The 57,671-nt window shown below is 46.3% G+C and carries 48 protein-coding genes, 1 tRNA gene, 2 rRNA genes and 1 riboswitch (1 of these 52 running past the window's edge); of the genes, 22 read left to right on the top strand and 29 right to left on the bottom strand.

Annotated features, from left to right (window positions below; genetic code table 11):
• Window positions 1–306: the final stretch of a hypothetical protein gene (locus tag APB76_RS00950; RefSeq protein ID WP_054962678.1), read on the top strand. It extends 582 nt beyond the left edge of the window; the window shows 306 of its 888 coding nt (coding positions 583–888); the start codon falls outside the window, past its left edge; the stop codon is at window positions 304–306.
• 462 nt (window positions 307–768) lie between these two features.
• Here APB76_RS00950 and APB76_RS00945 read toward each other — a convergent pair whose 3' ends face one another.
• The 3 genes from APB76_RS00945 to APB76_RS00935 all read right to left on the bottom strand — a co-directional run bounded on the left by APB76_RS00945 (window position 769) and on the right by APB76_RS00935 (window position 4,325).
• On the bottom strand, window positions 769–1,722 hold the full coding sequence (locus tag APB76_RS00945; RefSeq protein ID WP_054962679.1) for a DMT family transporter: 954 nt from the start codon (window positions 1,720–1,722) through the stop codon (window positions 769–771).
• A gap of 693 nt (window positions 1,723–2,415) precedes the next feature.
• Complete coding sequence (locus tag APB76_RS00940) at window positions 2,416–2,841, bottom strand: phosphate-starvation-inducible protein PsiE (RefSeq protein ID WP_054962680.1); 426 nt, start codon at window positions 2,839–2,841, stop codon at window positions 2,416–2,418.
• 113 nt (window positions 2,842–2,954) lie between these two features.
• Window positions 2,955–4,325: an NCS2 family permease gene (locus tag APB76_RS00935; RefSeq protein WP_054962708.1), complete on the bottom strand. Its 1,371-nt coding sequence runs from the start codon at window positions 4,323–4,325 to the stop codon at window positions 2,955–2,957.
• A 55-nt stretch (window positions 4,326–4,380) separates the two neighbouring features.
• Window positions 4,381–4,480: riboswitch (purine riboswitch) on the bottom strand.
• Between the two features lie 296 nt (window positions 4,481–4,776).
• On the opposite strand from APB76_RS00935, the gene gmk reads away from it, so the two are divergent.
• The 5 genes from gmk (at window position 4,777) to recG (ending at window position 11,065) form a co-directional block, all read left to right on the top strand.
• Entirely contained in the window at window positions 4,777–5,400 is a 624-nt protein-coding gene (gene gmk / locus APB76_RS00930) for a guanylate kinase (protein ID WP_049844157.1), read from the top strand.
• Window positions 5,401–5,496: 96 nt separating this feature from the next.
• The gene (rpoZ, locus tag APB76_RS00925; RefSeq protein ID WP_004410883.1) at window positions 5,497–5,769 is read left to right on the top strand and encodes a DNA-directed RNA polymerase subunit omega; all 273 of its coding nucleotides are present in this window, start codon (window positions 5,497–5,499) and stop codon (window positions 5,767–5,769) included.
• A 41-nt stretch (window positions 5,770–5,810) separates the two neighbouring features.
• Window positions 5,811–7,928, top strand: coding sequence for a bifunctional GTP diphosphokinase/guanosine-3',5'-bis pyrophosphate 3'-pyrophosphohydrolase (spoT, locus tag APB76_RS00920; RefSeq protein ID WP_049844156.1), 2,118 nt, complete (start codon window positions 5,811–5,813; stop codon window positions 7,926–7,928).
• A 68-nt stretch (window positions 7,929–7,996) separates the two neighbouring features.
• Entirely contained in the window at window positions 7,997–8,680 is a 684-nt protein-coding gene (gene trmH / locus APB76_RS00915) for a tRNA (guanosine(18)-2'-O)-methyltransferase TrmH (protein ID WP_049844155.1), read from the top strand.
• Between the two features lie 306 nt (window positions 8,681–8,986).
• Window positions 8,987–11,065 carry an ATP-dependent DNA helicase RecG gene (gene recG, locus APB76_RS00910; RefSeq protein WP_054962681.1) on the top strand — a complete coding sequence of 693 codons (2,079 nt, stop codon included), beginning with the start codon at window positions 8,987–8,989 and terminating at the stop codon, window positions 11,063–11,065.
• A gap of 214 nt (window positions 11,066–11,279) precedes the next feature.
• On the opposite strand, the gene cysQ is transcribed toward recG, so the two are convergent.
• The 4 genes from cysQ to APB76_RS00890 form a co-directional block, all read right to left on the bottom strand.
• Entirely contained in the window at window positions 11,280–12,107 is an 828-nt protein-coding gene (cysQ, locus tag APB76_RS00905; RefSeq protein ID WP_054962682.1) for a 3'(2'),5'-bisphosphate nucleotidase CysQ, read from the bottom strand.
• Window positions 12,108–12,168: 61 nt separating this feature from the next.
• The gene (gene nudE, locus APB76_RS00900; protein ID WP_049844152.1) at window positions 12,169–12,717 is read right to left on the bottom strand and encodes an ADP compounds hydrolase NudE; all 549 of its coding nucleotides are present in this window, start codon (window positions 12,715–12,717) and stop codon (window positions 12,169–12,171) included.
• Window positions 12,718–12,886: 169 nt separating this feature from the next.
• Window positions 12,887–13,474, bottom strand: coding sequence for a Fe-S biogenesis protein NfuA (nfuA, locus tag APB76_RS00895; protein ID WP_054962683.1), 588 nt, complete (start codon window positions 13,472–13,474; stop codon window positions 12,887–12,889).
• Window positions 13,475–13,560: 86 nt separating this feature from the next.
• Entirely contained in the window at window positions 13,561–14,262 is a 702-nt protein-coding gene (locus tag APB76_RS00890; RefSeq protein ID WP_054962684.1) for an amidophosphoribosyltransferase, read from the bottom strand.
• 59 nt (window positions 14,263–14,321) lie between these two features.
• Here APB76_RS00890 and bioH point away from each other — a divergent pair, with 59 nt between their 5' ends.
• Complete coding sequence (gene bioH / locus APB76_RS00885; protein WP_049844149.1) at window positions 14,322–15,116, top strand: pimeloyl-ACP methyl ester esterase BioH; 795 nt, start codon at window positions 14,322–14,324, stop codon at window positions 15,114–15,116.
• A gap of 134 nt (window positions 15,117–15,250) precedes the next feature.
• The gene (locus tag APB76_RS00880; RefSeq protein ID WP_049844148.1) at window positions 15,251–15,721 is read left to right on the top strand and encodes a hypothetical protein; all 471 of its coding nucleotides are present in this window, start codon (window positions 15,251–15,253) and stop codon (window positions 15,719–15,721) included.
• Between the two features lie 145 nt (window positions 15,722–15,866).
• On the opposite strand, the gene APB76_RS00875 is transcribed toward APB76_RS00880, so the two are convergent.
• Window positions 15,867–18,191 (bottom strand): Tex family protein, encoded by a 2,325-nt coding sequence (locus APB76_RS00875; RefSeq protein WP_054962685.1) that lies wholly within the window; start codon window positions 18,189–18,191, stop codon window positions 15,867–15,869.
• 222 nt (window positions 18,192–18,413) lie between these two features.
• Between APB76_RS00875 and APB76_RS00870 the strand changes: the two genes are divergently transcribed.
• Window positions 18,414–20,297 carry a putative ATP-dependent zinc protease gene (locus tag APB76_RS00870; protein ID WP_054962686.1) on the top strand — a complete coding sequence of 628 codons (1,884 nt, stop codon included), beginning with the start codon at window positions 18,414–18,416 and terminating at the stop codon, window positions 20,295–20,297.
• Between the two features lie 35 nt (window positions 20,298–20,332).
• Here the strand turns inward: APB76_RS00870 and greB are convergent, their stop codons facing one another.
• The gene (greB, locus tag APB76_RS00865) at window positions 20,333–20,812 is read right to left on the bottom strand and encodes a transcription elongation factor GreB (RefSeq protein ID WP_049844145.1); all 480 of its coding nucleotides are present in this window, start codon (window positions 20,810–20,812) and stop codon (window positions 20,333–20,335) included.
• A 175-nt stretch (window positions 20,813–20,987) separates the two neighbouring features.
• Between greB and ompR the strand changes: the two genes are divergently transcribed.
• Window positions 20,988–21,707 carry an osmolarity response regulator transcription factor OmpR gene (gene ompR, locus APB76_RS00860; RefSeq protein ID WP_004746095.1) on the top strand — a complete coding sequence of 240 codons (720 nt, stop codon included), beginning with the start codon at window positions 20,988–20,990 and terminating at the stop codon, window positions 21,705–21,707.
• Between the two features lie 79 nt (window positions 21,708–21,786).
• Entirely contained in the window at window positions 21,787–23,094 is a 1,308-nt protein-coding gene (gene envZ / locus APB76_RS00855) for a two-component system sensor histidine kinase EnvZ (protein ID WP_049844144.1), read from the top strand.
• 63 nt (window positions 23,095–23,157) lie between these two features.
• Here the strand turns inward: envZ and APB76_RS00850 are convergent, their stop codons facing one another.
• Genes APB76_RS00850 through gspC form a run of 12 tightly spaced genes read right to left on the bottom strand, consistent with a single transcriptional unit; the run spans window position 23,158 to window position 34,349 of the window.
• Complete coding sequence (locus APB76_RS00850) at window positions 23,158–23,922, bottom strand: type II secretion system protein N (protein ID WP_054962687.1); 765 nt, start codon at window positions 23,920–23,922, stop codon at window positions 23,158–23,160.
• Window positions 23,923–23,926: 4 nt separating this feature from the next.
• Entirely contained in the window at window positions 23,927–24,418 is a 492-nt protein-coding gene (locus APB76_RS00845) for a type II secretion system protein M (RefSeq protein ID WP_054962688.1), read from the bottom strand.
• A 10-nt stretch (window positions 24,419–24,428) separates the two neighbouring features.
• Entirely contained in the window at window positions 24,429–25,643 is a 1,215-nt protein-coding gene (gspL, locus tag APB76_RS00840; RefSeq protein ID WP_054962689.1) for a type II secretion system protein GspL, read from the bottom strand.
• Window positions 25,609–26,622, bottom strand: a complete 1,014-nt coding sequence (gene gspK, locus APB76_RS00835) for a type II secretion system minor pseudopilin GspK (RefSeq protein ID WP_049844140.1) — start codon at window positions 26,620–26,622, stop codon at window positions 25,609–25,611. Before gspK ends, gspL begins: the two co-directional genes overlap by 35 nt.
• Window positions 26,615–27,265 carry a type II secretion system minor pseudopilin GspJ gene (gspJ, locus tag APB76_RS00830; protein WP_049844139.1) on the bottom strand — a complete coding sequence of 217 codons (651 nt, stop codon included), beginning with the start codon at window positions 27,263–27,265 and terminating at the stop codon, window positions 26,615–26,617. Before gspJ ends, gspK begins: the two co-directional genes overlap by 8 nt.
• Window positions 27,252–27,608, bottom strand: a complete 357-nt coding sequence (gene gspI, locus APB76_RS00825; RefSeq protein WP_049844138.1) for a type II secretion system minor pseudopilin GspI — start codon at window positions 27,606–27,608, stop codon at window positions 27,252–27,254. Before gspI ends, gspJ begins: the two co-directional genes overlap by 14 nt.
• A complete protein-coding gene (gene gspH / locus APB76_RS00820) occupies window positions 27,595–28,182 on the bottom strand; it encodes a type II secretion system minor pseudopilin GspH (RefSeq protein WP_049844137.1) in 588 nt (195 codons plus the stop codon). The genes gspI and gspH overlap by 14 nt, the downstream gene beginning before the upstream one ends.
• A 23-nt stretch (window positions 28,183–28,205) precedes the next feature.
• A complete protein-coding gene (gspG, locus tag APB76_RS00815) occupies window positions 28,206–28,649 on the bottom strand; it encodes a type II secretion system major pseudopilin GspG (protein ID WP_049844136.1) in 444 nt (147 codons plus the stop codon).
• Between the two features lie 41 nt (window positions 28,650–28,690).
• Entirely contained in the window at window positions 28,691–29,914 is a 1,224-nt protein-coding gene (gene gspF / locus APB76_RS00810) for a type II secretion system inner membrane protein GspF (protein ID WP_054962690.1), read from the bottom strand.
• The gene (gene gspE / locus APB76_RS00805; protein ID WP_054962691.1) at window positions 29,914–31,404 is read right to left on the bottom strand and encodes a type II secretion system ATPase GspE; all 1,491 of its coding nucleotides are present in this window, start codon (window positions 31,402–31,404) and stop codon (window positions 29,914–29,916) included. Before gspE ends, gspF begins: the two co-directional genes overlap by 1 nt.
• Window positions 31,404–33,434 carry a type II secretion system secretin GspD gene (gspD, locus tag APB76_RS00800; RefSeq protein WP_054962692.1) on the bottom strand — a complete coding sequence of 677 codons (2,031 nt, stop codon included), beginning with the start codon at window positions 33,432–33,434 and terminating at the stop codon, window positions 31,404–31,406. Before gspD ends, gspE begins: the two co-directional genes overlap by 1 nt.
• 39 nt (window positions 33,435–33,473) lie before the next feature.
• Window positions 33,474–34,349 (bottom strand): type II secretion system protein GspC, encoded by an 876-nt coding sequence (gene gspC / locus APB76_RS00795; RefSeq protein WP_054962709.1) that lies wholly within the window; start codon window positions 34,347–34,349, stop codon window positions 33,474–33,476.
• A 288-nt stretch (window positions 34,350–34,637) separates the two neighbouring features.
• On the opposite strand from gspC, the gene hslR reads away from it, so the two are divergent.
• The 4 genes from hslR (at window position 34,638) to APB76_RS00775 (ending at window position 40,097) form a co-directional block, all read left to right on the top strand.
• Complete coding sequence (gene hslR / locus APB76_RS00790; protein WP_054962693.1) at window positions 34,638–35,024, top strand: ribosome-associated heat shock protein Hsp15; 387 nt, start codon at window positions 34,638–34,640, stop codon at window positions 35,022–35,024.
• A 29-nt stretch (window positions 35,025–35,053) separates the two neighbouring features.
• The gene (hslO, locus tag APB76_RS00785; RefSeq protein ID WP_054962694.1) at window positions 35,054–35,929 is read left to right on the top strand and encodes an Hsp33 family molecular chaperone HslO; all 876 of its coding nucleotides are present in this window, start codon (window positions 35,054–35,056) and stop codon (window positions 35,927–35,929) included.
• 337 nt (window positions 35,930–36,266) lie between these two features.
• Complete coding sequence (pckA, locus tag APB76_RS00780) at window positions 36,267–37,898, top strand: phosphoenolpyruvate carboxykinase (ATP) (RefSeq protein WP_054962695.1); 1,632 nt, start codon at window positions 36,267–36,269, stop codon at window positions 37,896–37,898.
• A gap of 240 nt (window positions 37,899–38,138) precedes the next feature.
• Window positions 38,139–40,097 (top strand): AsmA family protein, encoded by a 1,959-nt coding sequence (locus APB76_RS00775; RefSeq protein ID WP_054962696.1) that lies wholly within the window; start codon window positions 38,139–38,141, stop codon window positions 40,095–40,097.
• Here the strand turns inward: APB76_RS00775 and APB76_RS00770 are convergent.
• From APB76_RS00770 to APB76_RS00760, 3 genes are read right to left on the bottom strand one after another with little or no spacing between them, the layout of a single operon-like run.
• On the bottom strand, window positions 40,055–40,990 hold the full coding sequence (locus APB76_RS00770; protein ID WP_049844128.1) for a bifunctional GNAT family N-acetyltransferase/hotdog fold thioesterase: 936 nt from the start codon (window positions 40,988–40,990) through the stop codon (window positions 40,055–40,057). The two genes, APB76_RS00775 and APB76_RS00770, sit on opposite strands and share 43 nt — an antisense overlap.
• Window positions 40,991–41,038: 48 nt before the next feature.
• Window positions 41,039–41,473, bottom strand: coding sequence for a D-aminoacyl-tRNA deacylase (gene dtd, locus APB76_RS00765; RefSeq protein WP_049844127.1), 435 nt, complete (start codon window positions 41,471–41,473; stop codon window positions 41,039–41,041).
• On the bottom strand, window positions 41,445–42,386 hold the full coding sequence (locus APB76_RS00760; RefSeq protein WP_371719070.1) for a virulence factor BrkB family protein: 942 nt from the start codon (window positions 42,384–42,386) through the stop codon (window positions 41,445–41,447). Before APB76_RS00760 ends, dtd begins: the two co-directional genes overlap by 29 nt.
• Window positions 42,387–42,421: 35 nt before the next feature.
• On the opposite strand from APB76_RS00760, the gene APB76_RS00755 reads away from it, so the two are divergent.
• Window positions 42,422–43,063: a DUF2959 domain-containing protein gene (locus APB76_RS00755; protein WP_049844125.1), complete on the top strand. Its 642-nt coding sequence runs from the start codon at window positions 42,422–42,424 to the stop codon at window positions 43,061–43,063.
• Between the two features lie 31 nt (window positions 43,064–43,094).
• On the opposite strand, the gene APB76_RS00750 is transcribed toward APB76_RS00755, so the two are convergent.
• Window positions 43,095–43,637, bottom strand: coding sequence for an AAA family ATPase (locus tag APB76_RS00750; protein WP_054962697.1), 543 nt, complete (start codon window positions 43,635–43,637; stop codon window positions 43,095–43,097).
• A gap of 75 nt (window positions 43,638–43,712) precedes the next feature.
• Window positions 43,713–45,542, bottom strand: a complete 1,830-nt coding sequence (typA, locus tag APB76_RS00745; RefSeq protein ID WP_049844123.1) for a translational GTPase TypA — start codon at window positions 45,540–45,542, stop codon at window positions 43,713–43,715.
• Window positions 45,543–46,033: 491 nt separating this feature from the next.
• Here typA and glnA point away from each other — a divergent pair, with 491 nt between their 5' ends.
• From glnA to APB76_RS00715, 6 genes are all read left to right on the top strand, one after another.
• Complete coding sequence (glnA, locus tag APB76_RS00740) at window positions 46,034–47,443, top strand: glutamate--ammonia ligase (RefSeq protein WP_049844122.1); 1,410 nt, start codon at window positions 46,034–46,036, stop codon at window positions 47,441–47,443.
• A gap of 129 nt (window positions 47,444–47,572) precedes the next feature.
• A complete protein-coding gene (locus APB76_RS00735) occupies window positions 47,573–48,127 on the top strand; it encodes a DUF4124 domain-containing protein (protein WP_049844121.1) in 555 nt (184 codons plus the stop codon).
• Between the two features lie 111 nt (window positions 48,128–48,238).
• Window positions 48,239–49,285 carry a nitrogen regulation protein NR(II) gene (gene glnL / locus APB76_RS00730; protein WP_049844120.1) on the top strand — a complete coding sequence of 349 codons (1,047 nt, stop codon included), beginning with the start codon at window positions 48,239–48,241 and terminating at the stop codon, window positions 49,283–49,285.
• A gap of 34 nt (window positions 49,286–49,319) precedes the next feature.
• A complete protein-coding gene (glnG, locus tag APB76_RS00725; RefSeq protein ID WP_049844119.1) occupies window positions 49,320–50,723 on the top strand; it encodes a nitrogen regulation protein NR(I) in 1,404 nt (467 codons plus the stop codon).
• 167 nt (window positions 50,724–50,890) lie between these two features.
• Window positions 50,891–53,431: a phosphodiesterase GepA gene (gene gepA, locus APB76_RS00720; protein ID WP_049844118.1), complete on the top strand. Its 2,541-nt coding sequence runs from the start codon at window positions 50,891–50,893 to the stop codon at window positions 53,429–53,431.
• A 164-nt stretch (window positions 53,432–53,595) separates the two neighbouring features.
• The gene (locus tag APB76_RS00715) at window positions 53,596–54,297 is read left to right on the top strand and encodes a substrate-binding periplasmic protein (protein ID WP_054962698.1); all 702 of its coding nucleotides are present in this window, start codon (window positions 53,596–53,598) and stop codon (window positions 54,295–54,297) included.
• Between the two features lie 60 nt (window positions 54,298–54,357).
• Here APB76_RS00715 and APB76_RS00710 read toward each other — a convergent pair.
• The 3 genes from APB76_RS00710 to APB76_RS00700 all read right to left on the bottom strand — a co-directional run bounded on the left by APB76_RS00710 (window position 54,358) and on the right by APB76_RS00700 (window position 57,649).
• Window positions 54,358–54,448: transfer RNA gene (locus APB76_RS00710), tRNA-Ser, on the bottom strand.
• Between the two features lie 101 nt (window positions 54,449–54,549).
• A 5S ribosomal RNA gene (gene rrf / locus APB76_RS00705) occupies window positions 54,550–54,665 on the bottom strand.
• 94 nt (window positions 54,666–54,759) lie between these two features.
• Window positions 54,760–57,649: ribosomal RNA gene (locus APB76_RS00700) — 23S ribosomal RNA — on the bottom strand.
• Window positions 57,650–57,671 lie beyond the last annotated feature (22 nt).

Genomic DNA, 57,671 nt, shown 5'->3' with positions numbered 1-57,671 from the left:
TCTCTATTTAGAAAAGGGAAAACCATACCAAAAGAAGAGCCAGGAGCAGGTACACCTAAGATTCAGACTACCCCTGAACAAGATTATGACAACTTCATAAAAAGCATTGCCGATCAAGAAAGCATCTATGATGACATAGAGGAAAACTTAACTGCCAAAAAGCCAGATTATTATCTACATGGTAAGGAAGGCTTCTTCTGGTATCAAAATCAAATATACACTCTTAAAGTGAGACTCTTGAACTTAGTAAGCAAGCCAAAGGTGGAGGAGGTGGTTAAAGTTCACGCCTATCGAACGCTGCTCTAAAACACCCTGATGGGACAACACCTAAAACAAAGGTACAGTTGTTTACGGCAGAATTACATGACACTATGCGTATCTCAGTATACAAATATAACTCTCACAGCTTAGTGTTTCGGTTAGTCAAAAAATAGATGCACAAATGAATATCATTATCATTTGTGATCTGGCGACATAATAATCGAGGTTTGAACTACAGGATATTGTCACAACTTAAAGTGACTGAGTGAAGATTTTTTCATCAAAAACAGAACTATTGTCAACGTAAGAAACATAGCGACCTAAACCAACCGGGTAGTATATTGGGTAGTAAAAACCTAAATCAGACGAAACAAAACCACTAAGCTCATGATTTATAAATAATAAAAATCATTACTCGACGAACAGATCCAAAACATTGAATAATCAATGTAGTTGAAATAAAAGCCCTGCTATTGAAAGCGGGGCTTTTTTATATCTACGTCCTAACTAGACACTAAGTCTTTTCGCGCATTGAGCGCAGAGCACTGGCTGTTGTTTGGTGCGCCAAAAACCAAGCTTGTGCCAAAAAGACGGTTCCGCTTTAGTCACCAAAATACCGAGCAGTAGTGGCACCATCAACAACAGAGATGTCATCGAAAAACTATTTCCCGCTACCCAACTAGACAGACTTAAAGCGATAAGTGGGAAAAAGAGAAAACAGATAGAGGCAGTAAACGGCGTCGACACCTGACCGAGCTTAAAATACGCCACAATGCCACCGACACTTGCGAAAACACCCAAATAGGCAACTGCCGCCATTGAGTCTACTGAAAATGCCGCGATCTGTGGTTGCTCTAGCCAGAATGAAACCAACAACAAACACACCGAGGCAATCAAACTTGGTATAGCGTTATAGGTCAAAACTGGCGTGCTACGGCAGTACTTTTCCACCAACACATACATCACAGAATGAATGGCGACGGCGCCACCAAGAGCCAGCGAACCAAGCAAATAGTCTTTGCCACCCAATGGCATTTCTGTCGCTAAGATCAGTGCCAAACTTAATACCGCAACAAGTAGACCTGCCATTTGTAACTTACTCAAACGTAAGCCTAAAAACAGACTTGATGTCACCATCACAGCAATCGGCATATTGGCAAAAATAATCGAAGCCAAACCTGATGAGATGTACTGCTCACCAAAAATCATCAAGGTAAATGGAATCGCAAAATAGAAGATAGCGACGACAAACATCCAAAATTGCTTTCCTTTCGGGAACAACAACGGTTGTTTCAGCTTTATCGCCAGTAACACTAACAACGGCGAAGCAATCAAGAACCTCAGACCCGTAGCAAAGATCGGCGGAACAGTTGCTACCGCAACCTCCATAGCTAACCAAGTCGTACCCCAAATAAGGCATACTGAGACAAACAAAAACGTCGTTAGATATTTATGCGGCATAACGACCTCCTTGCATCAAGGAGAGTGCGGTTAATGTCGGCAAGCAAACAGCAGAAGCAGCACGGATACTCGTGCGATAAATAGTTTTAAGTTTCATATTCTTATTCCCATCACAGGGGGTGTAAATAAGCCGAGCGACTTACACCGATATCAAAGGCACACAAACAGGTTGTGTGAATAGTAGAGAAATAAGAATTAGGCTATTGGAGGTCGATATAGAGATTGGATCTCTACACTGGTGTAACTAATAGGTGCACTTACTGCAAGCGCATAACGGAAAGGAGAACTATAGGAGCGAACATTCGTCTCAACGAGTGCAATGTTTGAGACGTTTATATGAGAACAGCACTGTTTCTCGAAACAGGTACCGCCGGAGTCGCAGCAACCAACCTCAGTCGTTGGAGTCGCTGATTTTAACCCACATCCACCAAACTCTATCTTCTGCACGACCGAGTTAGAAGTGTGATGAGGAGAAACATGATGAGAAGAGACTTCGGCTTGTGCTGCACTACTAAGCAGCACAGTGGATAGCAATGCACTTAGCACAAAACAAATTGTGGATGTATAGCGAAGCAGCATCACACTCTCTCATCACAAAGGGGTTGATGAAAAGATAATCGGCCATTCAGAAAATAACAATATGATTTGAGAAGACTTTACACTTCTTTACCTCATACTGCCCCACAGATAGCCTTACTCATCTTTCTCGGCGGTATTGTTATCAACATACGGCCAATAATGGTGCCCCACTCGAATCACCATTGTCGCTACCGCCAAAATTAACGCCGCCACTGAAAGCCAAACTACCAATACCGCATCCAACTCTTTCATACCTAAGGTGATGTATCGAGCGATCGCCATCATGGCAATGTAGATTGGGTAGCGCACTGGGATCTTACCGTTCATCACGAACTGCTTAACCATCGCCAGCACTTCGAGATAGATAAACATCAACAGGATATCGGTCAACAGGACGCGTTTTTCAGTAAACACATGAACAAACTCTTCGACCATCGCAAACAGCGTCGCAAGCGTGATCGCCACTAGCAGCACAGCCTCTAATGAGTGGAAGATTTTAAGAAATGGCTTGCTGAATGATTTAGGAAGATTGGAAGGCATAATCCCTATCCGTGATAAAAACTAATAGGCATCCAGTTTACCACGAGATGTATGACAAAGAAGTGAGCGGTCGTCATTCTTTAGCCGATAACCGCTCTCTAAGTTGTGATTTACTATAGCAGCAGCAAGTAAGCTAAGAATACCGCAGACAGAGCATAGATAATTGGGTGAACCTGCTTACCTTTACCCGCAACCACCATAGTAAATGCATAGCTGATAAAGCCCATCGCCATACCGTTGGCAGGAGAGAAGCTCAGAACCGTAAACATGATGGTAAAGAACGCAGCAATACGAGACTCTTTCTTCTCCCAATCAATCTGGCCTAAACGACCAATCATGTAGATGCCCACCACAACCATAGCCGGAGCAACCATGGCTGCCGAGAAGATAGAAAATAGTGGATATAGAAATAGCGACACAAGGAACAGACCTGATACCACAACCGCCGCAAGACCGGTTTTCGCCCCTTGAGAAGAAGCAATACCCGACTCAGAGAACGCAGTAATTGACGTTGTACCGAGCACCGAGCCAATCACAGTTCCCCCGGCATCCGCAACTAGGGCTGAACGAGCGTTAGGTACTTTGCCATCTTTGTCGATAATGCCTGCATCACGGCCGACACCAACTATCGTGCTCATGCCATCAAAGAAGTCGACAATCAGGAAAATCACCACAACAAACAGCAGATCGAACATCTTGTCTGCGGTTAGGCCAGAGAAATCAAACACGGCACCAAACGTGCTCGCCATGCTTGGCGGCGCCGTCACTATCTGCTCAGGAATTGGCGCATTAGATGTGCCCATCACCATATCAGCAATCAACGTTAGGCCTATCGCACTAACAAATGAGATAAACGTCGCCAGCTTGATATCTCGCACCATACAACCAAGGGCAATAAAGATACTGATATAAGCGATGATCACTTGTGGTTCAGTAATGTTACCCATACCGACAAGGACAAACTTGTTATCGACGATGATGCCCGCATTCTTCAAACCTAAAAAGGCGATAAACAGACCAAGCGATACCGTAATCGCGTTCTTCAGATCGTTAGGAATCGACTCTATCAGAGATCTACGAATATTGGTCAGGGAAAGAAGGAGATAGAACACACCCGATAAAAAGATGCCAAATAGGGCTTCATTCCACACTAGCGCAACCGAGCCGCTGAGTAGCATCCCTTTGAAGAAACCATTCATACTCATGCCAGGCGCGAGCATAACTGGATAATTACCCCAAACACCCATAATAAAAGTCGCGATTGCCGCTGCCAGTGCTGTTGCTGTAAACACCGCACCTTTATCCATCCCAGGAATGCCGCCCAAAATGGCTGGGTTAACCGCCAAAATATAGCTCATCGCCAAGAAGGTAATAAAGCCTGCGTACAGCTCGGTACCTAAGGTTGTTTTTCGCTCAGCAATTTTAAATACTGATTCCAGTACACCAGACTGACTCTGGGCTTTTAGAGTTGATTCGAGACTCACAATGAAACCTTTATAAGTGGGGTAAACAGTAAACGGGTTCAATGCTGCGAAAAGAGATAGGCGCATAAGCTACTGTAGTCACTAAGGTAGGCTCAGTGGTAGAAACGTCCAATCCATTTTATTAGACATATACAGCATTTAATCGTTTGCGCGGATTGTAAGGATCTCGAATAAAAACTCAACGCTTTTCTCTGCTAAACACACAACAATAGCAAACGATTGCTTCAGGCGGTGAATCTGTTGAATATTGTCTTAGTACTCTGCTGGCTGAAAACTGTGATAACTAATCAGTTATTGCAAGTTGTCCTAAATAGGCGATTTATGCTACTCTTCGCCTCCATTTTTCTGGCCTAAATTTCACCACTTCGGTGTTTCTATGTGGTCAGTGCTATCTTTAAACATGTCAGTATTATCTACTGACAGTTATCAAACCAAATGTGGGATCGTACCTATGGGTAAAGGCACTCTATATATCGTATCTGCACCAAGTGGTGCTGGAAAGTCTAGTCTGATTTCAGCCATGCTAGAAACTAACCCAACCTACGCGATGAAAGTGTCGGTCTCTCATACTACTCGCGGTATGCGCCCTGGTGAGCAAGATGGTGCTCACTACCACTTCGTACAGAAAGAACACTTTGAAGAGCTGATTGATAAAGGTGAGTTCCTTGAGTATGCCGAAGTGTTTGGCAACTACTACGGCACGTCGCGGGTTTGGATTGAAGAAAACCTCGACAAAGGCATTGATGTATTCCTAGATATCGACTGGCAAGGTGCTCGCCAAATCCGTGAACAAATGCCTTTAGCGAAAAGTCTGTTTATCCTGCCGCCATCAAATGGTGAGCTAGAGCGTCGCCTTAACGCTCGCGGACAAGACAGCGATGCCGTGATTGCTAAGCGCATGGCGGAAGCAAAATCGGAAATCTCACACTACGCTGAGTACGACTACGTGATCATCAACGATGATTTCGACACTGCCTTGATGGACTTTAAAGCCATCATACGCGCAGAAAGATTGAAGCAAGACAAGCAAGCTGCTAAATATAAAGGCATGCTTGATGCGCTTTTAGCTGAGTAAATAGCAGGAAACACAAACAGATCCTAGACACTAGGAACTGTCAGCCTGTATAATTTCTCGTCATTCAAAAATTTAGTTAACTAATTTGGAGTTCTCATGGCACGCGTAACTGTACAAGACGCTGTTGAAAAAGTTGGCAACCGTTTCGACCTAGTTCTAATTGCGGCACGCCGCGCTCGTCAAATGCAAACTGGTGGCAAAGATTCACTAGTGCCAGAAGAGAATGATAAGCAAACGGTTATCGCTCTACGCGAAATCGAAGAAGGCCTTATCACTAAAGAGATTCTTGATGCACGTGAGCGTCAAGAGCAGCAAGAGCAAGAAGCCGCTGAACTAGCAGCTGTAAGCAGCATCGCTCACAGCCGCTAATTAGCCTTCTCGTCACAACAACTATCTTCCGGGCCTAAAGTTTGTATCTATTTGATAGCCTCAAAGACGTTGCCCAAGAATACCTAACAGAGCCTCAAATTGAGGCTCTGCGTCAATCTTATGTGGTAGCGAAAGATGCCCATGAAGGGCAAACCCGCTCTAGTGGGGAACCTTATATCATCCACCCTGTTGCTGTAGCTCGTATCTTGGCTGAAATGCGCCTTGATATTGAAACCCTACAAGCAGCCCTTCTTCACGACGTTATTGAAGATACCGAAGTCACCAAAGAAGAGCTTGAAGCTCAATTTGGCAATACCGTTGCAGAGCTGGTGGATGGCGTTTCTAAGCTTGATAAGCTTAAGTTTCGCGATCGCAAGGAAGCTCAGGCAGAAAACTTCCGTAAGATGGTTCTTGCCATGGTGCAAGACATCCGCGTTATTCTGATCAAACTTGCTGACCGTACGCACAATATGCGCACGCTCGGTGCTCTTCGTCCAGACAAAAAACGTCGTATCGCCCGCGAAACACTAGAAATCTATTCTCCACTAGCGCATCGCCTTGGTATCCACAACATCAAAACTGAGCTCGAAGAGCTAGGTTTTGAAGCGCTCTACCCGAACCGCTATCGCGTTCTCAAAGAGGTAGTTAAAGCAGCGCGTGGTAATCGAAAGGAGATGATTCAACGTATTCATGACGAGATTGAAGGTCGCCTTGAAGAAGTCGGCTTGAAAGCGCGTGTTTTTGGTCGAGAGAAAAACCTTTTCTCCATCTACAACAAGATGAAGACCAAAGAACAACGCTTCCATACCATTATGGATATCTACGCTTTCCGCGTGGTAGTCGATAATGCCGATACCTGTTACCGAGTGCTTGGTCAGGTTCATAGCCTCTACAAGCCGCGTCCGGGTCGCATGAAAGACTACATCGCGGTACCAAAAGCGAACGGCTATCAATCTATCCACACTTCAATGGTTGGCCCTCATGGTGTACCGGTTGAAGTTCAGATCCGTACCGAAGATATGGATCAAATGGCAGACAAAGGTGTCGCGGCTCACTGGTCATATAAAGGTACCGGAGAGCGCACAGGCACAACAGCGCAAGTCAAAGCTCAGCGTTGGATGCAAAGCCTGCTTGAGCTACAGCAAAGTGCCGGTAATTCATTTGAATTCATCGAGAACGTTAAATCGGATCTGTTCCCAGACGAGATTTACGTCTTTACACCAAAAGGTCGCATTGTCGAGCTGCCTGTTGGCGCAACTGCGGTAGATTTCGCTTACGCCGTACATACTGATGTTGGTAATACCTGTGTCGGTGCTCGTGTTGATCGTAACCCTTACCCACTGAGTAAATCGCTGAAAAACGGTCAGACGATTGAGATAATCAGTGCTCCGGGGGCACGCCCCAATGCTGCATGGCTCAACTACGTGGTGACTTCTCGTGCTCGTACTAAGATCCGTCAGGTTCTGAAAACTATGCGTCGTGAAGAGTCGATTACACTGGGTCGCCGCCTGCTTAACCATGCCTTGGGCGAACTTTCGCTATCAGATATTGATGAAGAGAACATCAACCATGTTCTGACTGATCTAAAAGTAGACTCGATCGACGATCTGCTGGCAGATATCGGTCTTGGCGAATTGATGAGCATTGTCATTGCGCGTCGCTTATTGGGCGATGCTGATGAGCTGACAGAAGTTGAAAGTAATAACGACGGTAAGAAGAAACTGCCGATCCGCGGTGCGGAAGGTATTTTGCTGACGTTCGCCAACTGTTGTCACCCGATCCCAGATGACCACATTATCGCTCACGTTTCACCGGGCCGAGGTCTGGTGGTCCACCGCGAGATGTGTCCGAATGTACGCGGTTATCAGAAAGAGCCAGATAAGTACATGGCGGTGGAATGGTCTGATGATTACGACAAAGAGTTCATCACTGAAGTCACTGTCGACGTTCAAAATCGTCAAGGTGCACTCGCAGAGCTGACCAATGTTATTTCAAAAACGGGCTCAAACATTCACGGACTTTCAACCGAAGAGCGTGATGGTCGCTTATACACAGTGACAGTACTGCTAACGACCAAAGATCGTGTTCACCTTGCTGGCATTATGCGTAAGATTAAAGCCATGCCACAGACGCTAAAAGTTCGTCGCCGCAAGAACTAACCGTTTGATTTAAATACTTAATCGCCCTTGAAATCACCATTTCAAGGGCTTTTCTTTTGTGTAAGATTATGAATTTAGAACGCTACAATCGTATCCAACAAGTCCTCAAGGCCCGCCAAGCTGATTTAACCCTTTGTCTGGAAGAAGTTCACAAGCCAAACAACGTTTCTGCCGTTATCCGTACTGCCGATGCAACGGGTATTCACAAGATTCACGCGGTATGGCCAAATGAGATGCGTACACTGAGCCATACTTCTGCTGGTGCCCGTAACTGGGTAGACGTTGAAACGCATGACTCTATCGACGAGGCTATTACTGAACTTAAAGCCCAAGGTATGCAGGTTCTCGTCACTAATCTATCCGAAACTGCGGTCGATTTTCGAGAAATTGACTACACCAAACCAACTGCGATTATTCTCGGCAGTGAAAAGGTCGGGGCTTCTGAAAAAGCGAAGCAACTTGCCGATCAGGACATCATCGTGCCTATGGTAGGCATGGTGCAGTCTCTCAACGTATCGGTAGCCAGTGCAGTCATTCTTTATGAAGCACAGCGTCAACGCGAAGCCGCTGGCATGTACGACAATAATGTCAGCTCTGTACCAGAGGAAACCATTCATCGCCTACTGTTCGAACGTGGCCATCCAGTGCTAGCTAAAGTCGCCAAGCGCAAAAAGCTCCCTTACCCGCCACTAGACGAACAAGGCCAGATCATTGCCGATGACGAATGGTGGGCAGAGATGCAGAAGAAGTAGAATCGAGAATCGAGAATCGAGAATCGAGAATCGAGAATCGAGAATCGAGAAAATTTGATGGGTTGGCGTTTTACGTCAACCCTTCTTTTCAGAACCAATTAAGCGTAACAACATACGACTACTTCTCCACGCGTACCTCTCGAAGGACGAAGTCCGTTCTAGAATCCCGGAGCAAAGCGTTCTCGCGGGCGTAGCCCGATCTCTCATTCGATTTTTTCCTGTACAAAAACACAGCCCAATGGTTAACTAACAGGGTCTTATCTAACTCACTGAGTCACTTACTCAAAATAACGAGCGAGCTGTGTCATGTCCCAACTGCTATCTGCGATTCCTCTCACTTCTTTGACTGGCGTTGGTGCCAAAGTCGCCGAGAAGTTAGCCAAAGTTGGGCTCGACAGCGTTCAAGATCTTCTGTTTCATCTTCCACTGCGCTATGAAGATCGCACTCGTATCTACCCGATTGTAAAACTGCATGCTGGTCTATGGGCGGCGGTGCAAGGCAAGGTGATGAGTGTTGATACCCTGTTTGGTAAACGTAAAATGCTGTCAGTGAAAATCAGTGATGGTAACGGCACCATCACACTGCGTTTTTTCAATTTTACTGCTGGAATGAAGAACAACTTCGCCGAAGGTAAAACCGTTCACGCTTATGGTGAAATCAAGCGTGGTGGCTACGGACTAGAGATTGTCCATCCAGATTATAAATTCTACGCACCGAACCAAAGCACCCAAGTAGAGCAAACGCTTACTCCAGTCTACCCGACGACGGATGGCTTAAGGCAGGTGACGCTGCGCAATTTAACCGAGCAAGCACTAGAGTTACTCGACAAAGCGGCAGTGCAAGAACTGCTACCCAATGGCCTGTATGATCACCAGATCACCCTAGCACAAGCACTGCACACAATTCATCGTCCACCGCCAAACATCAACTTAGAGCAGTTTGACGAAGGTAAACATCCTGCGCAGATCCGTTTGATTATGGAAGAGCTGCTGGCACAAAACCTATCGATGTTGGCGGTGCGCAGCAAAGGTCAGCAAGACATAGCATTACCGCTACCAGCCTGCAACAAGCTCAAACAGCAACTGCTCGACCAACTTCCCTTCTCGCCGACCAATGCTCAGGCACGCGTGGTGGGTGAAATCGAACAAGACCTCGAAAAATCGCACCCTATGATGCGTCTAGTTCAAGGAGATGTTGGCTCAGGTAAAACCCTAGTCGCAGCGCTTGCAGCTCTGCGTGCCCTTGAGCATGGCTACCAAGTCGCCTTGATGGCTCCTACAGAACTGCTCGCGGAGCAACACGCGATTAACTTTGCTCAGTGGCTCGAACCTATGGGCATCAAGGTTGGCTGGCTGGCTGGCAAATTGAAAGGTAAAGCCAAAGAAGCGGAGCTTGCTCAGATCGCCAATGGTGAAGCACAAATGGTAGTCGGTACCCACGCCCTATTCCAAGAGCATGTAGAGTTCCACCACTTAGCATTAGTGATTATTGATGAGCAGCACCGTTTTGGTGTCCACCAGCGCTTAGAACTGCGTGAAAAAGGTGAAAAGCAAGGTGCTTACCCTCATCAATTAATCATGACAGCGACACCGATTCCGCGCACTCTAGCGATGACCGCCTATGCCGACCTTGAAACTTCGGTTATCGATGAGCTACCACCGGGGAGAACGCCGATTCAAACCGTCGCCATTCCGGACACCAAGCGCGAGGATATTGTCGAGCGAGTACGCAACGCTTGTCTTAACGAGGGCAAACAAGCCTACTGGGTGTGTACCTTAATTGATGAATCTGAAGTGCTAGAGGCACAAGCGGCAGCCGATACGGCTGAAGAGCTACAACGTAAATTAGCAGACGTAAAGATTGGCTTGGTACACGGTCGAATGAAGCCGGCCGAGAAGCAAGCGGTGATGCAAGACTTCAAGGACAATAAGCTCCACCTTTTGGTCGCGACAACTGTGATTGAAGTAGGCGTTGATGTGCCTAACTCTAGCTTAATGATTATCGAAAACCCGGAACGTTTAGGTTTAGCTCAGCTCCACCAGCTACGTGGTCGTGTAGGTCGAGGCAGTGTCGCCAGTCATTGTGTGCTGCTCTACCATTCACCGCTGTCGAAAACCGCCCAAAAACGCTTAGGTGTTCTACGCGAAAGTAATGATGGTTTCATTATTGCGCAGCGTGACTTAGAAATCCGTGGACCGGGTGAATTGTTAGGCACCAAGCAAACAGGTATGGCAGACTTTAAAATTGCAGATTTAGTCCGTGATCAGCGCTTAATTCCCGAAGTTCAGCGTATTGCACGCCACATTCACGATAACTTCCCACAAAACGCCGTCGCCATTATCGACCGTTGGCTGGGTGATAGAGATGTGTATTCGAAGGCTTAGTGAGAGACGAGAGACGAGACACGAGAGACGAGAGACGAGAGACGAGAGACGAGAGACGAATGATTATCGCTCTTTAGAAACGAGTCCTGTCAACGCCCTCAAATCAAAGACTCGTTCAGTTCACAACTCACTCTGCGTCCCCCACTCGAAGGACGCAGTCCAGTCTCGATTCTCGAAGCGCAGCGATCCCGAGGACGCAGTCCGTTCTCGCTCTTTAATCCTTAACCTTTAAAATCTCATCCCACGGTAAGTTCTCATCACCCAACACAATAAAGTTTGGGTTCTCTAGTGTGTCGCGCTCGTTATAAGAAAGCGGCTCTAGTAAGGTACTCAGAATGCGCCCACCCGCTTCCTCGACAATACACTGGGTTGCGGCGGTATCCCACTCACCGGTTGGGCCGAGTCTTAGATAACAATCGACTGCACCTTCAGCAACTAAACAGGCTTTGAGTGCTGCAGAGCCAAGTGGCACTAAATCATAATTCCAACCACTGCTCATGCGGCTTGTGATGCGATTGATATCTTGGCGACGACTAATCGCGATCGCAATGGGGCTTTGCTTGCCATCATGCTGATGCGTTTTGATGCGCACGCTTTCACTTAAATCTGGAATTTTCCACGCCCCTTTACCTTGGTAAGCGTAGTACGTCACCCCAGAGACCGGAGCGTAGACCACCCCCATCACTGGCTTGTGATTTTCGACCAACGCAATGATAGTCGCAAAGTCACCACTGCGGGCAATAAACTCTTGGGTTCCATCTAGCGGGTCAACTAACCAATAGCGGCTCCATTGTGAACGCTTATCTAAGCTGATATCCGCCGCTTCTTCCGATAGCACTGGAATATCAGGGGTCAGCTCAGTGAGTTTTTCAACAATCAACTTATGCGCCGCAATATCGGCACTAGTTACTGGTGTTTCGTCGCTTTTAGTAAAAGCTTCGTACTCTTTTTTCTCGTAAATATCGAGAATTAACTGCCCTGCGCTGCGGGCAATTTCAATCACTGCGGGCAAATGATGAGAGAGATCTTCTGTCATTGGCATACAAAATCCTTAGCGCTCTACCTACTCTTTCCTCATGCGACATCACTGAGGAAAATGTTAATTATGTTTTTAAGATTCGTAGAGCGAGTAACAACGCAGTAATACTGCGCGCTTCACAAAAATCGAGGTGCGTTAACAGCTCTTCAGCTTGTGCCAAAGGCCAACGAACCACTTCTAACGGTTCTGGTTCATCACCTTCCAATTGCTCTGAGTATAGTTGCTCAGCGATGAATAGGGTCATTTTGCTCGAGAAATAAGACGGTGCAAGAACGACTTCTTTTAACGGCGTTAGCTTTTTAGCGCCATAGCCAATCTCTTCTTTCAATTCACGTTCAGCCGCCTGCTGAGCCGTCTCACCTGGATCGATCAACCCCTTAGGAAAGCCAAGTTCATAACGTTCTGTGCCCGCTGCATATTCTCTGACTAACAAGATGTCACCTTGCTCGGTAACAGGAACCATCATGACTGCATGACGTCCACTTGGTTTCATGCGTTCGTAGGTTCGGTGCTCACCATTGCTAAAGCGCAAATCTAACGCTTCAATTGCAAACAATCGCGATTGCGCGACAGTCTGCTTCGCCAATACTTCTGGAGGGTTCCGTTTGGCCACAAGCTGACTCCTTTGCATCAAGGGAAGGTTCTAGGGTTTCGCTATCATCACGAACTTTGCTCGAAACAACAACAGTCCCTAATATATGAGAAATCTATCAGTTTTGAAAACAAAAAAGGGTCGGCAACGCTGCCAACCCTATGTTTTTCATTCGCTTAAATCGTCTCACTTAGTAGTAAGAGTGCTCACCGCGATCATGTTCAGTGGCATCGCGTACCGCAGAGAGTTCGCCTTCAAACTGCTGAAGAAGCTCTTTCTCGATACCTTCCTTCAGTGTTACATCAACCATAGAACAGCCGTTACAGCCGCCACCAAAGGCAACAATTGCAATGCCTTCGTCTGTGATTTCAACTAGGTTTACATGGCCACCGTGACCCGCAAGTTGAGGGTTAACCTGAGTCTGAATCACGTACTCGACACGCTCTACTAGAGGCGCATCATCAGAAACCTTACGCATTTTCGCGTTTGGTGCTTTCAAAGTTAGCTGAGAGCCCATTTTGTCAGTTACAAAATCAATTTCAGCGTCTTCAAGGAACGGCAGGCTTAGCTCATCAACAAATGCTGAGAAGAACTCAAACGCCAATTCAGTATCGGTAGATTCTACCGCTTCTGGCGGGCAGTAAGACACGCCACACTCTGCGTTTTGAGTACCAGGATTAACCACGAATACACGAATATTTGTGCCTTCTGGCTGCTGTCCTAATAGGTTAGCAAAGTGTTTTTGGGCAGTTTCTGTAATAGTAATTGTATTTGACACGACGAATACCTGAGTAATTTTGTAGGCTATTAGTTGACCATTTTACTCCTGAAAACTGAGAGATCTAGCCTTTTAGTCAATTTATACTAACTTGCAGGCTCAGGAGTACGGCAGATGCAGTAAATATCAACATTTTTCACCCCTGCTTCAAGCAGTAATTCACATAAATGCTGCACCGTACTTCCGGTAGTGAGGACATCATCAACAATCGCGACATGCTCAACATAGACCTCTCTATTTAAAGTGAAAGCTAGGCGAAGATTTCTCCGCCTCTCTGCCTTAGTTAACCCTAACTGCTGCGGCGTCGCCCTAATGCGCCGAAATAGCGGCTTACATGGTAGGTCGAGTTGACGTGCAAGCGATATCGCAATTAACTCACTTTGATTGAAGCCGCGTTGCAGATACCTGCCCCAATGCAGTGGAACGTAAGTGATAAGTTGAGCGGGGGTTTCAATCCTAGGAGTAAGCAGACGAGCCAGTTTGTTGGCCTGCCAAAACTGACGCTCATACTTAAGCCGATGCACATACTGAGAAAGTGGCGGTTGATAATCTGCAACACAATAAAGCCGTTGCCATTTTGGAGGCTTCTTAAGGCATTGCCCACACTCTTCAACCTTATAAGGTGCCGGCAACCCACAGCGTTGACAACGTGCAGTAGGTGCAAAGTATCGAGCGCAATGCACACAGATACCACTTTGTGGAAAAGGCTTGTCTAACGGGAGATGACAAACCTCACAGTGCATAGGCAACAGGTCAGCGATGTATTTAGCTACCCTTTGAGTTAACATAACCTCACTCCATTGAAGCAGTATTCGATGATTGTGTAGCTAGAGTAGCAAGCGAAAGGATGGAAAAAGTGCGACAAACCGAGAGCAAAAGTGAATCTTTGTATTGGCAATCAACTGGCCAAGGTAATGACCTAGTCCTTCTCCATGGCTGGGGGATGAATGGCGCGGTGTGGCAGCAAACCGTAGAGACACTTAGCCAACACTTCTGTGTCCATGTTGTTGATCTACCAGGCTTTGGTCACAGTCATCAGTCATATTTTGACGACATGCCACATCTCGCTGAGCAGGTACTACAACATGCTCCAGAGAAAGCAATCTGGCTCGGTTGGTCTTTAGGTGGCTTAGTGGCAACACATATTGCACTGAATCATCCACAGCGTGTACAAAAGTTGATTACTGTGGCAAGTTCACCCAAGTTTGCCGCACAAAGACCTTGGCGAGGGATCCAGCCTAATGTGCTTAGCGCTTTCACCGAACAGCTAGTCGATGATTTCCAGCTAACCATCGAACGTTTTATGGCCTTACAGGCAATGGGGAGCCCCTCTGCAAGACAGGATGTCAAACGACTCAAGAAAGCCGTACTGTCTCGACCAACACCAAATCCAACGTCTCTTTTGACGGGCTTGCAACTGTTAGCCGATATCGACTACCGCAGCGAGCTGGAAAACCTAGCAATTCCACTGCTTCGTCTTTATGGGCGTTTGGATGGCCTTGTACCCGTCAAAGTTGCCAGCGACGTCGATACCCTTGCCCCAAGCAGCAATAGCTTCATTTTTACCGAGTCTTCTCACGCGCCATTTATAACTGAGCTCGAAACGTTTTGCCAACAAGTTCACCAATTTATCACCCGCTAAAGTGACACGTGAACAATGTGCAAAAAGTAAAAATCTGCACTAAACATTTATCTTAATTGGTCGATAAATAAACTAACCGAAGGAGTTGCTAGGGTTCGCCCCTACTCTCAGGTTGGGCGTGAGGAGGTTAATGAATGCTCGTATCACCTACGAACGTAAGTGTTCCACTCATCGCCCCATCGGTTAATGTGCAAACGGAACAAGCGGCGCGTGACAATAAAGTCCGCGAGCCAATTGTACCGACAATTGCATTGACCAAGAGTAACGCACAACGAAAGGTAACAGCAGACGATAAACGGCGAAAGCGATCATCATGGGACCCCTCAGAGCACCCAAGCTATGAGACGGAAGAAAGTGGTAGCGCAGTTGCTGTTTCTCAGGAAGAACCGAAAGACACCCTCGAAAGGCTATTCCAACTGTTGGCACTGGAAAGTTATAGCGAACATCAAGGTAAAGGCTACGCCATGCGCTTTCGCTTGCCGAGGCGCATAATCGATGCGGCGATAACAGAAGGGATGATGGCTAAACGCAGAACCGTGATTAAGTTTCATTACGGAGATGCCGTGGCACCTAACCCCCCATCTGATGTAATTGCGGTGTTGTAGTACCTTGTCGTTATACCCATCGGGATAAAAGAGATGATCAGATATTTATTCTGGTTGGTATCACTTGGTTCGATAAGGTAATGCCGAAAAAAATCCCCGTTAGTATCGCTACTACGGGGATTTATATTTTTAGATCACCAAGTTGCTAGCGTTTCGCTTTGGCGAAGGCAGCAGCAAAAGCACCACCCATCGCACTATTACCGCTGGACGACTCGTCACGACGGCGTTGACCACCTTGCTGTTGTCGCTGCTGACCCCGTGGAGCACTTGTACGCTGAGTTCGGTTGTCTTGCCCTGGCTCATCGGTCAAACGCATTGAAAGGCCAATACGTTTACGCTGCACATCCACTTCCATCACTTTCACCTTGACGATATCACCCGCTTTAACCACTTCACGCGGATCAGAAACGTAACGGTCCGTCAGCGCAGAGATGTGCACTAAGCCATCTTGGTGAACGCCGATATCAACAAAAGCACCAAAGTTCGCAACGTTAGACACTACCCCTTCTAACACCATCCCAGGTTCAAGATCAGAAACCTGATTAACGCCATCAGCGAATGTGGCTGTCTTAAACTCAGGGCGTGGGTCGCGACCCGGTTTATCTAGCTCTTTGATGATGTCGCTCACCGTCGGCACACCAAAACTGTCATCGGTATAATCAACAGCGTGAAGTCCGCGTAGGAACTGAGTATCACCAATCAGCGCTTTGACATTTTTACTGTTTTTCTCAGCAATCGCTTTGACCACAGGGTACGCTTCTGGGTGAACAGAAGAAGCATCCAATGGGTTCTTACCCTCCATAATGCGCAAGAAGCCTGCACACTGCTCAAATGCCTTAGGCCCCAAGCGCGCGACCTTTTTCAGCGTGGTACGCGCTTCAAAGCGGCCATTTTCATCACGATAATCAACAATGTTTTGCGCAATTGTGCTCGACAAGCCAGCCACGCGAGTCAATAGTGCTGGTGATGCAGTATTCACATCTACGCCCACCGCGTTCACACAGTCTTCGACCACAGCATCAAGACGTTTGGCCAGCATGGATTGGCTTACATCGTGCTGGTACTGACCCACACCAATCGATTTAGGATCAATCTTAACCAGCTCAGCAAGCGGGTCTTGTAGGCGGCGAGCAATCGACACTGCACCACGTAGTGACACATCTAAATTCGGGAACTCGTTCGCTGCAAGCTCAGACGCTGAATAAACCGATGCACCTGCTTCGCTAACCATGATTTTCTGCACTTTGAGGTTGCCACGTTTAATCAGATCAGCAACAAACGTATCCGTTTCACGTGAAGCCGTACCGTTACCAATCGCAATCAAGTCAACGTTGTATTTGCGCACTAAGGCGTCAACAATCTGAGCTGATTTATCATATTGTTTTTGTGGTGGATGCGGATAGATAGTCTCTGTCGCTAGCACCTTGCCTGTAGAGTCTACAACCGCAATTTTAGAGCCAGTACGTAGACCCGGATCAAGACCTAACGTCGCACGAGGGCCAGCCGGTGCTGCCATCAACAAGTCTTTAAGGTTAGTGGCAAAAACCTCAATCGCTTCAATCTCAGCGCGTTCTTTCATCGCCCCCATGAGTTCAGTTTCCATATGCATAGAAACTTTGATGCGCCATGCCCAGCTAATGACTTGCTTACGCCAAGTATCAGCCGGTGCATTGCTCAGGGAAATGCCATAATGGTCGCTGATAATCGTCTCACAGTAAGACTGGCGAACGCCTTCTTCTTGCGCAGGGTCAGCATTCATCGCTAGGGTCAAGAAACCTTCATTACGTCCGCGTAGCATCGCAAGTGCGCGGTGCGATGGCACTTTACTCAGCGCTTCATTATGTTCGAAGTAGTCCTTAAACTTCTCACCTTCGCGCTCTTTACCCTCAACGACTTTCGCCACAAGTTCAGCGTTACGATTAAGGTAAGCACGGATTTTCTCTAGTAAGTTTGCATCTTCTGCAATTCGCTCCATCACAATAGCGCGAGCGCCATCTAGAGCGGCTTTGGTATCTGCAATGCCTTTGTCTGCATCAATGTAGTTTGCAGCTTCGACTTCTGGCTCAGTCAAAGCCTCATTCCAAAGCTTATCGGCTAACGGTTCTAGACCCGCTTCGATTGCGATTTGGCCTTTGGTGCGACGCTTTGGTTTGTAAGGCAAGTAAAGGTCTTCAAGACGCGTTTTACTGTCTGCCTGCGCTATCTCAGCTTCAAGCTCAAAGGTTAACTTACCCTGCTCTTGAATCGATTTAAGAATGGTTTGGCGACGCTCATCTAGCTCGCGTAAGTAGGATAAACGGCTATCAAGATTACGCAGCTGAGTATCATCCAATCCACCCGTGACTTCTTTACGGTAACGGGCAATAAAAGGGACTGTGTTTCCATCATCAATAAGGTTAACAGCAGCAGTGACCTGCTCAGGTCGAACACTCAGTTCCTGAGCAATCAAATTACAGATAGCGTGGCTCATCCGTTGAATCTCTTGTTGTTTTAAACCTTCTTTATATTGGGATTACTCGTGCAAAACCCAACATTTTTTGTTATCGCTAGCAAGGTTACGCAATTGTTTTGCTAATAGTTTGGCAAATATGTGAAAGTTATGTCAGAAATAAAGATAGTTCAGAACTTAGAACTAAAAAATGGAACTAAATTCGTTCACGACCTGTGCGAATAACGAGTAGTTGGAACCGCGATGAAAAAAATCTTACTGGCATTATCTATCTCCCTAGTCTCATCCTATGTGTTAGCCGATCAAAGCAGCACCACTATTAATGCGTCTACTCAATCACCTGTCTATACACTCGATGACAAGCTCGTTCTGGGTCGTGTAGAGAGTGTTTATCTCAACGAGATAGAAGCGCTAACAGGAGTTTCATTTGCTGGTAAGATTGATACCGGAGCCGATACGACGTCGATGCACGCGACTAATATTCGCGTATCTAGTTCCCATTCAAAATTCAGTCACCTAAAAGATCAAGAGCTGATGAAGGCTTTAGTTGACTTTGCCCCAATTGATAACGTCGATTACGATGATTGGAATGCTGAGCTTTTTGCCCCTTACGGTGTTGAAGTGACTTTCACCATTAAACACCCACATACGGGAGAAAATATCCAGATCACCAGACCAATAGAACACGTCGGTGTGATTCGCAATCGAACCCAAAAAGAACCGATCCTAAGACCTACGATTGCGTTATCTATGACCATTGCAGGTAAAACGGTGATGACAGAGGTTAATTTGACCGATAGAACTCAGTTTTCAGCCCCGATTCTGATCGGCAAAACCTTTTTAGATAACAACGCTTGGGTTTACGCAGGGTACGATTATCTGCAAGAGCAGCAAAACGCGCAGCTTATTGGCAAAAAAGAAGCGGTTGAGATCGCGGGTGTTAAACAAAAGGTCAGCTACTCACTGCAAAACAATTACTCCGCTCTACATGCCACTAATATCAAAGTCGACAACAAGAAACAGCAAGTCTCATTTGATATTGAGGATGATAACGGCAATCGTTCGACACTCACTCGACCGCTAGTGCGCATGCTCAATGTGAGCGGCACTAAACGCCCGATGGTCTTTATTCCAGTCGAAACCAACGACGCTGAAACTCAGTACTGGTTCGTCTACTTAACCGACCGTAGCAAATTCAACTCTCAGTTGCGCCTTGGCAAAGGGACGCTTAATCGACGCTTTATGATAGATACTAGCGCGGTATCTCTACTTGCAGGTACACCTCAAACCATGAGTAGCAAATCAAAGGCAATGCAAGTCTCTGGTGAAGAGTCGCTGCTACTTGATGGTATTGAGCTGACTGCTGAGCCTTCTTTAGTGGTTAAAACATCGCTACTGAAGGTCGCGAGCTTCGAGATCTTTGACAAAAATGGCAAGGAGTGGGTGACCTATTATCTCACCGACCAAAACGGTGAAGCGCAGCAATTTTCTAAACCAATCAATAAGACACTAAAAGTTGGTGACTCTACCCGCCCGGTAGTGTTTGGTACCTTCACCTTATACGGTGAAAAAGTTGAACTGCCGTACGCGATTGATGTTCTTGACCAAGACGAAACCAAAGACTACTTCATCATCGGTCAGAAAATGTCGAAAAATGGGGTGCTGATCAATACCCGCACCGATCATCTTCTCGATTCTTACCCGTTGTTTAAAGCAGGCCATATTGAAGTAGCACAAGTAGAAGGCCTTAGCTTCCCAGTCAAGCTCGACACGGGTGCCGATGTCAGCTCGATCAATGCACAGAACATCAAACAGTTCGAAAAAGACGGCAAGCCTATGGTCAGTTTTACCTACAAAAATGATCTTGGCATGGAGAAAGACTTTACCCTAGAGGTAGTCGATAGCATGAAGATTAGGGCGAAGAAAGGTGAGCAACCAACCATTCGCCCAGTGGTCGAGATGCAGGTCAAACTCGGTGAACTAGAGAAAAAGATCCGCGTTAACCTCAAAGACCGTAGCCGTTTCCACTACAGCATGATCTTAGGTAAAAACTTCCTTAAATATGGTGCAGTTGTCGGCAGTGAGCACAACTACATTCTGACTGACAAGCCCGCTAGCGAAAAATAGTTAAAGCAAAAAGTCCCGCAAATCGGGACTTTTTGTTATTCAGCACCATAGCGGATACAGTTAACAAACCACTCTTTGTAACCTTCCGGGGTTTTGACGCTAAACTCGTCATCGACTTCTTTTTTCAACAGTGCGCGTGCCATCGGCGAATCAATCGAAATGTAGCCCTTAGCATCACCATAGATTTCGTCAGGGCCAACAATACGGAATGCTTTGACGTCACCGGCTTCATTTTCTATTTCCACCCAAGCGCCAAAAAACACTTTGCCTTCTTGTTGCGGAGAGTAATCGACCACTTTGACTTGCTCTAAGCGCTTACGCAGATAGCGTACGCGGCGATCTATCTCTCTTAAGCGCTTTTTGTTGTATTGATAATCTGCGTTTTCACTCCGATCACCGAGACTCGCTGCCCAAGTCACTTTTTTAGTCACTTCCGGACGCTCTTCTTTCCACAAAAAATCGAGCTCTTTTTTAAGTCGATCAAAGCCTTCTCTTGTTATTAGGTTCGTTTTCATATTTCTGACGTTATTAAATTGAAGTTCCGATATACATTAGCTAAAAAGGAAATAAACGTTAACAATTCTTTGCTCCAATAGCTTAAGAACAGTGTTACATTTTAAGTTGCGCATAAAGGTGACTGTTTCAACAGCCTGAAGTCGCGCAAGCTTATTAACTAGGTGGACCCATTACATGCAAGAAAATCACAAGATCTTAGTTGTTGATGATGATGCACGACTTCGTGCACTACTAGAGCGTTACTTGTCTGAACAAGGATTCCAAGTTCGTAGTGTTGCCAACAGTGAGCAGATGGACCGCCTGCTAACGCGTGAAACTTTCCATTTGATGGTGCTAGACCTGATGTTACCAGGCGAAGACGGACTATCGATCTGCCGTCGCCTGCGTAATGCCAACAGCACGTTACCGATTCTGATGCTGACCGCAAAAGGGGACGAGATTGATCGTATCGTCGGCCTAGAGGTAGGGGCAGATGACTACTTACCAAAACCGTTTAACCCACGTGAACTATTAGCTCGTATTAAAGCGGTCTTACGCCGTCAAACTACCGAGCTGCCAGGTGCGCCAAGTAGTGAAGAATCGGTGGTTGAGTTTGGTGATTTCCGCCTAAACCTAGGTACACGTGAAATGTTCCGTGGCGATGAAGCCATGCCGCTAACTTCTGGTGAGTTTGCCGTATTGAAAGCTCTCGTGACCAATGCTCGTGAGCCAATGTCGCGTGATAAGCTAATGAATATGGCTCGCGGTCGAGAATACTCAGCGATGGAGCGTTCAATTGACGTGCAGATCTCTCGCCTGCGCCGTATGCTCGAAGTCGACCCAAGTAAACCTCGCTACATTCAAACGGTATGGGGCTTAGGTTATGTGTTCGTCCCTGACGGCAAAGAAGCTTAACCAATTATATGTTTGATAGAGTGCGAGACCAAGTCTCGCACTCTTTGTTTTATACTAACCTTCTCTCAAGGTAGGTGTTATGCGCATCCGCAGCTCATTTACTCAATCCATTTTTATCTTTCTAACTCTGCTTATCGCAAGCCAGATTTACTCTTATTACGCAGTCTTTAACTACGCTCTTATGCCGAGTCTGCAGCAATTTAATAAGATCCTCGGTCACGAGATTAATCTTATGCTTGATGACTCTCAAACCATAGAAGATGGACTGGCAATGGACGCACCACTGCGTCGACGTGTGTTAGAGCAACTTGGCGTGACCGTTCATGCCAAAGACAGCCCAATGGCAGATGAATATCACCATGCAGTGCGTATTGATTTGATGAGTGAAGAGATGACGAACGAGCTAGGCTCACCAACCGATGTTCGTATGATGCTTGGAGAGGAGAGTTATGTATTGTGGATGAAAATAGACTCCCTGCCAGACTCACTGCTGCGCATTCCACTCTCTGAGCTGCAAGAAGAGGATTTTACCCCGCTGTTTCGCAATAGCCTGATCATGGCACTGTTAATTGTTGCTGGTGGCTGGCTGTTTATCCGCTTGCAAAATCGTCCTTTGATCGCGCTAGAAAAAGCAGCCAAAGGAGTCGGTCGTGGTGAAATCCCACCACCACTGCCAGAAAAAGGCGCATCAGAAATTCGCTCGGTGACACAAGCATTCAACCAAATGTCAAAGGGTATCCAAGCACTCGAAGAAGACCGGGCCTTGTTGATGGCAGGTATTAGTCATGACCTGCGTACGCCATTAACCCGAATTCGTTTGGCGACTGAGATGATGTCACCTGAAGATAGCTACCTGGCAGAAGGCATCATCAGTGATACCGAAGAGTGTAACGAAATCATCAGCCAGTTTATGGATTACCTCAAACCGGTAAACAAGCAATCTTTCATTGAAGTTGACCTCAATGAGATCGCCAACGATGTCGCTTCATCTGAAGGTGGTTATGAGGTGCAAATTGATACCGACCTACACCAACCACTAAAAGAAACACTAGGTAGCCCAATTGCGATCAAACGTGCAGTGAGCAATTTAGTGGTCAATGCGATTCGCTATGGCGACGGCTGGACTAAAGTGAGCACAGGCATTACCGCTGACAACAAGTTAGTTTGGGTGTGTGTCGAAGACAATGGTCCAGGGATAGAGCAAAGCCAAATCGCCAAACTATTTGAACCCTTTACGCGCGGCGATACAGCACGTGGAAGCGAAGGAACAGGGTTAGGGTTGGCTATCGTTAAACGAATCGTCAGCCAACACAATGGCTCAGTGATTGTTAACAATCGCAGTGGCGGAGGGTTGAAAGTGCAAATCAGCTTCCCAGCCACCAAATAGCAACAAACACAAACAAATAAGGACAGTCACTAGACTGCCCTGTTTGATCTTTCTACTTAGCGGCTAAAGCCGGCCTTGATAACTAAACTGAAACTTACCTTCGCTGTCAGCTTGAGTTGGCAGCCACTTTAGCTGTTGTTGAAATGCGCTCGGAAACTCAGCTTGCGGCTTAAACCAAGCACTAGAAGTGTAGCTCTGATCAGAATTCAACTTAGCAACAAAGCCACTTTCAACTTGGTCACTCTTTTGCTGCCCAATGACATCAAAACGACTTTGCTGACAGGTAAAGTTTGCAATTACGGGGCCTACTTGCAAATCAGACATAGGTGTACCAACGATATCGGTATTCCATACTACGCTGCCTTGCGCGCTTTCACAGTACGGAGCGGCGTAAGCATAAGAGCGCAGGCTTAACTCTACTTGACCACTCAGTTCTAAAGGAACAGGTAGCGACGGCGCAAACTCCAGCACTTGTTCGACTGGCAACGAAGCGATTAAGTTCTCGGCGTATAAACCACTGGGTGAGTAGCCAACAATCCCGCGACCTTGGAGTGACAAATCACTACCACGGCCAAAACGCACCTGAGCTTCTATACCTCCAGTAAACAGCTTGGCAATATTAAGCTGCCAATTAAGCGCTCCATAGCTTTGGTTTTGCCACTTAACTTGGTGCACTGAGCCTTGCCATACTGTCCCTTCAACGCCTATTAGCTTGAGCTGATTAGGTAGTGGAGCATACTGCACGACGAACTGAGCGGGTAAGTGCACCATGGCACTGGTAACAAAAACGGTACTAAGGAATAAGCCCGATAAAACTGTCTTTTTCACCCAATTACCCTCTGCCAAGCTGAAGTCGATTTACTTCGATCATACCGTCTGTATCGCCCTTATCAATATCCAGGAATACAACCTTAATGCCATGCTTTTCTTGCAAGAAAGTTATCCAATCCATAAATTGATTGAACGGCATAGGTGCGACCCACACTTGGAACTGCTCACCACGTGGCTGGACTCGGATCAGCTCTACTTTAAATCGACTGACACTCGCAGAGACCGCTTGATTGATAGGCAGGCTAGAAACCGCTCCGCGACCTTGCCCTCGAGACTGGCTGATCTTGTCCGCCTTGTTTTTTACCCAAGAGAGCAATTGCTTTTCGCTTTGAATTCGCATTTGGGCATTGTCGGCTCGCTCAGCCACAGGTTGCACAACACCCCAGTACAACCCTCCTAAAATCACCAGTAATGAGCAAGCCACCACTAAGCGCTGTTCACGCTGAGAAATACTCAGCCACCATGTTTGTAAGGTATTAACCAATTTATTCATGCTTAGCACCTCACAAAGGTTTTAGGACGAGAGAGCCGTTGACCAAGCTCCCTGAACGATTAAGTTGACCTTGTTCAACGGCAAAATTAGAGCCGAGCAACTCAGCGGCCTTTTCAAAGGTTTGAAAATCTTTACTTTGCGCCTGTAGGCGAACTTCATTGCGCCCACTGTCATACTTAAAGCTAGTGAGATCCAACCCAGGCACTTTATTAAGCAGCGGTGGCAACTTAACCATTAGATTAAGTAACGCACTATCTTCAGAGCCTCCAGACAAGCGATTCACTTCACGCTCCATTTCGCGCTTTAAATAACTGACGGTTGGAATCTTATTTTTACCCGGTAATGACTGACGGAAAATCCGCTCACTCTCTACACGATAGGCACTCGCCTGGGCTTCATACTTTTGAATTTTAAGCACATTATCGACCACGACCACGGCCACTAATAAAACAGCCGCCACCGCAACCTTCTGCCACACTTTCCAGTAACGACTGAAAGAAGATTTCGGCTTGAATTGCCCGGTAAGTAAGTTGATCTTGCTAGTAATGGCTTGTTCAGCAAGTAGTTGCATGACTAACTTAGGTTCGCCGTTAATCCACGACTGCTGCTCAGCAAGTTCAAGTGAAGCTGGTAAAGCCGAGTATGCTGTTAGCGGTAGATATTCATCACCTTCCTGTGCCCATTCAGATTGAGCAACTAAAGACAACCAGTCACTCTCGACTGACATCCCCTGATAAGACGACTTTTTCACTAACCATTGCTGACCAAGCTCAACGGCAGACATACCATCGTTATCAGGCAAAGCTAATACGTCTGGCATTACTTTTTGTATTTGACAGCCAATATCACCAAGTTCCATAAGGACCTTTTCTAACCACTCAGAGTCCAGCGCACATACCTGTGCACGACCTTGTGATTTACTCAGGATGGTAAAGTGCAGTTGATCGACATCCTGCGCTAAGTCATCTTCCAGCACATAGGGCAGCATAGATTCAAGCTGACGACTTGCGCCTGCCGGAATTTCTACATCGGTTAACACTAGGCTTTGTGCCGACAACAAGGCAATCGTACGGCGCCCTTCCGCGTACGTCGCGATCTCTGGTAACGCTTGATGACTGTCTAACTCGCCACTCGCAATCACTTCCTTTTGCGACTCCGACCAGACTAACCACTGGATAGCCTGAGCGGTATTATTTGTCAGTCGAACGATCAGAAACTCGTTCACCGATACCTCCGAAGCGACGGCTAATGACCGTCGCAGTTTGTTTATCACTACTAAATAGCAAGCTGCGAACTCTCACTCGAGACTCCCCAACCAATAATTCAACATCCAGTTCAAAATAGGCACTGGTCACCGCCAAGTAACCTTTACCCTCTTTGCGAACCTCATCGGTTACGTTGGCAAACTCTTTTTCGTTTAAAAAATCATCTACGCTTTCCCAACCATCAAAAGGCCGGTTTTCAAGCACTTGCTTAGCTTGATCTACACTGAGCGCAGGTTGAAATAGCGCCGCTAACAATGCGGCTTGTTCAGGCTGTATGGTATTCACATTTAACCTAAAATCTGCACTGGGAATCGCACACACAAAAGGCTGTATCTTTTCCATCACCTCGCCCGAGACCTGATTGACAGCGCGCAGCTCTGAACTATCGGCCATCAGACTATTTGCTGCCATGTACGCTGGAGACATAGACTCATAGAAGCTATCTTCAACGCCAACCGTCGAGTTAACTGAGTCATTATTGTCTAGGTATTCCCAAACTGACTGAGCAATCGTCTCGGCCTGATAGTTTTCTATTTCTAGCTCTTCAAGCAAATTTTGCAGCACTTCCACCAAGTAAGGGGATTTATCAGAACCCGCGGTCGAGGTGACACTCGATAAGGCATTGAGGTTGAAACAGGCTTGCTGGTCAACCAAACGACCTTTTAAAGTCCCGTAGTCGAGTGGATACGTTTGTTCTTCTAACGCCCAAGGCTGAGAAAGATTGATCGTGTCTGAGTCTTTAAAGCTCTGTTCAAGCCCTGTTTTGGCTAACGCTTCAGCCCCCACACTATACCAATAAGCTTGCTGGTAATTGATTTGGTTGGTTGCGCGCTTAAACTGGCTAAACAAACGATCCGCCATACTGGCGGCAATACTGACCATCACAGCCAACAGCAACAAGACAATGATCAGCGCAACACCTCGCTGTTTTCTAACCATCTTGTTTCTGCTCCTCAGCTAACTCTAAAGCCCCACCCGATGTCAGATAGATTCGCTCAATTTTGCCATAATCCTCTAACTCCAAGTTCAGTGCGACAGCCTGTGGTAAGGCTAATTTGGTCTCCCAGTTTTTCTGCCACTTCTTACCATCAAAAAAGCGCATCTCAAAAGAGTCCACCCCATCAAGCAAGGGCATGACAATCCCTTCTTGCCCTGCTGGTGTATCGATATAGCGCCACCACACTCGTTGCAGTTGCTTATCTTTAATCCGATAGCCGACTTTGCTTACTTCACCTCGCGGAAACTGCTGCTGTGGATTGTGCCAACCCGAGCGAACAAACATCACACCCTTCGCATCAGAATCGAGCAAATAATCTTTCCATTGCAGCAACATAGCAGAAGGCTCTTCACCGTTAGTACGAGACTGGCGCAAGGCCATTTGGCGAAAATCGTTATCCATAAACACCAGTGCTCGCTGCAGTGCTTTCAAACGTTCACTGCGCTCCATCGAGATTTCATTACTACGCTGCACCTGATTAAGAACCTGATAGGCGCCCACACTCAAGCTAGCAAAAATAGCAATCGCCACCAGTACCTCAATTAAGGTAAAGCCTTGTGACCGAGCGCGGTTATTTCGGTACATAGCTTCTCACCGTGACAACGGGTGCCCCTTTTTCGCTGGTTGCAACCTTGACATCAAATGCTTGCAGCATATCCCCGGCGGTGGAAACGGGTTCCACTGTCCAGAACCACTCTCGCTCAGCCAGGGTCTCTTTGCCCTTTTTTTTACTCGGCTTAGTGCCAGATAACATCACTTTCGCCATTTGATTGTCAGCAACCATCGCCGCAAAGGTCTTCTCTTCTAGGAAGTTAAGCGTGTTAATGTGTTGGCTGACCGAACGTATCGTTGCAATAGCCGCCGTGGCAAAAATCGCCAATGCGACCAACACCTCTAGAAGCGTAAAGCCTTGTTTAGCTTTGTTCATCACTTTCTCCAGGTGCTAGCAGTAAGATCTGTCCATTTTCTTTTGCCACTATTCGCCAAGCATCGTCTTCAACGCTACGATCTTGCGGATAAATAGCAATAGAAAATGGGGTGACTTCACCACTCGACATAATAAAGACTTGCGGAGGCTGTAGTTTTTTCTTCTCTTGCTCAAACTCTGCAAACATATCTTCATCGAATAGAGAGCCGGGCTTAAACAAACGCTCTTTGTCATTCCAGACGTTGCCACCAAGCTCTAACACAATGGCTAGACTACCATTCAGCTCCGTTTCCGGCGGGATATGATGTTGCTCTAACTTTTGCCAACCTTCAGACTTTAAACGCATGAAGTGATAAGCGGACTTTTTCTCATCGACACGCAGTCCAAAATCATTGCCACTGAGCATCGCTTCCTCATTCAGCAGTTGAACGCGATAAAACAATGACTGCGCCTGCTTTTTTGCGCCGTCTTCTGCACTAGCGGGTAAAGTAGAAATAACCGCCACCGATGCAAGTGAAATCAGCACCAGAACCAGTAGTATCTCTAGCAGAGTAAATCCAGAATGACGACGCATAGTATCTAGCGTTAACCGTTTAATTACTGAAAATCTTGAATATTCCAGTTGCCGATATCGGTATTGGCACCTTCACCGCCTTCCTGACCATCAGCACCTAGAGTAAAGATATCAACGTTTCCGTGATCACCTGGGCTCAGGTATTGGTAGTCGTTGCCCCAAGGGTCAGAAGGTAAACGTTTAATGTAACCACCATCACGGTAGTTACGTGGTTCTGGGCTAGATGGCTTGGTCACCAATGCCTCTAGGCCTTGGTCTGTTGACGGGTAAACACTGTTATCAAGCTTGTACATATCGAGGGCATTTTCTAACGCCACGATATCAGTGATCGCTTTCTGCTGATCGGCCTTTTCTTTGTTACCAAGTAAGTTAGGTACGACAAAGCTTGCCAAAATACCCAAGATCACTACCACCACCATGACTTCTAGCAAGGTAAAGCCAGACTGTTTTTTCATTTTCTTGTTCATTTTATTCTCCACAAAAAGCAGCTTAATTTTGCTAAAAGCTGTTATGAACTCATTAAGTTATTCATTTCTAAAATTGGCATTAGAGTCGCCATCACAATAAACAACACCAACCCCGCCATTAAGGCAATCAGAGCCGGAGTAAAGATGCCTAATGCAATGTTGATTGTCGATTCAAAGTTCGAGTCTTGGTTATCCGCAGCACGCGTTAGCATGCTTTCTAGCTCTCCACTTTGTTCACCACTAGCAATCATGTGCAACATCATTGGTGGAAACAATTTGGTTTGCTCAAGTGCGCGACGCAAACTAGCACCTTCTCGAACATTATCCGTCGCGATTAAGACCTGCTGTTTAACGTAATGGTTCGACATAACGTCTACTGCGACACGCATTCCTTCCAAAATTGGAATCGCGCTCGAAGTACAGATAGATAAAGTGCGGGCAAAGCGTGAGGTGTTAAGACCACGAGCAATCTTACCAATTAACAGCATAGAGATGATTTTGCGATCCCAACTTAAACGTAACTTAGGCTTACTGAGGGCAAACTTAAATAGATAGATCAGCACAAACAAGGCAATCAAAAGGTAAAGACCCCAGTTCTGGATAAAGTCACTGGCGGCTAGTAAAAACTGAGTTGACTGCGGTAGCTCTTGACCCATTTGGACAAACTGACCAACAATTTTTGGCACGACGGCCGCAAGCAAGAAAGCCACAATACCAACCGCGAATACCACCAGCACTACGGGGTAAATCATCGCTTGCTGCAATTTAGAACGTAACTTCTGACGGTTTTCAGCATAATCAGCAAGACGTTCTAACACGGAATCTAAATGCCCTGACTTTTCACCAGCCGAGACCATAGAGCGAAACAGCTCATCAAATACGTGCGGAAAATCTGCCAAGCTATCGGCCAAGGTATAACCTTCCGTTACCTTAGATCGAACCGCAAGCAGCATAGTTCGGATACGTGGCTTTTCTGATTGCTCAGACACCGCTTTCAAACACTCTTCGAGCGGCATACCAGACTGAACTAAAGTAGCCAACTGGCGAGTGATCAAGGCAAGATCTGGAGTGCTTAGCCCACGTTTAAATTGAAATGTTGCTTGGCTAGTCTGCTTTTTCGCCTTCTGCCGGGTTTCGCTAACTTCAACCGGAATTAAGCCTTGCTCTTTGAGCCGAGCACGAACCTGACGCGCGTTATCGCCTTCGATAACCCCTTTCTTAGACTTGCCTTTTGCATCGAGTGCTTTGTATTCAAATGCCGCCATTAGCCTTCCTTGGTGACTCGCATCACTTCTTCAAGCGAAGTAACACCTAGACGCACTTTCGTTAGACCATCATCACGGATACTTGGTGTCTGCTCTCGAATATGCTTTTCGATCGCCTGCTCACCCGCTTCACTGTGTATCAATGTTTGTACATCATCATCAACAATCAATAGTTCATGAATACCTGTACGGCCGCGATAACCTTTAAAGTTACACTCTTCACACCCACATGCACGGTAGAGAGTTAAGTCATCTTTCTTTTTCAAGTCAAACAACTTCTTGGTCTCTTTATCGGCCTCGTAAGGCTCTTTACACTCGGGGCACAAAGTTCGTACTAAACGCTGTGCTAAAACACCGAGTAGAGAGGAGGAAATCAGAAATGGTTCAATCCCCATGTCTCGGAGACGCGTAATGGCACCAACAGCGGTATTGGTGTGGAGGGTCGACATAACCAAGTGACCTGTTAAAGAGGCCTGCACCGCAATTTGCGCTGTCTCTAAGTCACGGATCTCACCAACCATCACCACATCCGGATCTTGACGTAGAATTGCACGCAAGCCACGGGCAAATGTCATATCCACTTTGGGGTTAACCTGAGTTTGGCCGATACCATCGATATCAAACTCGATTGGATCTTCAACTGTAAGAATGTTGCGCTCATTACTGTTTATTTCGGTCAGACCCGCATAAAGCGTGGTCGACTTACCTGAGCCCGTTGGGCCAGTAACCAAGATGATGCCATGTGGACGAGCAATCATTTGGCGAAATGCATTGTGGTTGGTTTCTGTCATACCCAGACTATGCAGATCTAAGCGTGTCGCGTTTTTGTCTAACAGACGCATTACCACTCGCTCACCATGTGACGATGGCATGGTTGATACACGCACATCCACGGCACGTCCACCAATACGCAAAGAGATACGACCATCTTGTGGTACACGCTTTTCAGCAATATCAAGCTTCGCCATGACCTTAACTCGCGACACAAGCAAAGGGGCCAGCTTACGGCTCGGTGAGAGCACATCACGCAGCACGCCATCAATCCGGAAGCGAATTGAAAGACTTTTCTCAAAGGTCTCGATATGAATATCCGACGCCCCTTCTTTGATCGCTTCGCCCAGCATCGCGTTGATAAGCTTGATGATAGGTGCATCGTCTTCTGACTCAAGCAAATCTTCATCTTGCGGTAAGTCTTCAGCTAACGAGAAAAAGTCGTCATTGTCTGCGCCAATGTCTTCCATCAACTGACGAGCTTCTGAAGAGTCGCGTTGGTAGGCTTCGGTTAGTTTGCCATCAAACGCTTCTTTGCTCAGCTCCTGCATATCAAAAGGCAGCCCACAGACCCGCTTGACTTCGATAAGAGCCTGAACCGAAATCGGCGCAATATAGTACAGCACTAGCCCACCTTCAGCAGGCTCTAGCACTAACTTAAAACGATTGGCAAAGCTAAACGGCAAGCGTTTAAAGCTTGGAATTAACTCTAGGTCCATTATTGCGCGCTCATCTGATCGATAAATGCCTGAATCTCAACTGGGTGAGCAATATCCTCACCATACTCAGGCAGTACCGGTATATGACCATCATCCATTAGCTTCAAGCCTTGATCGGCTCTATACAGTTGTTCAGCGCGAATAAAGTTGTATTTACGCTGAGTAATACCATCTGCGGTCATACCGTCACGGATGATAGTTGGCTTGATAAACACCATGAGGTTTTTCTTCTCTACCTGGGTGCTGGTTGATTTAAATAGGTGACCTAGGTAGGGAATATCGCCCAGTAGCGGTACTTTAGATTCACTTTCCAGCGCACGCTCATCAATCAGGCCACCAAGGACAATCATCTGACCATCTTCAACCATCACTGAGGTATTAAGTTGACGCTTGGCAAAGCGGACATCTACCGCGCCATTGGCACCAAGTACGTTAGAGACTTCTTGCTCAATTTTTAGCTGGACCGAGTTACCTTCGTTGATTTGTGGCACCACTTTAAGCTTGATACCGACTTCTTTACGCTCAACGGTCTGGAATGGGTTGTCATTGTTTGAACCGGTTTGTGAGCCGGTGATAACTGGCACTTCTTCACCGACAATAAATGAGGCCTCACCGTTGTCCATTACCGTAATACTTGGTGAAGATAGAATGTTCGAGTTAGAGTCGGTCGAAACAGCACTGATCAATGCTGTCCAGTCACCCATCACTACGCTTAGAGCCGCACCATTTACACCACCTAGAGCAGAAGCCAGTGTAGAGTAGTCTCCTTTGGTTGTCGTTTCCTCATAATATTTGATCTCACCAGTATTCGAGTCTCGGATCGGTTGCTTGTCTACCGTATCTTTGGCTTCTTCTAAGCCAATCATCACGCTACCGATTGATGCGCCAGCATTAGAGTGCTGAATCACTGCTCCGGTATCCAGAGAGCCCCACTGAACACCAAAGTTGAGGCCATCACCCTCAGCCATTTCTACAATGAGTGCTTCAATTAATACTTGAGCACGACGAATATCAAGCTGAGCGATCACATCTTGCAGTGCGTTCATGATATCAGGTGGAGCAGTCACGACTAACGCGTTGGTATCTGGGTGAGCAGCAATCATCACTTCACCACGTTTTGCACTACTCGCTTGCTTCGAGCCAGAAGATTTCTCTGCTTGCAGGTTGTCCGAAACGCCTTTAAGCACATCGACTAGGTCTTCAGCTTTGGCATACTTGAGGTAAACCACACGGTTGTTACCCTTTGATGCCATCTCAATATCAAGCTGCTTAATCAATCGACGCAGGCGATCACGTACTTGCGGATCACCAGAAATCAGAATTGAGTTAGTGCGATCGTCCGCCACCAGCTTAGGCTGAAGGAAAGCTGGGGTGTTTTTAGCATCAGTGGTTTTATTCAAGGCTTCAACAATTCGCACCATTTCTGCGGCAGACGCATTGTCTAGCTCTACCACTTCAATCTCTTTGTCACCCGCTTGGTCAACACGCTTGATGATATCCGCCAAACGATTAACCACTGCAGCACGACCAGTAATTAGGATAATGTTGGCAGGGTCATAGTGAACTACGTTACCCGCACCGGCATTATCGTTAAGCTGACGCAATAGCGGCGAGAGTTCGCGTACCGAGACATTACGTACCGCGACAACTCGGGTTACAACCTCATCACCATTGATGCTGCCATCACCGACAACCGGAACAGCCGAGGTCTTGGCGTCTTTATCTTTGATAACCTTTAAGATGCCGTTATCCATTTCAACCACTGCAAAACCATACACTTCCAATACATTAAGGAAAAAGCTGTAGTATTGCTCTTCAGTCAACATATCGTAGCTGCGCACATCGACTTTGCCGCGTACGGAAGGATCTACAATGATGGTCTTTTCTAGATTACGACCAACTATATTAATAAATTCTTGGATATCTGTGCCTTTAAAGCTGGCACTAAAATCGTTTGCTGCCACCATAGCAGGTGACGTCAATAAGCTTCCTGCTAAAAGCCATGCGCTTTTTTTAAGCCAATGGTTCACTCTGTACTCCTCGGATCGACTGACGCTGCTGCGACAACCTTATAATTCAATGTATATTTCATGTGGTTGACCGTTTCGCTCTACGGTTAGATTAAGTTCGGTCAACTGGGACAAGCTTCTAAATACTTCACCCATTGCCGCAGAATCTTTGAGATCCAGTCCATTAATTGAAATTGCAATATCACCCGGTTTAAGACCGACAGCGTCAAATAGCGCTCGGTCTTTGCCTGGAGAGAGACGGTAGCCAACCACCTCTCCATCTTGTTTTACTTGAGACATCCGCACGTATTGGAAGATCTGTTTAGCATCTTGGCGGATTTCTTCGCGAATTTTATTTAATGAGTCAGGTGAAACCTGACTGCGTGTCACACTTTTAGGTGCTTGCACCGCAGTGTCAGAAGGCTTGGTGTACTTCAACCCTTCCAGCATCACAGTTTCGTTGCGACCAGAGTTGTCGATAATGACACGATCGGATTGCACTTGGATCAGCTTAGCGCGAGTGCCTTCAATGACCTCATTAAGACCATAAGTCGCTTGCTGACCTCGGTTGGCGATCACCGCTAAGCTTTTATCAGGATTAGAACTGGTCACGACACCGACTAACACCACATTCAATCGGCTCTTAGGCGCATCTTGTACTTTGGGTTGTTCAACCACGGGCGCGTTAGTTTGGTATTTGCCAAAAAGGTTGCTGTTTTGCAGCTCGGAAATGTCGATTCGCGATGAACTATCTGAACCCACCTTTACCACACTGCTTGGTTGCCATTGCGATATAGAAGGCGTGCTCCACGGTTGCCAAATCATTTGCCCACCGATCCACGCACTGAGTGTCAGCAGAATCATCATCACTGCAAAACTGACACGCTGTTGAACGCCAACTTCTTTTAACGCCTCGCCAAATTTATAAAGTGTCATTGCACTATATTGCTTCACTCGCTGTCCCTATCTGTCTGGCTAGGTGCCCTGATTGTTCCGCCTTAAATTATGGTATTTAAACCCGTATAACGGAGGTTAATAATTAGTTATCAAAGATGTAGCGGATCATTGTATCAAAATATGAAACAAGCTAAACATAAAACCACGAAACGTCACTTTTTAAGAGCATAATTTATATGATCTTGCTTGAAAAATGCCACATTCGTCACCATTGTTACATCATCTGGGTGTACTGACATCCACCGCAGTTAGAGGGCAAGATACACAATGGGTTCCCAAACCGAAGCAGTTAGACTCGATAAATGGCTATGGGCAGCACGATTTTATAAGACTCGCTCCATCGCTCGCAACATGGTCGATGGTGGCAAAGTCCATTATAATGGTCAACGTAGTAAGCCAAGTAAGGCTGTCGAACTCGGTGCGGAAATCACTTTAAGGCAAGGGCACGAAGAAAAAACCGTGGTTATAGACAAGATCTCTGACCAACGCCGCGGAGCCCCAGAAGCACAAACGCTCTACTCTGAAACAGCAGAAAGCCTTAATAAACGTGAAGAGAACGCGACACGCCGTAAGCTTCACGCCCATAACCCTAGTCCAGAGCGCCGCCCTGACAAAAAGCAGCGCCGCGATATCATTAAATTTAAACACCAATAAGCTCAAGCAGATTTACGAGGAATCGCCACATGGCAAGCAATGTTTTAAACCGCTACTTATTTGAAGATCTTTCAGTACGTGGTGAGTTGGTACAATTGGATGACGCTTACCAACGTATTATTTCCAGCAAGGAATATCCAGCACCACTACAAAAGCTGCTTGGAGAGCTATTGGTTTCAACAACACTTTTGACCGCAACATTGAAGTTTGAAGGGTCAATTACCCTGCAACTGCAAGGTGACGGCCCAGTATCATTGGCAGTGATTAACGGTGATCACGACCAAAAAATTCGCGGAGTTGCACGCTGGGAAGGCGATATCGATGACGATGCCAACATCCATGACATGATGGGTAAAGGCCACCTGGTTATTACTATTGACCCTAAGAAAGGCGAGCGTTACCAAGGTATTGTTGGCCTTGACGGTGACAACTTATCTGAAATCCTCGAAAGCTACTTCGCCAACTCAGAGCAGCTTAAAACCCGCATTTGGTTAAGAACTGGCGAGCATCAAGGCCAGCAACGTGCTGCTGGTATGCTGATTCAAGTGATGCCAGACGGTACAGGCACACCTGAAGACTTCGAGCACTTAGAGCAATTGACAGCTACAGTCAAAAGCGAAGAGTTATTTAGCCTAGAAGCTAATGATTTGTTGTACCGTCTCTACAACCAAGAGAAAGTTCGTCTATTTGATCCACAAGCTGTTGAGTTTTTCTGTGGCTGCTCCCGTGAGCGCAGTGGCGCAGCTATCGTGACTATCGATCGAGCAGAAGTGAACGACATTTTAGCCGAGGTAGGTTCAATTTCTTTACATTGTGATTACTGCGGCACAAACTATTCGTTCGACGAAGCTCAGGTATCTGAGCTGTTCAACCAATCAGGTATGAGCAATAAAACGCTGCATTAATTTATACGACATAGCAAGCCTGTAATTTACCCTTCAAAAGGCCAGCACATGCTGGCCTTTTTGTGATCAACCCCCCGCAATACCTAGTCTTAGCCGTAATAAACTAACCTGTTAATTTTTGTCAATTATTAATCATTTTGCTCTAGCGCAAAGCTTTGCGCACACGATAAACTAACTCCACCAATATGTGATGCGTCGCTTAAAACCCCAATAAAAATGCGGATATTTTTTGAGCTATATCCCTGTTTTATATGAGACCGATTGCTAGCATGGTGAGCAGACAGAAGTTCAAAAATTATTACAAAATCCCTACAAAATATTCCAATAAGGAGCACCTATGACCGTTATGGAACATACAAAGGCTGCAACAATTGATCTTACCAAACACGGACTTCAAAACGTAAAAGAGGTTATTCGTAACCCAAGCTACGAGATGTTGTTCGAAGAAGAAACTCGCGCAGATCTGGAAGGCTATGAAAAAGGCGTGGTCACCGAATTAGGCGCAGTCGCTGTTGATACCGGTATTTTTACTGGACGCTCACCTAAAGATAAGTACATCGTTAAAGACACCACCACACAAGAGCACATGTGGTGGACATCAGACACAGTGAAAAACGATAACAAACCGATAGACCAAGCGGTATGGAACGACCTTAAACAGCTCGTCACCAATCAGCTATCAGGTAAACGTGTTTTCGTTATCGATGGTTACTGTGGTGCCAACCCAGACACTCGCTTAAGCATTCGTGTTATCACTGAAGTTGCATGGCAAGCGCACTTTGTGAAAAACATGTTTATTCGTCCAAGTGAAAAAGAGCTGGCAACGTTTGAACCTGATTTCGTGGTGATGAACGGTGCCAAATGTACTAACCAGAAGTGGGAAGAGCACGGTCTGAACTCTGAAAACTTCACGGTATTTAACCTGACTGAGCGTATGCAACTTATTGGTGGTACATGGTACGGTGGTGAGATGAAGAAAGGCATGTTCGCGATGATGAACTACTTCCTTCCTCTTAAAGACATTGCTTCTATGCACTGTAGCGCCAACAAGTGTAAAGAAAACGGCGACGTGGCGATCTTCTTTGGTCTATCTGGTACAGGTAAAACCACGCTATCTACCGATCCTAAACGTGAGTTAATCGGCGATGATGAACACGGCTGGGATGATGATGGTATCTTCAACTTCGAAGGGGGTTGTTACGCGAAAACCATCAAGCTATCAAAAGAAGCAGAGCCAGACATCTACAATGCGATTCGTCGCGATGCACTACTCGAGAACGTAACCGTACGTAGCGATGGCTCGATTGACTTCGATGATGGTTCAAAAACAGAAAATACCCGTGTTTCTTACCCTATCGAGCACATAGAGAACATTGTTAAACCTGTTTCTAAAGCGGGTCATGCCAACAAAGTCATTTTCCTATCTGCTGATGCATTTGGTGTTCTACCTCCTGTTGCTAAGTTGACACCTGAGCAGACTAAGTATCACTTCCTATCTGGCTTTACAGCTAAGCTGGCGGGTACTGAACGCGGTATTACTGAGCCAACACCAACCTTCTCAGCTTGTTTCGGTGCGGCGTTCCTAACGCTACACCCAACAAAATACGCCGAAGTACTGGTGAAGCGTATGGAAGCGGCTGGTGCTGAAGCTTACCTGGTTAACACCGGTTGGAACGGCAGTGGCAAACGTATCTCAATTCAAGATACTCGCGGCATCATTGATGCAATTCTTGATGGGTCGATAGAGAATGCGCAGACCAAACATATTCCAATCTTTAATTTGGAAGTACCTACTGCATTGCATGACGTTGACCCAGCCATCCTAGATCCACGTGATACTTACACTGACCCACTACAATGGGAAAGCAAAGCGAAAGACCTTGCTCAGCGTTTTATCAACAACTTTGATAAGTACACAGACAATGACGAAGGTAAATCTCTGGTTGCAGCCGGACCTCAGCTAGATTAGTGACGTATACCCAAAATAATTGGAGTTGCAGCGCGGCCACAAGACAATTCAGCCCTATGAGCATAGGTATTCTATGTGATTAGGGTGAATTGGCGCAGTGAACAAAGCTGCAGATTCAAGTATGAAGGGTATGATTGGAAATTGTGTAGCTAAGCCCCTAAGTTGAGGGGCTTTTTGTTGCCTGAAAAGAAAAAGTGTTCCAAGCTAGTAGCATCTATCGACGAGGGAAAGTGATTAAACGTGAAAAAAGCACTCTTGCTGCTTGCTATCCTAGTGGTCAGTACCATCACTCTATCCGTACTTGCGTTGTATACTGTCATGCAAACCAGTTACGCTGCAAAACTCGTCACCACTTTTATTAATACCCTGACGCCTTATCAACTAGAAACCACCCACGCTGAATATTCTCCTCCATTCCAACTGACATTAAGCGATGTTGAGCTGCAACATGACGACAATGCGATCCAGCTCCCTAAGCTCACCTTATGGCTGAGCCAGTTTCCTTGGCAACAAGGCAAATTAAACTTCGACTCTATTTTAGTCGAAGGTGCAAGTTTAGATCTGAATGAACTTGAATCTACCCTTTTCGAGCAAGTTAAGCTCCACCAGCTGGCCTTTAAGCATGTCGATATAAACGCGGGGAGATGGTCAGCACGTGGCGTCAACCTGCAGATTGAAAACCCAGTCTGGCAAAGTGCACAACAGTCTTTGCCCTACGGTGATATTCAGCTCTCGGCTGAGCAGCTTTACATACAAGGGGAGGCGTTGGATAACCTGCTTGTCGATATGCATTACCAAGCGACTGACAGCACGGTGTTTGGTAGTTCATTTAATTGGCGTGGGGCCAACATTTCAGGCCAAGCAGAACAATACCCGCAAGGTTGGTCGCTAGTCAATGTCACCATAGATCAACTCACGCTACCACAGTCGACCCAAATTGAACGCCTTGTCACCACACTCCGCAACCTCAGCTTACCGATTTATTATATTAACAGTCTCGATATTATTAACAGTTCATTCAACTACCGTCATTGGCGATTCGAGCACCTTGATGCCTCACTTGAAAATCTCGCACTTGAACGCTCGTCATGGCAACAACAAGCTGGCTATGCCTCCTTTGATGCAGAAAGCATTAGCAATAGAGAACTGCAGCTCTTCTCACCTGGCGCCAAGTTGGCCTTCAGTCACAATCAGATCCAAATTGAAGAATTTGATGCGGATTTCAAACAAGGACGGGTACAGCTACAAGGGGTTGTTTCACCGCTAGCAGTCAAGCTCTCGCAACTGACAGTAAGTGGTATTAGATGGTTAGAACAAACCGAGCAGTTAACTCCTAGCCTAAAAGCTGCCGTCTCTTCGCTCAACCATTTAACGATTGACCAGTTGGACATAGAGAACGCACAGTTTATCCAAGTCGAAAAACAGCCATATTGGCAAATCTCTGGGCTGAATGTCGAGGGCACAAATCTGCTGCTTATCGATCAAGACAAACATGGACTGTTAGAAGGTAAACTGGAGATCAGTGCTAATGCCGCTAGTATCGACAAATTGGTGTCTTCCCAAGCACACCTCACTGCTCACGCAAGCAACAGAAAACTTACCTTAGATCGAGCCTTTATTCCTCTCGAGCAAGGTTATATCGAAGCAAATGGAACCTGGGATAGGGGCAGTCTAAGTGCCCCTTGGCAGCTAACACTCCACGCCGACGGTATACCGCTTGAACATTACTTTGTAGAGCAATCTCTGCCTTTCTCACTCACAGGGCTTGCCGAAACAGAGGTTGAACTCAAGGGATTATCTGGAGACTACTCTATGCTGTCACACAGCCTATCAGGGAAAGTAACGACCTATTTCCACCAAGCGACTTTACAGGCTAAAAGCTCTGATGGTGCACAAGAATATCAACATCAATTAGACTTAGGAGCGGTAGAGATGACAGCTGATCGTGGGCGAATAACCGTGAGTAGCCCTAATAGCATTTCACAAATTGCTGGAGAGATGGATCTAACCAAGCCGCAATTTTCCACCTTGCTGTTTAAATCACAACATGATTGTGCTGAGCTTTGGTCAGATATTCTTAGTGCCACCAATGTGATAAAGCAGACTTGCAAGCCTGACAAGCCTCAACCGATAACGCCATCACCAGAACTAGAGATTCACTCTTCAGCTACAGAGTCTTCGCCAAGTACCGATTTATAATTAGGGATCAACATATAAGTACCAATAAAGTCGACGGCAGCCTGTTCGCCACTCTGAATGGTCACATGAATGACAATTCTAGCTTTGCGTCCTGATGCCAAACGATCTAAATCGCCACTAATGCCATCAAGCGACGTGGACGCTACAGGGTTTTGCGTCACTGGGTGACGATAGCGGATTTGGCTATCAGCCAGCACAATATCACCACTTAACCCACGCTCTTTCATCAGTAGCCAGGTCATTCCCCAACCAGTAAGCGTCGCTAAGGTGAAAGCAGAACCGGCAAACATTGTATTGTGCGGGTTCAAGTTGGGGTTGAGCTGCGCGCCACATTCAAACTGATAACCTGTGTATTGGTTTATCTTGATGCCCATCTTGTCACTAATCGGAATTTGATGTTCCCATCGCTCTTGCAGCTCAGTACACCACTCAGGTTTACGCAGCACATTCGCCATAGGATCAAGATGCTTCACCATTTGCTGGTGTCTAACCGGGCCACGCTCGTCGGTCAATTCACCACGTCGCTCAAAGCCATTATTCTCATAGAAGGAGATCGCATCCTCACGGGCATTACACACTAAGCGTTTCGCCCCTTCCTGGCGCGCTAATGATTCTAAGGCAACCAATACCAGTGACCCCATGCCTTTGCCACGACGAGAGCCTTTTACTGCCATATAGCGTATCTGGCCCTCACTGTCTGGCGTGATGTACAGCCGGCCGATAGCCATCGGTCTACCACGACCATCAACAATCATGCGATGATGGCTCATCGGATCGTATTCATCACGTTCTGAACCAATTGGCATTCGCCACGGCTCTCGCAACATCTGCCAACGAAAGTGATAGTACTTATTCAGTTGGTTATCGTTTTTTGGCGTGATCAGCTTAAACATAAAAATCCTTTTTATAGAGACGAACTCGCCTCTCTACTAGCCTTATTATTATACTTGTAACCAGAAGGTTACAGGGCCGTCATTGACTAACGACACTTTCATATCAGCGGCAAAACGTCCACGCTCTGTCGGTAAGACTTCAGCACAGCGGTCGGCAAAGTATTCGTACAAACGTTCAGCTTCTGCCGGATGTGCTCCGCGAGAAAAGCCTGCACGCGTTCCTTTCTTGGTATCTGCAGGTAAAGTGAATTGGGATACCACCAGCACTTTACCATCAACTTGCTTAACGTTGAGGTTCATCTTATCCTCAGCGTCACCAAAAACACGGTAAGTGGTTACCCGCTCCATCAAACGTTTTGCCTTCGCTTCATCATCGTCTTTTTCTACGCCTAATAATACAAGTAGACCTTTGTCGATTTCTCCTACCACTTCACCATCTACGCGTACGGCTGCCTCACTCACTCTCTGGATCAGTGCTATCACTGTGCTTTCCTTCGTCTTGCTCATTTTCAAATTGCACTGAGTTTACCATGTCTGATTGCTCACTCCACTGCTCTCTTTCGCCAAGTGCAGCCGTCACCTCAGCGCCAACCAAAACAATCAACCAACATAAATAGACCCAAACAAATAAGATCGGTATCGCGGCCAAAGCACCATAAATCAACTGATAAGACGGAAACTCAGTTATGTAAGCGGCAAAACCTTTTTTACTCGCTTCAAATAAAAGCGCAGCCACAATCGCTCCAATAACGGCATGACGAAATCGCACCTTTTTATTTGGCACTAACAAATACAAACCGACAAAAGCAAAGAACGACAGTAAGAATGGAAGCCAGCGCAATAGCAGGTTATAGACACCTGAAATCGTCTCACTCTCAAGTATTTTTAGTGAGGTAACGTAAGAGGTGGCGGCAATACTTGCCCCAACTAGTATTGGTCCAAGCGTCAGTACCATCCAATACATCGAGAAGGAAAACACCGCACGACGCTTTTCAGTTACGCGCCAAATATAGTTTAGGTTTTTATCGATATTAGAGATCAGCATTAAGGCTGCGACAAATAAGAATGCGCCACCGACAGCGCTCATCTTTCCAGTGTTGGCAACAAACTCTAACAGAGCATTCTTAACCGCATCTCCTGCCGCGGGAACAAAGTGAGTAATCACAAAATCTTGCAGTGCCGTGCCTGCGTTTTCAAAAATGGCAAAAGAAGACAACACAGAAAGCAATACGGTTAGCATTGGCACGATTGATAACAAGGTAATGTACGCCAGATAGCCAGCATTAACGTTGACTCTATCGTGACCCATTCTGGTCAGCAGATAGCGTGCAAATAATACGGCTTGCTTAATCACTGGCTCGATTTTCAACTTGTAACTCCCTACTATCTCAGTCATCCTAACAGTCTAATTCTAAAGGAAAGGAAACCATCATGCCGTACTTACTTGCTATTGTATTGTCGATTTTTACCCTAACCGGGTGTCAATCAGCCTATTACTCTGCAATGGAACAAGTAGGCTACCATAAACGAGACATCATGGTGGATCGCGTTGAAGACGCCAAACAGTCACAACAAGACGCGCAACAAGAATTTACTAGCGCACTGGAAGCGCTTTCGGCATTGACCAACTTTGACGGTGGGGAACTAGAAACCGTCTACAACCAGATCAACGACAAGTACCAAGACAGTGAAAAAGCCGCGCAAGATGTCAGTGACCGCATTGCCGCTATTGAAGATGTCTCAGATGCACTATTTGCTGAGTGGCAAGATGAATTAAAGCTTTACACTAGCACCAAGCTTAAGCGTTCTAGTGAACAAAAACTTAAAGAGACCCAGCGCTCATACAGTACTATGTTGTCAGCGATGAAGCGCGCAGAAGACAAGATGGCCCCAGTACTCAATACACTGCGCGACAATACTCTTTATTTAAAACACAACCTCAATGCGAGCGCGATTGGCTCTCTACAGGGTGAGTTTGCAAGCTTGGAACAAGATATCCAATACGCAATACAAGATATGAATGCAGCGATTGCAGAGTCAGATAAGTTCCTACAAAAGCTAAGCCAGAAGTAACACTTTAAAACCTCCTCCTAGTGAGGAGGTTTTAGCTTTCCACCTCAGCAACTAAGTCTGTTACTTGGCGAACAAAGCTGGCCCTTTCCATTGCCGTCCCCCACGGAATTTCGATCACTTGATAACCTAGCTCAGTGTAGGTATCGACAAGCGTTTGATGGATTTGAAGCGCTTCTTCAAAACTATGCGGACGCACCTCATCTTGAACATAAATCGAGGCTTCAGGTCGGCAAGCAAATACCTGACTATGGTACCCAACGCTTTGGGTCAGGAATTCCTGATCCACTATACAACCGCCCACTTTAAGGTAGGCGACAATATCGGGAATCGCTCGATCCATAAATGCGACTTGTGATTGCTGCGCGGTAAGCTTTTGGTCACCCATAAACCTTAAGCATAAATAAGCAAATTCTGGCAAGTTTGTCCATGGCAGTATGCCATTAGGTTGCAGACTCTGTTGCTCAATTAGTGTGCGTGACCCTTCAGCAAAAGTCGCGTAGCCATATTGTGCTAACGCGGCAACTAAGGTTGTTTTACCCGCACCTGGACCGCCAGTAATTACGATTGGTTTCATTTTCCCCCCATAAAAGAAAAGCCCCGAGTTGGCGTCAACTCAGGGCTTTAAAGCTTAAATAACGACTAAGTGATATTACTTAGCGTTACGCGCTTCACGCTTACGATCGCTTTCCGTTAGGAACTTCTTACGAATACGGATGCTTTCAGGCGTTACTTCTACTAGTTCATCTTCATCAATAAACTCTAGAGCTTGCTCAAGAGTGTGCTTGATTGGCGGAGTAAGAACCTGAGCGTCATCAGTACCTGATGCACGAACGTTAGTTAGCTGCTTACCTTTCAGTGCGTTTACTGTCAGGTCGTTGTCACGGCTGTGAATACCGATGATCATACCTTCGTAAACTTCTACACCGTGACCGATGAATAGACGACCACGTTCTTGAAGGTTAAACAGTGCATTAGTCAGAGCTTTACCTGCAGCGTTCGCAATTAGAACACCGTTGATACGTTGACCAATCTGACCACCTTTGTGAGGGCCGTAGTGATCAAACGTATGGTACAGAAGACCAGAACCAGACGTTAGCGTCATGAACTCAGTTTGGAAACCGATAAGACCACGAGAAGGCATATCGAAATCCATGCGAACACGGCCTTTACCATCTGGTGCCATATCCTTCAGCTCACCTTTACGTAGGCCGATGTTTTCCATGATACCGCCTTGGTGCTCTTCAAGAACGTCAATCGTTACTGTTTCAAACGGTTCCATTAACTGACCATCTTCTTCTTTGATGATTACTTCTGGACGAGATACAGCAAGCTCGAAGCCTTCACGACGCATGTTTTCGATCAGGATAGATAGGTGAAGCTCACCACGGCCTGATACGCGGAATTTGTCTGGATCGTCTGTTTGCTCAACACGTAGTGCTACGTTGTGAACCAATTCTTTTTCTAAACGCTCAAGGATGTTACGTGACGTTACGAACTTACCTTCTTTACCCGCGAACGGAGAAGTGTTTACTTGGAACGTCATGGTTACTGTTGGTTCATCAACAGACAGTGCTGGTAGCGCTTCAACTTGGTTCTGCGCACAGATAGTGTCAGAGATTTTCAGCTCGCCAAGACCAGTGATAGCGATGATGTCACCCGCGTTCGCTTCAGCAACTTCGTGACGCTCAAGGCCTAGGTAGCCCATTACTGTGCCAACTTTACCATTACGAGTCTTACCATCAGCACCGATTACCGTTACTTGTTGGTTTGGTTTAACGCTACCACGAGTTACACGTGCAACACCGATAACACCAACGTAAGAGCTGTAGTCTAGCTGAGAAACTTGCATCTGTAGTGGACCATCTAGGTCAACCTGAGGTGCTTCAACTTCTTCAACGATAGTCTGGAATAGTGGTTCCATGTTCTCGCCAGCTTCACCTTCTTCAAGCGTTGCCCAACCGTTAAGTGCTGAAGCGTAAACCACTTTGAAGTCTAGCTGTTCATCAGTAGCACCTAGGTTGTCGAATAGATCGAAGACTTGATCCATAACCCAGTCAGGACGAGCGCCAGGGCGGTCAATTTTGTTGATTACAACGATTGGCTTAAGACCGTGAGCAAAGGCTTTCTGCGTTACAAAACGCGTTTGTGGCATTGGGCCATCAACTGCGTCAACGATAAGTAGCACAGAGTCAACCATAGACATGATACGCTCTACTTCACCACCGAAGTCAGCGTGTCCCGGAGTGTCTACGATGTTGATGCGGTAGTCATTCCAGTTAATTGCTGTGTTTTTAGCCAGAATGGTAATGCCACGCTCTTTCTCGATGTCGTTCGAGTCCATGACTCGCTCTTCAGCTTCACCGCGAGACTCTAAAGTACCTGATTGCTGTAGTAGTTTATCAACCAGTGTTGTTTTACCGTGGTCAACGTGCGCGATGATCGCGATATTTCTTAAATTATCAATCTGTGGAGTAGCCATGGATCTTGATTCACTTATAAAAGAAGCAACCCTCTTAAATCGAACATTTAATGAGCACTGCCTATTTGATTAAAAAAACGACCGTAATGTACCAGATTCTAGCGAAAAACCCAGAAATATGTGATCTGATTCGCTCCATTTCGTCGATTATTTTATTGATGAAACGCAAGCTCACTCCGAGTAAAGGTAAATCCCCATTGACATGAGGTCGAAAACTCGGCTGAATGAATGTCGATTTTGTCTTATCTTGGTGCAATGCAAAATAAACGCACCAAGACAGTGCAGTAATAGATCATTTTGGTGCAAGAAACTGCACCAAATTAACACCAAACCCGCTAATTCATTGAAATTAATGGACTAATTTTTTTGGCACGCTTTTGGCTTTATGAGAAATAGCATCGATTAATACGATTGAAACGAAATTAATCAATGCTGGATTTCATCAACCGAATCGAGCTAAACCGCTTTAATAACACTGGAGGTTATCCAAGATGTCTGTAGAAAACGTTCTATCTCTGATCCAAGAAAACGAAGTTAAGTTTGTTGACCTACGCTTTACCGATACTAAAGGTAAAGAGCAGCACGTATCTATCCCTGCTCACCAAGTGGACGCAGACTTCTTCGAAGAAGGTAAAATGTTTGACGGTTCATCAGTTGCTGGCTGGAAAGGCATCAACGAATCAGACATGGTAATGATGCCTGACGCATCATCTGCTGTACTAGACCCGTTCACTGAAGATGCAACGCTAAACGTTCGTTGTGACATCCTTGAGCCTGCAACGATGCAAGGCTACGACCGTGACCCTCGCTCAATCGCAAAACGTGCTGAAGACTACCTACGCGCTACTGGAATTGCCGATACTGTGCTTGTTGGTCCTGAACCAGAATTCTTCCTATTTGACGATGTTAAATTCGCCACTGACATGTCTGGTTCTTTCTTCAAGATTGACGATATCGAAGCAGCTTGGAACACTGGTTCTGACATCGAAGGCGGTAATAAAGGCCACCGTCCAGGCGTTAAAGGTGGTTACTTCCCAGTCGCTCCTGTAGATTCTTCTCAAGATATCCGCTCTGCAATGTGTTTAATCCTAGAAGAGATGGGCCAAGTTGTAGAAGCACATCACCACGAAGTTGCAACTGCAGGCCAAAACGAAATTGCGACTCGCTTTAACACCCTGACTGCTAAAGCGGACGAAATTCAGGTTTACAAATATGTAGTTCACAACGTTGCACACGCATTTGGTAAAACAGCGACATTCATGCCTAAACCACTAGTTGGCGATAACGGCTCAGGTATGCACGTTCACCAATCTCTAGCGAAAGATGGCGTTAACCTATTCGCTGGCGACAAGTACGGCGGCCTATCTGAAATGGCGCTTTACTACATCGGTGGTATCATCAAGCACGCTAAAGCAATCAACGCATTTGCTAACGCATCAACTAACTCGTACAAGCGTCTTGTACCAGGCTTCGAAGCACCAGTTATGCTTGCTTACTCTGCACGTAACCGCAGCGCTTCTATCCGTATCCCAGTGGTACCAAGCCCGAAAGCACGTCGTATCGAGCTACGTTTCGGTGATCCATCTGCCAACCCTTACCTATGCTTTGCTGCAATGCTTATGGCTGGTCTTGACGGTATCAAGAACAAGATCCACCCAGGCGAAGCAATGGATAAAGACCTTTACGATCTACCAGCTGAAGAAGCAGCAGAGATCCCAACAGTGGCTTACTCACTAAAAGAAGCACTAGAGTGCCTAGACGCTGACCGTGAGTTCCTAACTTCTGGCGGTGTATTCTCTGACGACTTTATCGATTCTTACATCGACCTTAAGTCTCAAGACGTAGAGAAAGTAAACATGACAACTCACCCACTAGAGTTCGAATTGTACTACTCTGTATAATCAACTGTAGTACGCGCTATCGCGTCGAGTTACATAAAACTAAGGCTCTCCTCGCAGGTGGGCCTTTTTCTTTTCAGTGGATAAATTTGTGCCTGCTAATATGACTTCGACAATACTAAAGGAGAGGTTATGCAGCGCTTTTATATCAGCATTGCAACTATGCTGTTGATAAGTTCAACCTGCTACACACAGACGATTTACACTTGGGTTGATGACAGTGGTGCACGCCACTTCAGTGACTCTAGAGCCGTAGAACACGCAACATCGATTGAGCTACCCAAGTTAGAACAATCTGCCTCTCCACATCAAGTCAGTGAACCGCTGGCTCAAGACAATAACCAAGATATACAGTATCAAACTGCAACACCCACACCTCTTGTAATCAACATAACCGACCCAGAACATGACTCTACACAACGCAGCAACAATGGTTCACTTGAACTCCATGCCAAGCTAAACCGCGAACTCAACGTTGGTGAACAACTCCAGCTAATCGTCAATGGCAGCAAATATGGAGTACCAACCACAACAGCCGAATGGCATTTAAAAAACCTTGATAGAGGTGCTCACTCCTTTCTTATTCAAGCATTTAGATACGGCAAGCTTATTGCATCGTCTAAGTCTATTACGGTGCATTTGCTACGTGCGAGTATCAATTCAGTGAAACAAAGACCTAATTCCTAGGACTATCTCTCGTTTTCACTTTAGTTCTCCCAATCAATGCGCCATACTTGAATCATCAATCGCACCATTTTGGTGCATTGCACAATTCAAGTTCAAGGATGGGGCAAAACAGTGGATAACGAACTCAACGACATTATTCTCAACCACCAAGTGACGGCGATTTTAATCATGAACGAATCGCTGCAGGTCAAGTACGCCAACCCTGCAGCTGAGCAGTTATTTTCTCAAAGTTCCAAACGTATTGTTGATCATCCTCTATCACACTTGATCCAGCACGCCTCAATGGACCTTGCTTTACTCTCTCAACCACTACAAAGCGGCCAAAGCATTACTGATAGCGATGTCACATTTGTCGTTGATGGTAAACCTTTAATGCTCGAAGTGACCGTCAGCCCTATCTCGTGGAAAAGAGAATTAATGCTGCTAGTTGAAATGAGAAAAATCGGACAACAACGCCGCCTATCTCAAGAACTCAATCAACATGCGCAGCAGCAGGCAGCCAAACTTTTGGTGCGGGGCTTGGCCCATGAAATTAAAAATCCTCTGGGTGGGCTAAGAGGAGCAGCGCAACTCTTAGAACGAACCCTGCCTGACCCTAATCTCGCAGAGTACACCCAGATAATCATCGAGCAGGCAGACCGACTTCGCGCTTTAGTCGACCGTTTGTTAGGGCCACAAAAGCCCGGAAAAAAACAACCCGAGAATTTACACCTAATCTTAGAAAAGGTTCGCCAACTGGTTGATCTTGAAGTCAATCAGAGTGTAACAATAGAAAGAGACTATGACCCGAGCCTGCCAGAAATCTTAATGGATGCCGATCAGATTGAACAAGCACTGCTCAACATAGTGAGTAATGCTGGGCATATCCTAAAGAGTCAATCTAACGGCCAAATCACCATTCGCACCAGAACAGTGCATCAGGCCAATATTCACGGTCAGAGATGCAAGTTAGCTGCACGAATAGAAATTATCGACAACGGGCCCGGCATCCCTTCTGACCTGCAAGATACTCTGTTTTATCCAATGGTGAGCGGTCGTGAAGGCGGCACTGGACTAGGGCTGTCAATCGCACAAAACCTGATCGACCAACATCAAGGCAAGATTGATGTCGAGAGTTGGCCAAGTAGAACAACATTTACGATTTATTTACCGATTTAAACAACATTAGTGGCATTGCTGTAAGGAAAACAATATGAGTAAAGGATATGTTTGGGTGGTCGATGACGACAGCTCCATTCGCTGGGTTATGGAGAAGACCCTATCATCAGCCAATATCAAGTGTGAAACCTTTGCCGATGCCGAGAGCGTGTTGATGGCACTAGAACGTGAAACACCCGATGTTCTCGTCTCGGATATACGGATGCCAGGCATTGATGGGATTGAGCTTCTTAAGCAAGTCAACGAACGTTCACCTGATCTGCCAGTGATCATCATGACCGCTCACTCAGATCTCGATGCCGCGGTAAATGCGTATCAAAAAGGCGCATTCGAGTATTTGCCTAAACCGTTTGATGTCGATGAAACCTTAACTCTAGTTGAACGAGCAATCACTCACAGCCAAGAACAAAAACAAGATCAGGCTGCACTCACCGACGATGACTACACACCACCTGAGATCATCGGTGAAGCCCCTGCAATGCAAGAGGTATTTCGCGCCATCGGTCGTTTGTCTCGCTCTTCCATATCAGTGCTTATCAATGGCGAATCAGGCACAGGTAAAGAGCTGGTTGCCCATGCCCTTCACCGCCACAGCCCGCGAGCAAGCAAACCTTTTATCGCCCTTAATATGGCAGCGATTCCAAAAGATTTGATCGAGTCTGAACTGTTTGGTCATGAAAAGGGGGCATTTACCGGAGCAAACAACATTCGCCAAGGCCGTTTTGAACAAGCCAATGGCGGCACCCTGTTTTTGGATGAGATCGGTGATATGCCACTCGATATTCAAACTCGCTTACTACGCGTCCTTGCTGATGGCCAGTTTTATCGCGTAGGTGGCCACTCTCCGATTAAAGTTGATGTTCGCATTGTGGCAGCAACGCACCAGAATCTCGAAAAGCTAGTACAGAAAGGTGACTTCCGCGAGGATTTATTCCACCGCCTTAATGTCATTCGTATCCAGATCCCGGCCCTTCGAGAGCGTAAGCAAGATATTGAAAAACTGACGCTGCACTTTTTGGCACTCGCAGCAGAAGAACTCGGTGTCGATGTGAAAACACTTCATTCAGCCACCGTCGACACACTTAACCGTTTAGATTGGCCGGGAAATGTGCGCCAACTTGAAAATATCTGTCGTTGGCTCACCGTAATGGCGAGTGGTACAGAAGTCTTACCAGCCGATCTGCCAACAGAACTCCTTGAAGAGAAAGTACTCTGCAATGCTTCAACTTCAGGCTCTTGGCAACAACAGCTTGCAACTTGGGCAAAGAGTTCGTTGTCACAAGGCGACACCGAATTACTCTCTTATGCACTTCCTGAATTTGAACGTATACTTTTGGAAGCAGCGTTGGAACACACCAACGGGCACAAACAAGATGCAGCAAAAGTTTTAGGTTGGGGACGAAATACACTGACACGTAAGCTCAAGGAGCTCTATTAACACTGGAACAAGCGTCACAACTTGATTTGAATTGAGGTGATTTAGCCAGCACAGGTTAACTCATTAGCTTGAATAGTAAGGATAAATCACCTACTTTTTACTCAATACACTCGCTCGCATTGAACACAATAGAAATTTCAGAGTACTGTATCAACAGAAGAAATCGGATGTCAGCGACCACTCAGATAACTCTTAGAACCGCCGTAGTACTGCCTTTTGTGATGATTTTTATTATCACTATCGGTGTGATCGTTACAGTTCAAAAAAACAGTTATGAAGAGATGGTAGTCGATATTAGTGATAAGCAACTTACCGCTCTGACCGATAACGTAAACCTCGAATTACACAGTTTTTTGGATGAACCTTTTCAGGCAAGCTTATCCTTAAGTCACTCAATCGGCTTCAATCAGATTTATACTCCCGGTGACACCACTGATATTGAGCAGTATTTCCTAACTGCGTTTCGCAACTTATACAACAACTTCCCTCAACTTGATGTCATCGGTTTTGGTGGTGAAAACGCAGAGTACATTGGCTTTCGTAAAGAACCAAATAAGGGCTATACCCTTATGGTGCAAGATGATCGTACACAAGGGAAGCTGGTTATCTATCGTGGTCAAGTAATCAGTGAAGATATTCGCTCAGTGTTTGAAGGATACGACCCAAGAGTGCGACCATGGTATGCGCCTGTGGCGAAATCTTTAACGCCTATGTGGTCATCCATCTACGCCAATGCGGATGAGAGACAAGAAATCACCCTTTCAGCATTAACACCCGTTTTCTATGACCAAGTATTTCAAGGTGTTGTCGTCACTGACGTAAAAATAGATACCTTTAATACCTTTCTTAAAGACCAACAACAGAAAACCAATGCAATTATCTATATTGTCGATGAAAAGAAACGCTTAGTCGCTCTTTCAACAGGTGGGCGTATCGTCTCTTGGGGGACACCTGAGAGCGAGAAGGGGGAACGACTATTAGCAACGGAATACGCAAATCCAATAGTGAAAACTAACGCCGACTATTTCACTTCACACAATTTTCATCGACAAAGCGAAACACAAAGATACTCTCTCGATATTGAAGGAGAGCGTTACTTTAACCACTTCACACCATACACCGATGAGTATGGATTACAGTGGTATATTGGTGTTGCCGTTTCAGAGAGTCACTTACTCGGAAAGCTACCCGAGAGCCAACGCAACAGTTGGATTATTGGTGTTATCGCCAGCTTTATAGGCATCGGACTGGGATTAGTTGCTTTTAACCGCATTGTTGCCCCAATAACCTCAACAGCCGCCGCAGCTAAAAGGTTAGCAAAAGGCGATTGGGACAGTCATATGCCACAGCCAGGCAGCATCTATGAAACAACCATGCTGGTCTATGCCTTCAACGAAATGGCAAATAACCTTAAAGCGTCATTCCGAGCCCTACACTCTCAACTGCTCTATGACTCGCTCACTAAGCTATACAGCCGTGAAGGGTTGATTGACACCTGTGACAAGATACCCTCACTGACAGGCTCGCTGATGCTGGTTGGTATCAACAAATTTAGAGATATAAACGACAGCCTAGGACACTATCAAGGTGACCAACTACTGATTACCATTTCAAAACGTCTCAAGTCAGTGTTCACTGGTGAATATTACTTAGCGCGAATAGGGGGAGATGAATTCGCCATTTATTTACCCCAGCAACAAGGAGAGGAAAGCACGTCACAAATCGCAAACCGAGTATTAAAAGCTTTTGCTTCTCCGTTTGTTATGGATAAGGAAAGTGTTGTTGTTAGTGTTTCTATCGGTATTGTTGAGCAGAGCCCAGAGCAGAATATGACCCTGTGGCTGCGGAATGGTAGCATTGCACTTAGCAACGCCAAGCAAGACATCCATGGAGTCAGCCACTACCGACCTGAGATGGCAGATATTTCTCGTAAGCGAACGTTAATGCAAGTCAAAATTAAAGACGCACTCGAACACAATGAGTTTGTCCCTTTTTATCAACCACTTGTCGATCTAAAAACTGGGGAAGTCGTCGGCGCAGAAGCACTTGCCCGTTGGCTATCCCCTTCAGCAGGATTGGTTTCTCCGATGGACTTCATTCCTATTGCCGAAGAAAGTGGTCAAATCGGCGCTATCGGAGAACAAATTCTCTTGCAGGCGTGCAACGATGCAGTTCAGGGGATGAAAGAAGGCAAATGGGATTCTTCATTCCATATGCATGTAAACCTATCCGTTAATCAGCTTTCGCAACCAGACTTCATCTCTACCTTACAAAAAGTGCTTACTCAATCGACCTTAAATGCCAATAACCTAACACTAGAAATCACTGAATCACGCATTGTGGATAATGATCCAGTGATCATCCAAAATATGCAAGCTATCCGTGACCTTGGGGTTCACATCGCTATTGACGATTTTGGTACTGGATACAGCTCTCTTGCATATTTGCATAAGCTGCCGTTTGACTGTCTTAAGATCGATCGCACTTTCGTTAACAACCTTGACTCTAAAGACCTAGATACTTCGATCGTTGCCGCTATCGTTAATATGACTAAAGGGATGAAAGTCTCACTTATCGCTGAGGGCATTGAAACGGATGAACAGGCTAAAATGCTGTCGATACTCAATTGTCCATTAGGTCAGGGCTTCCTATACAGCAGACCAGTCCCATACCAAGAGTGGCCAACAAATCTGTTCAACATCAAGTAATCACTACCAATGATGATTGATTTATAGGTAAATATACTAAGCTGACTACTCACTTTCCGCTAGTTTCTCTATTTTGATAATAATATCTATTGAACCAGTCACACTTTATCCCTCAGCTTCCTCCTAAGATGAATAGATTACTCACATAACGATGGAAACTGATCGTGGCAAAATATTTCTGGGCTTTGCTCTCTGTCATCATATCTTGCCACGCCTACGCATTGAAGCCTCTAAATGGTGCTCAAGATGAGTGGCCGCCCTATTTTAATTCTCCCTCTCAACCTATTGGTTATGCTCATCAAATTGTAAAAGACACTTTATGCCTTGCCGGTTACAACTTACAAACTCAGTTCATGCCGTGGAACAGAGCATATAAATCTACATTAGAAGCAAAAACAGATATCTTGCTAGGAGTTTGGAAAACACCGGAAAGAGAACAGGATTTCTTGTTTAGTCATCCTTACTACATTAACCAAATTAAACTGATAAGCCCGAGTTCAGCCCCGATTAGGTATCAAGGTACACATACTCTCAGTAAGATCAGGTTAGGTTTAGTCTCTGGTTACGCTTATGGCAAAGCGTTGAAATCCAAAGTAGGGCTCAATATTCTTGCCGCTAAAGATGTTCAAGAAAATATCCTTTATTTACTTAAACATAGAGTCGATGCCATCTTAATGGATGAAATCGTATTCTCTTGGAACCTACAATCGATGGGCGTTGACGTGAAAGACTTTTATGTTTCGGATCTAACGGTAAAAAGGGTCCCATTACATATTGCAGTAAGCAGAGAGCACCCTTTGGCTGAAGCGATTATCTCACACTTTAATTCAGCCTTAAGAAACAGCTCGGTATGCGAAAACAAGTGAGCGTAAATATAAGAGAGCAAGAACGAAAAAACCCCAGCATTTCTGCTGGGGTTTAAATAGTGGCGGAGAGATAGGGATTTGAACCCTAGATACGCTATTAACGTATGCCGGTTTTCAAGACCGGTGCTTTCAACCACTCAGCCATCTCTCCACAAATTGTTCCTAAAACTTAGTCTTACTTAATAACGCTATGTTTTAGTTTTGCTTTCAGACTTTCTCTGAATAAGAGATAAATCTGAAAACATAAAGTAAGCCTGGCGATGTCCTACTCTCACATGGGGAAACCCCACACTACCATCGGCGCTAATTCGTTTCACTTCTGAGTTCGGCATGGAATCAGGTGGGTCCAAATCGCTATGGTCGCCAAGCAAATTCTTAATTCGGAAAGCTGCTTTCTCTAAGAGCGTGTTCTACACATTCAATGTTCTTGCTTTGAGTCCATCAAAACCCTTTGGGTGTTGTATGGTTAAGCCTCACGGGCAATTAGTACAGGTTAGCTCAACGCCTCACAACGCTTACACACCCTGCCTATCAACGTTCTAGTCTCGAACAACCCTTTAGGACCCTCAAGGGGTCAGGGAAGACTCATCTCAGGGCTCGCTTCCCGCTTAGATGCTTTCAGCGGTTATCGATTCCGAACTTAGCTACCGGGCAATGCGTCTGGCGACACAACCCGAACACCAGAGGTTCGTCCACTCCGGTCCTCTCGTACTAGGAGCAGCCCCCTTCAATCTTCCAACGCCCACGGCAGATAGGGACCGAACTGTCTCACGACGTTCTAAACCCAGCTCGCGTACCACTTTAAATGGCGAACAGCCATACCCTTGGGACCGACTTCAGCCCCAGGATGTGATGAGCCGACATCGAGGTGCCAAACACCGCCGTCGATATGAACTCTTGGGCGGTATCAGCCTGTTATCCCCGGAGTACCTTTTATCCGTTGAGCGATGGCCCTTCCATACAGAACCACCGGATCACTATGACCTGCTTTCGCACCTGCTCGAATTGTCATTCTCGCAGTCAAGCGGGCTTATGCCATTGCACTAACCACACGATGTCCAACCGTGTTTAGCCCACCTTCGTGCTCCTCCGTTACTCTTTGGGAGGAGACCGCCCCAGTCAAACTACCCACCAGGCACTGTCCTCAACCCGGATAACGGGTCTAAGTTAGAACATCAACACTACAAGGGTGGTATTTCAAGGACGGCTCCACCGATACTGGCGTACCGGTTTCAAAGCCTCCCACCTATCCTACACATGTAGGGTCAATGTTCAGTGCCAAGCTGTAGTAAAGGTTCACGGGGTCTTTCCGTCTAGCCGCGGGTACACTGCATCTTCACAGCGATTTCAATTTCACTGAGTCTCGGGTGGAGACAGCGTGGCCATCATTACGCCATTCGTGCAGGTCGGAACTTACCCGACAAGGAATTTCGCTACCTTAGGACCGTTATAGTTACGGCCGCCGTTTACCGGGGCTTCGATCAAGAGCTTCGCGCAAGCGCTAACCCCATCAATTAACCTTCCGGCACCGGGCAGGCGTCACACCGTATACGTCATCTTACGATTTTGCACAGTGCTGTGTTTTTAATAAACAGTTGCAGCCACCTGGTATCTGCGACTCCCAATAGCTCCATCCGCAAGGGACTTCACCGTCAGGAGCGTACCTTCTCCCGAAGTTACGGTACCATTTTGCCTAGTTCCTTCACCCGAGTTCTCTCAAGCGCCTTGGTATTCTCTACCCGACCACCTGTGTCGGTTTGGGGTACGATTTCTTACAATCTGAAGCTTAGAGGCTTTTCCTGGAAGCATGGCATCAATGACTTCACTACCGTAGTAGCTCGACATCGTGTCTCAGCCTTGAAGAGAGCCGGATTTACCTAACTCTCAAGCCTACGCACTTGAACCTGGACAACCGTCGCCAGGCCCACCTAGCCTTCTCCGTCCCCCCATCGCAATTGTAAGAAGTACGGGAATATTAACCCGTTTCCCATCGACTACGCCTTTCGGCCTCGCCTTAGGGGTCGACTTACCCTGCCCCGATTAACGTTGGACAGGAACCCTTGGTCTTCCGGCGTGGAGGTTTTTCACCCCCATTATCGTTACTCATGTCAGCATTCGCACTTCTGATACCTCCAGCATGCTTTACAACACACCTTCAACGGCTTACAGAACGCTCCCCTACCCAATGCGATAAATCGCATTGCCGCAGCTTCGGTTTATAGCTTAGCCCCGTTACATCTTCCGCGCAGGCCGACTCGACTAGTGAGCTATTACGCTTTCTTTAAATGATGGCTGCTTCTAAGCCAACATCCTAGCTGTCTAAGCCTTCCCACATCGTTTCCCACTTAGCTATAATTTGGGACCTTAGCTGGCGGTCTGGGTTGTTTCCCTCTCCACGACGGACGTTAGCACCCGCCGTGTGTCTCCCGGATAGTACTTACTGGTATTCGGAGTTTGCAAAGGGTTGGTAAGTCGGGATGACCCCCTAGCCTTAACAGTGCTCTACCCCCAGTAGTATTCGTCCGAGGCTCTACCTAAATAGATTTCGGGGAGAACCAGCTATCTCCAGGTTTGATTGGCCTTTCACCCCTAGCCACAAGTCATCCGCTAATTTTTCAACATTAGTCGGTTCGGTCCTCCAGTTGATGTTACTCAACCTTCAACCTGCCCATGGCTAGATCACCTGGTTTCGGGTCTATATCCAGCAACTCGACGCCCAGTTAAGACTCGATTTCTCTACGGCTCCCCTAGATGGTTAACCTTGCTACTGAATATAAGTCGCTGACCCATTATACAAAAGGTACGCAGTCACACCACGAGGGTGCTCCTACTGCTTGTACGTACACGGTTTCAGGTTCTATTTCACTCCCCTCACAGGGGTTCTTTTCGCCTTTCCCTCACGGTACTGGTTCACTATCGGTCAGTCAGTAGTATTTAGCCTTGGAGGATGGTCCCCCCATATTCAGACAGGATATCACGTGTCCCGCCCTACTCGATTTCACTGATGATGAGATGTCGGTTACGGGGCTATCACCCTGTATCGCTGAGCTTTCCAGCTCATTCACCTGTCTCATTAAAAGCTTAAGGGCTAGTCCAATTTCGCTCGCCGCTACTTTCGGAATCTCGGTTGATTTCTTTTCCTTCGGGTACTTAGATGTTTCAGTTCCCCGAGTTCGCCCTGTTAACCTATGTATTCAGTTAACAGTATCTGCTTATGCAGATGGGTTTCCCCATTCAGAAATCCCAGACTCAAATGGTTGTTACTACCTAATCTGGGCTTATCGCAAGTTACTACGTCTTTCATCGCCTCTGACTGCCAAGGCATCCACCGTGTACGCTTAGTCACTTAACCATACAACCCCAAAGAGTTTCGC

Source organism: Vibrio bivalvicida (genome assembly GCF_001399455.2).
In the GTDB taxonomy this organism is placed as follows: Bacteria; Pseudomonadota; Gammaproteobacteria; order Enterobacterales; family Vibrionaceae; genus Vibrio; species Vibrio bivalvicida.
The sequence above is the reverse complement of the archived record's forward strand: the minus strand, read 5'-3'. Positions and strand labels throughout refer to the sequence as shown.

Bases quoted from the DNA above. Each gene is read 5' to 3' on its own strand.
- APB76_RS00870 (WP_054962686.1), top strand. From the start codon at position 18,414: ATGAAAAAAATCTTACTGGCATTATCTATCTCCCTAGTCTCATCCTAT.
- APB76_RS00940 (WP_054962680.1), bottom strand. From the start codon at position 2,841: ATGCCTTCCAATCTTCCTAAATCATTCAGCAAGCCATTTCTTAAAATC.
- APB76_RS00750 (WP_054962697.1), bottom strand. From the start codon at position 43,637: ATGAAACCAATCGTAATTACTGGCGGTCCAGGTGCGGGTAAAACAACC.
- gspE (WP_054962691.1), bottom strand. From the start codon at position 31,404: ATGGACCTAGAGTTAATTCCAAGCTTTAAACGCTTGCCGTTTAGCTTT.
- APB76_RS00735 (WP_049844121.1), top strand. From the start codon at position 47,573: ATGCAGCGCTTTTATATCAGCATTGCAACTATGCTGTTGATAAGTTCA.
- gspI (WP_049844138.1), bottom strand. From the start codon at position 27,608: ATGAACAAAGCTAAACAAGGCTTTACGCTTCTAGAGGTGTTGGTCGCA.
- APB76_RS00760 (WP_371719070.1), bottom strand. From the start codon at position 42,386: ATGACTGAGATAGTAGGGAGTTACAAGTTGAAAATCGAGCCAGTGATT.
- gspK (WP_049844140.1), bottom strand. From the start codon at position 26,622: ATGGTTAGAAAACAGCGAGGTGTTGCGCTGATCATTGTCTTGTTGCTG.
- gspG (WP_049844136.1), bottom strand. From the start codon at position 28,649: ATGAACAAGAAAATGAAAAAACAGTCTGGCTTTACCTTGCTAGAAGTC.
- envZ (WP_049844144.1), top strand. From the start codon at position 21,787: ATGCGCATCCGCAGCTCATTTACTCAATCCATTTTTATCTTTCTAACT.
- pckA (WP_054962695.1), top strand. From the start codon at position 36,267: ATGACCGTTATGGAACATACAAAGGCTGCAACAATTGATCTTACCAAA.
- gspH (WP_049844137.1), bottom strand. From the start codon at position 28,182: ATGCGTCGTCATTCTGGATTTACTCTGCTAGAGATACTACTGGTTCTG.
- APB76_RS00875 (WP_054962685.1), bottom strand. From the start codon at position 18,191: ATGAGCCACGCTATCTGTAATTTGATTGCTCAGGAACTGAGTGTTCGA.
- gspF (WP_054962690.1), bottom strand. From the start codon at position 29,914: ATGGCGGCATTTGAATACAAAGCACTCGATGCAAAAGGCAAGTCTAAG.
- greB (WP_049844145.1), bottom strand. From the start codon at position 20,812: ATGAAAACGAACCTAATAACAAGAGAAGGCTTTGATCGACTTAAAAAA.
- gmk (WP_049844157.1), top strand. From the start codon at position 4,777: ATGGGTAAAGGCACTCTATATATCGTATCTGCACCAAGTGGTGCTGGA.
- APB76_RS00880 (WP_049844148.1), top strand. From the start codon at position 15,251: ATGCTCGTATCACCTACGAACGTAAGTGTTCCACTCATCGCCCCATCG.
- APB76_RS00945 (WP_054962679.1), bottom strand. From the start codon at position 1,722: ATGCCGCATAAATATCTAACGACGTTTTTGTTTGTCTCAGTATGCCTT.
- rpoZ (WP_004410883.1), top strand. From the start codon at position 5,497: ATGGCACGCGTAACTGTACAAGACGCTGTTGAAAAAGTTGGCAACCGT.
- glnA (WP_049844122.1), top strand. From the start codon at position 46,034: ATGTCTGTAGAAAACGTTCTATCTCTGATCCAAGAAAACGAAGTTAAG.
- APB76_RS00770 (WP_049844128.1), bottom strand. From the start codon at position 40,990: ATGTTTAAGCTGATCACGCCAAAAAACGATAACCAACTGAATAAGTAC.
- hslO (WP_054962694.1), top strand. From the start codon at position 35,054: ATGGCAAGCAATGTTTTAAACCGCTACTTATTTGAAGATCTTTCAGTA.
- APB76_RS00890 (WP_054962684.1), bottom strand. From the start codon at position 14,262: ATGTTAACTCAAAGGGTAGCTAAATACATCGCTGACCTGTTGCCTATG.
- cysQ (WP_054962682.1), bottom strand. From the start codon at position 12,107: ATGCCAATGACAGAAGATCTCTCTCATCATTTGCCCGCAGTGATTGAA.
- bioH (WP_049844149.1), top strand. From the start codon at position 14,322: ATGGAAAAAGTGCGACAAACCGAGAGCAAAAGTGAATCTTTGTATTGG.
- gspJ (WP_049844139.1), bottom strand. From the start codon at position 27,265: ATGTACCGAAATAACCGCGCTCGGTCACAAGGCTTTACCTTAATTGAG.
- recG (WP_054962681.1), top strand. From the start codon at position 8,987: ATGTCCCAACTGCTATCTGCGATTCCTCTCACTTCTTTGACTGGCGTT.
- trmH (WP_049844155.1), top strand. From the start codon at position 7,997: ATGAATTTAGAACGCTACAATCGTATCCAACAAGTCCTCAAGGCCCGC.
- APB76_RS00845 (WP_054962688.1), bottom strand. From the start codon at position 24,418: ATGAATAAATTGGTTAATACCTTACAAACATGGTGGCTGAGTATTTCT.
- glnG (WP_049844119.1), top strand. From the start codon at position 49,320: ATGAGTAAAGGATATGTTTGGGTGGTCGATGACGACAGCTCCATTCGC.
- ompR (WP_004746095.1), top strand. From the start codon at position 20,988: ATGCAAGAAAATCACAAGATCTTAGTTGTTGATGATGATGCACGACTT.
- hslR (WP_054962693.1), top strand. From the start codon at position 34,638: ATGGGTTCCCAAACCGAAGCAGTTAGACTCGATAAATGGCTATGGGCA.
- gspC (WP_054962709.1), bottom strand. From the start codon at position 34,349: ATGACACTTTATAAATTTGGCGAGGCGTTAAAAGAAGTTGGCGTTCAA.
- gepA (WP_049844118.1), top strand. From the start codon at position 50,891: ATGTCAGCGACCACTCAGATAACTCTTAGAACCGCCGTAGTACTGCCT.
- APB76_RS00755 (WP_049844125.1), top strand. From the start codon at position 42,422: ATGCCGTACTTACTTGCTATTGTATTGTCGATTTTTACCCTAACCGGG.
- typA (WP_049844123.1), bottom strand. From the start codon at position 45,542: ATGGCTACTCCACAGATTGATAATTTAAGAAATATCGCGATCATCGCG.